Below are 56,508 nucleotides of genomic sequence, written 5' to 3'. Positions count from 1 at the left end.
GTGGTGATTGCTCTCGTACCAGAACCCGCCTTCGATGCGGTGGTTGCCGATCTCCCAGGCCAACGAGGCCATCGCGCCGTAACGGTTGATGCCGTAGTTGGTGCTGCGGATCGAGATCGGAATCGCCTTGGCGGTGTTGGGATACGAGTAGTTGCCCGGCGACCACCAATGGCCCTGGCCGCGGTCGTCGTGGTAGTAGGTCTGCGCTTTCAGCTGCAGGCCTTCGCCGAGATTGAACTCGCCGGCCAGCGCGGCCAGATGGTCGGTGCGCAGCGCGCGGCTGGCGTAGTACGCATCGTCGATGGTCGCCGCCGGGCTGGTGAACGAGCAGCGCGGATCACCGGCACGGTGCTGGTTGGCCGGCCACGGCCTGGGCGCGCAGTACGCGGCCGCGAGCGCGCGCTGCCAGTCCGGCTTATACAGATTCCAGTCCCAATCCGCGCCGCGCGCGAGCAGCGCCTCGGACAGATAGGCGTAATTGGCTTGGCTGGTTTCGGCGCCGGAGGCGAACGCGCTGATCCGGTTGCCGTCGCCGAACTGGTACACGGCCTTGAGGTTGAACTGGTTTTGGTCCTGGTTGTCGCCCGGGCGCGACCACATGTCGGCGCTGAGCAGCGAGCCGGACAAGTACATCGAGAAGCCGCCGTGCTCGCCGGTGTCCAGGCGCGCATAGGTGCGGCGGGTGTTGTCGCTGCCGAAGGTCTGGGCGACGCGCAGGCCGAACTCGGTTTCCGGATCGGATGAGTAGTACTGCAAGGTGCCGCCGAGGTTGCTGGTCGAGGCGGTGCCGAGCGAGCCGATGCCGGCGGCCAGTTCGGCGCCGGCCAGGTTCTCGCCGATCAGCGCGCGGCTGATGCCCAGGCCGTTGTAGTTGCCGTAGCTGTTGTCGCCAAGCGGGATGCCGTCGAGGGTGTAGCCGAGCAGGCGCTGGTTGAAGCCGCGCAGGCTGATGGTCTGGGACTCCTCGTTGGCGCCGTAGGCGTCGTTGGACTGCACCGAGATGCCGGGCAGCTTGTTGAGGATCTTCTGCGCGCTGGTGCCCGGCACGGTCTTTTCGATGTCGGCCCGCTTGATGCGCTGCACCTGCCGGGTCTCGCCCATGCCGATCACCGAAACCGCGTCGAGCGTGGTGGCGTCGCGGGCCGAATCGCCGGCGGCATCCGCGGGCGCTGCGTCGACGGCGGTATCGGCGGCGAAGGCCGGCGCCGCGGCGAGCGCGGTCCAGATCGCCAATGCGAGCGCGGCGGTGACGGGGGCGTGTTTCATGGGGTTCTCCGGGGGAAGGCAAAAAATCCGTGCAAGCATGCGCAGTGCAGATGACGCATTGATGGCGGCCACGGCCCGTTCCTGCGCGCGCCGCCCCCGACTACGACCAATGGGTTAGTCGGCGCGCCACGGCGAAAATCGCTGATTTTCCCGCCTGAACGGCGGTTCGGGCGGCGCTTCGGCAGTCAGCCGCCGACGCCTAACCCTAAGGTGCTATTGGCCCCCCTGGCGGTGCCGCCCACCATCGGCGCCGGGTGCTGGGGACGCCCTTGCGCGCCGCTTGCGGGCGCATGCGACCGGATCACCCGATGATTTTCGCAACAGGAGCCGCCGTGAGCGCGATCAGCACCACTGAAATCCCCGTCACCGCCCCGGCCATGAGCCCGGCGCAACGGCTCAAGTCGATCTTCTCCGGCTCGATCGGCAATCTGGTGGAGTACTACGACTGGTACGTCTACAGCGCGTTCTCGCTGTACTTCGCCCACGTGTTCTTCCCCAAGGGCGACACGGTCTCGCAGACGCTCAACGCCGCGGCGATCTTCGCCGTGGGCTTTCTGATGCGCCCGCTCGGCGGCTGGGTGTTCGGCCGTTATGCCGACCGGCATGGGCGCAAGGCTGCATTGATGTTGTCGGTGCTGATGATGTGCGCGGGCTCGCTGATCATTACCTTCACTCCGGGGTACGAGACCATCGGCGTGTTCGCACCGATTCTTTTGGTCGGCGCGCGGTTGATGCAGGGCCTGAGCGTCGGCGGCGAGTACGGCAGTTCGGCCACGTACCTGAGCGAAATGTCCTCGCGCGAAAACCGCGGCTTCTGGTCCAGCTTCCTTTACGTCACCTTGATCATGGGCCAGCTGCTCGCGCTGATGGTGCTGATCGTGCTGCAGCAGTTCGTGCTCAACGAAGAACAGCTCAAGTCCTGGGGCTGGCGCATCCCGTTCGCGATCGGCGCGATGGCCGCGATCATCGCCCTGTACCTGCGCCGCAACATGCAGGAAACCGAATCCTTCACCAAGCTCAAGGCCAGCGACACGCCGGTGCGCAAGGAAGGCTCGCTGCGCACCCTGGCCCAGCATCCGCGCGCGGTGCTGACCGTGGTCGGCCTGACCATGGGCGGCACGCTGGCGTTCTACACCTACACCAACTACATGCTGAAGTTCCTCACCATCAGCACCGGCTTCGACAAGGAAACCGCCTCGCTCATCAACGCCGGCACCTTGTTCGTCTACATGCTGATGCAGCCGCTGATCGGCGCGCTGTCCGACCGCATCGGCCGGCGCCCGCTGCTGATCGCCTTCGGCGTGCTGGGCACGGTGTTGACGGTGCCGGTGATGCATTGGATCCGCGGCGCGCAAACGCCGATGGAAGCGTTCTGGCTGATCATGATCCTGCTCAGCGCGGTCAGCGGCTACACCGCGATCAACGCGGTGGTGAAGGCCGAGCTGTTCCCGGTGGAAGTCCGCGCGCTCGGCGTCGGCCTGCCCTATGCGCTGACCGTCGCCCTGTTCGGCGGCACCGCCGAACCGATCGCGCTGTGGTTCAAGAAGATCGGCATGGAAACCGGCTTCTTCTGGTACGTCAGCGCCTGCATCGCCTGTTCGCTGCTGGTCTACACCTTGATGCCCGACACCCGCAAGCATTCGCATATCGATCGCGACTGACCGATCGCAAGCGATCGGTCTCGACTGATCGGTTCGCCCTACTCCCTACGTTCGCTACAGGACCGACACCATGAAATCGCCAGGCTCGCGTTTCTATCTATGGGTGGTGGCCGCCATCATCGTCGGCGGCGCGATCGGGCATTTCTTCCCCGATTTCGGCGTCAAGCTCAAGCCACTCGGCGATGGTTTCATCTCGCTGATCAAGATGCTGATCGGCCCGATCATCTTCCTGACAGTCGTGCTCGGCATCGCCGGCGTGGCCGACGTCAAGAAGGTCGGTCGCGTCGGTGCCAAAGCCATTCTTTATTTCGAGGTGGTTTCTACCTTCGCCTTGGTGATCGGCCTGGTGGTGGTCAACACGCTCAAGCCCGGCGCGGGGTTCGACGCCAACGTGGCCGATCTCGATCCCAAGAAGGTCGCCGAAGCCATCGGCTATGCGCACAAGGCCGAAGAGCAGAGCACGGTCGACTTCCTCCTGCACATCATCCCGAAGACCTTCACCGATGCCTTCACCGGCGAAGGCAGCCTGCTGCAGGTGCTGCTGCTGGCGGTGCTGTTCGGCTTCGCCCTGCTGCACATGGGCAAGAGCGGCGAGAAGGTCATGGACCTGTTCGAAACGCTGTCGAAGGCCTTCTTCGGCATCATGAGCATGATCATGAAGCTGGCCCCGATCGGCGCCGGCGCGGCGATGGCCTTCACCATCGGCAAGTTCGGCATCGAATCGCTCGGCCCGCTGCTCAAGCTGATGGGCAGCTTCTACCTCACCTGCCTGTTGTTCATCCTGATCGTGCTCGGCGCCATCGCGCGCTTCACCGGCTTCAGCATCCTGCGTTTCATCCGCTACATCCGCGACGAGCTGCTGCTGGTGCTGGGCACCTCCTCGTCGGAGTCGGCGCTGGTGCCGCTGATGCGCAAGCTCGAGCGCCTGGGCTGCTCCAAACCGGTGGTCGGCCTGGTGGTGCCCAGCGGTTATTCGTTCAACCTCGACGGCACCAACATCTACCTGACGATGGCGGCGATCTTCGTCGCGCAGGCGCTCAACGTCGAACTGACCCTGACCCAGGAAATCACCCTGCTCGCGGTGGCGATGCTGACCTCCAAGGGCGCTTCGGGCGTGACCGGCGCGGGCTTCATCACCCTGGCCGCGACCCTGACCGTGGTGCCGGCGGTGCCGGTCGCGGGCCTGGCGCTGATTCTCGGCATCGACCGTTTCATGAGCGAAGCGCGCGCGCTGACCAATCTGATTGGTAACGGCGTCGCAACTGTGGTGGTAGCGCGTTGGGAGAACGAACTCGACCGCGATAAGCTCAATCATGAGCTGCTCAATCCGCCGAGCGCGCTCGACCTCGACGCCGATCTGCCGTCGGACCACCACGGTCCGCTGGCCGACAAAACCGTCTGAGTCCGGTTGCATCGACCGGCGCGTCCGCGCGCCGGTCTCCCACCCTCCCTTCGGCCGGACGCACAACGCATCCGGCACGGTTTTCTGCTGCCAGGACGGCAGTAACGACTTGGAGCACGACCGACCATGCGTACCAATCGCCTCGCCTTCGCTTTGTTTCTGGCCTCGCTGCCTTGCGCCGCGCAGGCCGCCAGCCTCGAGGACTGGCCGACTAAATACACCTTCAGCGACGGCACCGAAATTTCCGCGACCGGCAACATCGCCTACGACGTAGTCGATTTTTCCGGCGACGGCTACGGCACCGCCGCGACCGACCTGTCCGACGACGGCCACTTCCGTCGCCGCGAGTTCGGCATGAACCTGAAAAAGAAAGACGTCTACGACTTCACCGCCGTGTTCGATTTCGAATCCAAGCTGTGGCTCGACGTGGCCTTGCGCCTGGACACCAAGGCCTGGTTCGACGCCGACTACGGCAAGGTGCGCGTGGGCTATTTCAAGACCCCGGTCAGCATGGAAAGCGTCGCCGCCTCGCGCACCACCAGCATGCTCGAACAATCGGCCGCGTCGCAGGCGATCTATCAAGGCCGCCGCACCGGCGTGGAATGGGCGCTGGAGCGGCCGCGCTTCGCGGTCAGCGCGGCGTACTTCTTCGGCCACGACCTGCAGGGCGACAACCCCGGCACCACCGCCGCCGGCCGCGCGGTGTGGACGCCGGTCAAGGACAAGGACCGGGTCGTGCATCTGGGCCTGACCGGTTCGGTCGAGAATCCGCACGGTTTCACCGACGGGCGCGGCGCTTATTCCGGCCCCGCCGCGCGCTTCCGCGCGCGCCCGATGAACGGCCTGACGCCGGTGCGCCTGGTCGATTCGGGCAGCCTGCGCAATACCGACAAGATCGTGCGCAACGGCCTGGAAGCGCTGTGGATCGACGGCCCGTGGTCGGTGCAGGCCGAGTACCTGCGTGCCACCGCCGAGCGCGACAACGGTTCGCGCGACTTCACCGCCAACGGCTATTACGTCACCGGCAGCTGGGTGCTCACCGGCGAAACCCGCCCCTACAGCGGCAACAACGTCGGCAACATCAAGCCCGCGCACGGCTACGGCGCGGTCGAGCTGTTGGCGCGTTACGGCGAACTGGACCTGGACGACGGCGGCATCGCCGGCGGCAAGCAAACCGATTGGACCTTGGGCGTGAACTGGTATCTGACCACGCACTTCAAGCTGCAGGCCAACTACGTGCGCGTCGACGCGGATAAGGGGCTGCTGTCGGCCGATCCGGATCTGGTCGAGGTTCGCGCTCAGGTGCAGTTCTAAGCGGCGTATCACGGCCGCGACGGCGTCCGTGCTGCGCGGTCGCGGCTCGCGCCGCTCCTACCTGGGCGGCGTTGGTCCAACGAAGCGACTGCAGGAACCGCGCGAGCCGCGACCGCCATCTTCAAGCGGCCTCGCCAATAACATCGGCTCGCATACAAACCGCTAATCTTCGGATACGCGCTATCGAGGCCGCCCGCCGTGATCCCCCGCCGCCGCCAGCTCCAGACCGCCCTGTGGATCGCGCTGACCGCGATCGGCGCGCTGCTGTCGATGCTGATCGCCGGCCGCGTCGCCTACTCGCAGGCGCTGCAACGCCAGGCCGGCGAAGCCAGCGCCCTGCTCGCCCAGCGCGCTCAGGTGATCGAACAGCACATCGACCGTTACCGGATCATGCCGGCGGTGCTGTCGCTGGACCCGCAACTGCGCGCGACCCTGGCCAATCCCGCCGACCGCACCCAGCAACAGCGCGCCAACGAACGGCTGGTGCAGCTCAATTTCGCCAACCGCACCAGCACCCTGACCCTGATCGACCGCAACGGCATCGGCCTGGCCGCGAGCAACTGGAATCAGACCAACAGCAACGTCGGCCATTCCTACGCGTTCCGCCCGTACTTCCAGAAGGCCATGTCCGACGGCGCCGGCGAGTTCTACGCCATCGGCGTGACCACCCACGTGCCCGGCCACTTCATCGCCCGCGCCATCCACGACGAACGCGGCGGCGCGGTCGGCGCGGTCGCGGTCAAGGTCGAACTGGAGGACATCCGCTCGGACTGGAGCGAGCGCGGCGATCTGGTCCTGCTCAGCGACGCCAACGGCGTGGTGTTCCTCGGCGCGCAGCCGCAATGGCGCTATCGCATGCTGCAAGCGCCGACGCCGGCGCAGAGCCACGAGCTGCAGCGCACCCGGCAATACCAAGGGCAGAAACTGCAGCTCGCCTCGTTCCGCATCGAGCGCGTGATCGGCGACGGCGCGCGCGTGGCGCGGCTGCGCGAACCTTATCTGCGCGAACCGATGCTGTGGCAGTCGCTGCACTTGCAACGCGAAGACTGGACCTTGCACCTGCTGCGCGACACCACCCCGAGCATCCGCACCGCCTGGATCGCCCGCGCGGTCGCCGCCGGCGCGTGGCTGCTGGTGATCTCCGTCGCGCTGCTGCTGATGCAGCGCAACCGCATCGCTGCGTTGCGTCTGCGCAGTCGGCAGGAACTGGAGAAAATGGTCGAGCACCACGCCGAGGCGCTGCGCAACGCCCAAGACGGATTGGTCCACGCAGCCAGCCAGGCGAGCCTGGGCGAAGGCAAAAGCCTGGAGCATCTGCCGCAGGGCGTCAGCGTGGTCGATGCGCAAATGCGATTGGTGGCCTGGAACCAGCGCTATGCCGAACTGTTCCGTTATCCGCCCGAACTGCTGCAAGTGGGCCGGCCGATCGAGGACCTGATCCGCTACAACGCCCGCCGCGGGCTGCTCGGCAGCGATCCCGAGGACGCGATCCGGCGCCGGCTCGAGCATCTGCAACGCGCGCAACCTTATTTGCACGAACGCGAGCGCCCCGACGGCACCGTGATCGAGATCCGCGGCAACCCCATGCCCGACGGCGGCTTCGTCACCAGCTACGCCGACATCACCGCCTACAAACAGGCCGCGCGCGATCTGCGCACCCTGGCCGACAGCCTGGAACGCGGTATCGAGCAACGCACCAGCGACCTGCAGGCCGCCAAGGGCGAGGCCGAGCGCGCCAACCGCTCCAAGACCCGTTTCGTCGCCGCCGCCGTGCACGACCTGCTGCAGCCGCTCAACGCGGCGCGCATGTACCTGTCCTCGCTGCGCCGGCGCGTCGACGACCCGGAAGGGCGCGAACTCAGCGACCACATCGAGGCCGCGCTCGCCGCGCAGGACGACATCCTGTCGAGCCTGCTGGACATCTCGCGCCTGGAGTCGGGCGCGCTGGAAGTGCGGCGCGCCGCGCTGCCGTTGTCGCGGGTGCTGGCCGGCATCGACAGCCAGTTCCGCATCCTGGCCGAATCGCGCGGCCTGCGCCTGCACTGCCTGCCGTCGAGCGCGGTGGTCGACAGCGACGAAATCCTGCTGCGCCGCATCCTGCAGAACTTCGTCTCCAACGCGATGCAGTTCACCCCGCGCGAGGGCCGCATCGTGCTCGGCGCGCGGCGCCTGCAAGACGGCGTGCGGATCGAGGTCTGGGACACCGGTCCGGGCATCGCGGCCAACAAACGCGAACTGATCTTCGAAGAATTCCAGCGCCTGGACGTCGGCGTGGAAGCGCCGCAACGCGGCGCCGGGCTCGGCCTGGCGATCGTGCGGCGGGTCGCGCATTTGCTCGGTCATCGGGTCGAAGTGCGCTCCTGGCCGGGACGCGGCAGCGTGTTCTCGGTGCAGGTGCCGTATGCGTCCGCCGCCCAGACCGACAGCGCGGCGCCCGCGCCGGCCGCGATCGGCGGACCGGTGGCGCAGGATCAGGATTCGCCGCTGCACGGACGCCGGGTCTGGGTGGTCGACGACGATCCGCATTCGCGCCAAGCCGCGCAACGCCTGCTCGCCGACTGGGGCTGCACCGTGGACGGCGCCGGCACCGCGGCGGAGACCCTCACCAAGGCCTCGTCCGCGCCGATGCCGGAACTGTTGCTGCTCGACTACCGCCTGGGCGAAAGCACCGGCTTCGAACTGGGCACGCAGTTGGAAGCCAAATGGCATCGCATGCCGCCGGTGGTGCTGATGTCGGCCGACGTCGATCTCTCGCTGCGTCCGCGCGCGGCCGAACGCGATTGGAGCTTCCTGCCCAAGCCGCTCAAGCCGGCGGCGCTGCGCGCGCTGGTCACCCGTCTGCTCGGCACGGTGGCCTGAACCCCACCGCGCGCGCCGGCTTTGCCGAGACGGCCGGTATGCGGCGGCGGCGGGCGCATCGGGCGCGCGGCGCTGGCAAGCGGTAGCAGACTGCCGCCATCGCCTCGGAGTGATCGCCGCATGCCCGACCTGCCCCTGCTCGATCTGCCCGCCTTGCGCGCATTGGCGTACGAATCGATCGCGATCGTCCAAGATTGCGCCTGCGTTCGGCCCGCGCCGCTCGCCTGGACCAGCATGTCGATGGAATTGCCGCAGTCGCGGCTGGATCGGATCGCCACCTTGGTCGCGGCCGCGGACTACGAACTCAGCGTCGAGGAATACCACCCGCACGACACTCATTACTGGTCGGCCGATGCGCCGATCGCGATCGACCGCTATCCCTGCAATCACTGCGATGTCTGGCGTTGCCGCGGCTGCGGCCGCTGTTTCCTGCATTACACCGAAGGCGGCGGTTACTTCGTCGATCGACGCATCCGCCTGCTCGATCCGGCGTTGATCGTCGAGTTGAGCGCACCGGGCTGAGCGCATTCGATCCGCGCCCGCGAGGCGGCGCGACGCGGCGATCGCCGATCAGGAATAGTCCTGGTTGTCGCCGTGCAGACCGCTGCCGTCTTCTTCCAGCGCCAGGCCCTTGACCAGCACCGCCGCCTGGGTGCGCGAGTGGCAACCCAGCTTGCGCAGGATCGCGGTGACGTGGATCTTCACCGTGTTCTCGGCCAGCGAAAGCTCGTAGGCGATCTGCTTGTTGAGCAGGCCGTCGGCCAGGCGCAGCAGCACGCGCATCTGTTGCGGGGTCAGCTGGGCCAGGCGATCGGCCAGTTGCGCGTCGCCTTCGTCGCGCTCGGCCTTTTGCGCCGGAAACCAGACTTCGCCGGCGAGCACCGCGTTGACCGCTTCGCCCAGCTTCGAGGACGGCGCGGACTTGGGCACGAAACCCGAAGCACCGAACTGTTGCGCGCGGCGGATCGTGCGCGGGTGTTCGTTGGAGGAGATCACCACCACCGGCAGCTCGGGGCGTTCGCCGCGCACGTACACCAGCGAGGAAAATCCCATCGCCCCGGGCATCATCAGATCGAGCATGGCCAGATCGAATTCGTCGCCGCTGGCGATGGCCGCTTCCAGCGCGCTCTGGCTGGCGACCTCGACGATGCGCGCGCCGGGCGCGATCTCGCCCAGGGCATAGCGCAGCGCCGCCCGGAACATCGGGTGGTCGTCGGCGATCAACAGGCGCAGGGTGTCGCTCATCGGGCGGAATCCCCTCGGACTTCGAAGCGGGCTCGATCCTACACGGTCGGGGCTCGCAAGGAACTGCGACCACCCAAGCGCCTTCCCCGTTGTGCGGCAGAGAGCCGGGACGAGGGTCCGCCCGTTCGCGCCGCAACGAGGTTTATTGTGGGAGGGCCTTCAGGCCGGACCGCGAATCTGGAGCGACGGTGCCAATGAGCTTCAGTCCAGACCCCGGTCGGGGCTGAAGCTCCCTCCCACAACAGACTTCGGGCATCCCGTGCGCGGATCTCAGCCACAAAAAACGAGGCGGCCGAAGCCGCCCCGTTCATGCATCGCGGAGTGCGAAACGATCAGCCCAGCAGGTGGGCGACGCCGGCGCGCTCTTCTTCCAGCTCGGCCAGGGTCTTGTCCATCGCGGCGCGGCTGAACGCGTCGACTTCCAGGCCTTCCACGCGAGTGTATTCGCCATTGGCGGTGATCACCGGCACGCCGTACATCACGCTCTCGGGAATGCCGTAGCTGCCGTCCGACGGCACGCCCATGGTCACCCACTTGCCGTTGCTGCCCAGCACCCAGTCGCGGATGTGGTCGATGGCAGCGTTGGCAGCCGACGCGGCCGAGGACAGGCCGCGAGCTTCGATGATCGCCGCGCCGCGCTTGCCGACCTGCGGGATGAAGGTGTTGGCGTTCCAGTCGGCATCGTTGATCTTGTCCTTCAACGACGCGCCGCCGGCCTTGGCGAAGCGGTAGTCGGGGTACATGGTCGGGCTGTGGTTGCCCCACACGATCAGGTTTTCGATCTCGCCCACGGCGACGCCGGCCTTGGCGGCGAGCTGGCTCAGCGCGCGGTTGTGGTCCAGGCGCAGCATGGCGGTGAAGTTCTTGGCCGGCAGATCCGGCGCCGACTTCATCGCGATGTAGGCGTTGGTGTTGGCCGGGTTGCCGACCACGAGCACCTTGACGTTGCGCGAGGCGACCTTGTTCAGCGCAGCGCCCTGGGCGGTGAAGATCTTGGCGTTTTCCAGCAGCAGGTCCTTGCGCTCCATGCCCGGGCCGCGCGGACGAGCGCCGACCAGCAGAGCGATGTCGGCGTCCTTGAACGCGACTTCGGCGTCGTCGGTGCCGACGATGCCGGCCAGCAGCGGGAACGCGCAGTCTTCCAGCTCCATGATCACGCCCTTGAGCGCGGCCTGGGCCTTCTCCAGCGGCAGTTCCAGCAACTGCAGAATGACGGGCTGATCCTTGCCGAGCATTTCGCCGGAAGCGATGCGGAACAGCAGCGAGTAGCCGATCTGGCCGGCAGCACCGGTGACGGCAACGCGGACGGGAGTCTTCATCTGGGTGTTTCCTTCGCTAGTGAACGTTGATGCGGGCGCGGGCCCGCGAAGTGAACGGGAGAGGACCGGCGACGGCGGGCACGGGCCCGCGGCCGCGCTTACAGGCGATAGCGCAATGGCGCGAGCTTGTCCTTGATCTGATCGGGTTGGTAGCCGTGAACGATGTCCTGACCGATGACGGTGACCGGCACGCCGTGCGCGCCGATCGCCGCCATCGCGCGCTGGCCGCGTTCGGTGTCGACGTCGACCAGGGTGTAGCGCACGTCGGCCAGTTCGAAGTCCTTGCGCAGCTTTTGGCAGTAACCGCACCACTCGGCAGCCAACAGGACGATGCGTTTGTCGCCGGTGTTCAGGCGCGGATCGTCCGGCGCGAGTTGCGCGGGACGATCGGCCATCCCCTGCGACCAGCCGCCGGACTGGGCGAATTTAGTCCCGGCCACGCCGACGACGAGCGCGGCCAGTACGCACAGCACGGTGCTCACGCGCATCGCTTCGCTCCTCGTCGCGGGCCGGTTCCGTCGCCAGGCTCAGACGAGCTCGGCGAAGAACTCCTGGAACCGCTGCAGACCCGGCGCCAGCTGCGGCGTCGGGCAGGTGTAGCTGATGCGCAGCGCGGTGGGCGCGCCGAACGCCGAGCCAGGCACGCAGGCCACGCCCTTGGTTTCCAGCAGCGCGTTGCACAAATCCATGTCGTTGCCGATCTTCAGGCCGCTGGGGCCATGGGTCTTGCCGAAGGCCACGCTGACGTCGGGGAAGACGTAGAACGCGCCCTGCGGACGCGGGCAGATCACCCCGGGAATCGCGTTCATCACCGCCATGACCTGATCGCGCTTGGCCTGGAATTCGGCGCAGCGGGCGGTCGGCACGTCCTGCGGACCGGACAGCGCGGCCACCGCGGCGGCGGTGACGATCTCCGGCACGTTGGTGATGTGATTGGAATTCATCGTGGTCACGGCCTGCGCGATCACTTCCGGACCGGCCATGAAGCCCACGCGCCAACCCGGCATGCCGTAGGTCTTGGACAGCGAGTCGATGAAGATCACCCGGTCGCGCAGCTCGGGATGCGAGTGCACGAAGTTGTGATAGCCCAGACCGTCGAACACCATGCGGTTGTAGATGTCGTCGGTGATGACCCAGGTGTCCGGGTATTTGGCGATCACCGCGGCCAGCGCGTCGATTTCGTCCTTGCCGTAGACCATGCCGGTCGGGTTGGACGGATTGTTGAACAAGAACACCTTCGGCTTTTTCGCCAACGCCGCGTCGAGCTGCTGCGGGGTGAGCTTGTAATCCTGCGAGGCCGGGCACGGCAGCAGATCGATCTTGGCGTTGACGATCTCGGCGATGTCGAGATAGCTGGTCCAGTAGGGGGCCGGGAAGACGATCGTGTCGCCTTCGTCCAACAGCGCCTCGGCGATGTTGTAGATCACGTGTTTGGCGCCGATGCCGGTGGCGCAGTTCACCCGGCCGTAACCGGTCAGGCCGATCTTGCTCATGTGCTCGATGAACGCGTCCAGCAGCGCGTCGGCGCCGCGGTTGCTGCCGTACTGGCCGCTGTCTTTGGCCAAGGCATCGCGCACGGCGGCATAGACATGATCGCCGGGCAGGAAATTGGGAACGCCGATCGAGAAACTGATGATGTCGCGGCCTTCGGCCTTGAGCCGCTTGGCCTTTTCGGCAACCTGCATGATCGCGCTGGGCTTGGCGCGACCGATGCGCCGGGCGAGCTGGGGCATCGTGTAAACCTCGTGGGGTGGTGTACGACGGAGCGTGCTGGGGAGTGAGGTGGTGCGGGCCGGGACGGCGATGGCGGCGCCGCGAGCGCGCCAGGCGGGCGCGTTCGCATAAGGCGCCGGAACCGCTGGTTCTAGCCGCAAAATGGTAGCACAGCACCGGCGACGCCCCGGTTTCGAGTCTGGCGGTTCGCACGGCTCCCGCGATACCTGATCGAAACGCCTTCTGGCCCAACTGCGAATCTGTGGCGACTACGACTCTGACCGACTAGCCAGACCTCGGTCGGGGCTGAAAGCCCCTCCCACAAAAAACCTCGCCGCCCCTGCCTCGGCCTGCCGCATGTCTTTTGTGGGAGGGCCCCAAAAAAACCTTGCCTCCCTGCCCCGGCATGCCCGATGTCTTTTGTGGGAGGGCCTTCAGGCCCGACTGCGAATCCTCGGCGACGACGCTGCTCTGCCCGCCAGTCCAGACCTCGGTCGGGGCTGAAGCCCCTCCCACAAAAGATTCCGTAGCGGAGGTCATCGGCAGGAAGATCCGCGCCAGAAACGAAAAAGACGGCCTCGCGGCCGTCTTTATTCGGATCCCGGCCCCCGGCGGTTGGCCGGCGGCAGGTTCGGCGCACTTACGGACGCTTGTTCTCGTCCAGCACCTTGTTCCAATCGGCCACGCGCTCAGCCTTGGCGGCCAGCACGGCGGCGACGTCGCCTTCGATCTTGACCGACTTGATCGCATCGCCCTGCTTGACCGTATCGACGATCTCCAGGCCTTCGAGCACTTTGCCGAACACGGTGTGCTTGCCGTCGAGCCAATCGCACACGATATGGGTGATGAAGAACTGGCTGCCGTTGGTGCCCGGGCCGGCGTTGGCCATCGACAGCACGCCGCGCTGGTGGCTCAGGCCGTTGCGGGTCTCGTCTTCGAACCGGTAGCCCGGGCCGCCGGTGCCGGTGCCCTGCGGGCAGCCGCCCTGGATCATGAAGTTCGGGATCACGCGGTGGAAGTTCAGCCCGTCGTAGAAGCCGCGCTGGGCCAGATTGACGAAGTTGGCGACGGTCAGCGGCGCCTTGTCGGCGGCGAGTTCGACGCGGATCGGGCCGCGCTCGGTGTCGAAGGTGGCGATCAGGCTCATGCAGCGCACTCCAGGTGTAGCGATGGGGATGGAAAAACGGTTCGCCGGCCGAGATGGCGACGGCCAAGGCAATCCTCAATGGTACCGAAGCGAAAAAAACCGCGTCGGGGCCGGAGCCCTGGTCGGAGCGGCGCGAACCGCGGAAGCGCGGGTACGGCTTGGAACGCGTCGCGGGGTGGCCGGGGCCTCAACCGCGGACTGGAGCTGAACGCGTCGGCGCAAGGCCCGGACGTGGCCGGGCGGCAGCAGTTGGACGTCTCAGGGCGGCCGGGCGGTTGGGGTGACCGGCTTCGGGTGGTCGCGGCTTGCGCCGCGCCTACAGGGGCGACTGCTGCCTTTTATCGGGCCTGCCCGCTCATAAAACAGGTCCGACGTGAATAAAGCCCGCCGCCGCAGGCACTTGCCACCTTTGCCAGGTATAATGGCCGGCTTCCTTCCTCAGCTATAGCGCCTTCCGGCGTCCTCTCGCATGTCCATCGAACGCCTGCGCAATATCGCCATCGTCGCTCACGTCGACCACGGCAAGACCACCCTCGTTGACTGCCTGTTGAAGCAGTCGGGCACCCTGTCCGAACGCACGGTGCTGGCCGAGCGCGCGATGGACAGCAACGACCAGGAAAAGGAACGTGGCATCACGATCCTGGCCAAGAACACCGCCATCACCTGGCAGGGCAACCGCATCAACATCGTCGACACCCCAGGCCACGCCGACTTCGGCGGTGAGGTCGAGCGCGTGCTGTCGATGGTCGACTCGGTGCTGATCCTGGTCGACGCGATGGACGGCCCGATGCCGCAGACCCGCTTCGTCACCCAGAAGGCGTTCGCGATGGGTTTCAAGCCGATCGTGGTGGTCAACAAGATCGACCGCCCGGGCGCCCGTCCGGATTGGGTCATCGACCAGGTGTTCGACTTGTTCGACAAGCTCGGCGCCACCAACGAGCAGCTCGACTTCCCGATCGTCTACGCCTCGGCGCTGCACGGCTACGCCAGCCTGGACGACTCCGCGCGCTCCGGCGACATGACCCCGCTGTACGAAGCGATCATGAAGCACGTCCCGCCGCCGGAGGTCGATCTCGACGGCCCGTTCCAGATGCGCATCAGCCAGCTGGACTACAGCAACTTCGTCGGCCTGATCGGCATCGGCCGCATTCAGCGCGGCAAGGTCCGCCGCAACATGCCGGTCAGCGTGGTCGACCGTCACGGCAAGAAGCGCCAGGGCAAGGTGTTGCAGGTGCTCGGCTTCATGGGCCTTGAGCGCCTGGAGACCGAGGAAGCCGACGCGGGCGACATCGTCGCCATCTCCGGCGTTGCCGAGCTGTCGATCTCCGACACGGTGTGCGCACTGGACACCCCGGAAGCCCTGCCCGCGCTGACCGTGGACGAGCCGACCATCAGCATGACCTTCCAGGTCAACAACTCCCCGTTCGCCGGCCAGAAGGAACATAGCGGCGGCAAGTTCCTCACCAGCCGCCAGCTGCGCGAGCGCCTGGTGCGCGAAACGCTGCACAACGTGGCGCTGAAGGTCGAAGAAGGCTCCGATCCGGACAAATTCCTGGTCTCGGGCCGCGGCGAACTGCACCTGTCGGTGCTGATCGAGAACATGCGCCGCGAAGGCTTCGAGCTGGCCGTGTCGCGTCCGGAAGTCATCATCAAGGAAATCGACGGCAAGCTGATGGAGCCGGTCGAACAGTTGGTGGTCGACATCGAAGAGCAGCACCAGGGCGGCGTCATGGAGAAGCTCGGCACGCGCAAGGCCCAGCTCAAGGACATGGTGTCCGACGGCAAGGGACGCGTGCGCCTGGATTACATGATCCCGGCTCGCGGCCTGATCGGCTTCCAGAACGAGTTCCGCACCCTGACCCAGGGATCGGGCCTGCTGTTTCATGTGTTCGACCACTACGGTCCGAAGGAACAGGGCGCGATCGCCAAGCGCATCAACGGCGTCATGATCGCCAATGCTCCCGGCACCACCCCGGCCTATTCGCTTGGCCCGCTGCAGGAGCGCGGCAAGCTGTTCGCTGCCGAAGGCGACAACGTGTATGAGGGCCAGCTGATCGGCATCCACTCGAAGGATAACGACCTCACCGTCAACGCGATCAAGACCAAGCCGCTGACCAACATGCGTGCCTCGGGCAAGGACGATGCGATCCAGCTGAGCCCGGCGATCAAGTACACGCTGGAGCAGGCGCTGGACTTCATCGAAGACGACGAACTGGTCGAAGTCACTCCGAAGGAAATTCGCCTGCGCAAGAAGTTCCTCACCGAAAGCGATCGCAAGCGCGCCTCGCGCGCCGCCTGATCGGCTACGTTGTCAGGCAGCACGGGCGCCGCCGCCTTGAACGGCGGCGCCCTCGCCCCAAGTCACTACGCTCCCGTTCCACGCAACGCACGGCGCAAGACCTGGGGCAAGGCGGCATCGCGCATCGGCGCATGCCGCATCCGCCGGGTCGTCCACGCCGCAGCGTCGGGAACCTTGGCGCGTCATGAGGATCGAAGCTGCATGCCCGTGCACGATCTGATCGCTATTCCCGGACACCTCCTCTTCCCGTGCAGCGCAGGCGGCCACTGGGCTGCGATCGCGCGATGACTACGCCGGAACACCACTACGACAGCAATCCGAAGGCCCATCCGGGCCTGCACGTGATCGCCGCGGTCGAAGCGGCCAAGGGCGCGCTCGCGCTGTCGGCCGCCAGCGGCCTGGAACTGCTCGGCCCGGCGCCGTTGCAGCGCTGGATCGAAGAACTCATCAAGCGCTTCCATCTCGATCCCGAGCACGGCTCGCTGGCCTGGCTCGCGCACAGCATCAGTCCGCACTCGGTGCACCTGGCCGCGGCCATCGTGCTGGCCTACGGCGCGCTGCATCTGTTCGAAGCCTGGGGCCTGTGGAAAGCCAAGGCCTGGGCCTCGTGGCTGGGCTGCCTGGGCGCGGCCTTGTATCTGCCGTTCGACATTTACGCGCTGATCCACCATCCGGGCTGGCTCGCCACGGCGGTTCTCATAATCAACGTGATCGTGGTTTGGGTTCTCGCGCGCGACATCCTCAAGCGGCGGCGCTGATCGTCCGCTGTTGCGGGAGGGAGCTTGCTGTTGTGAGAGATCTTGTGGAAGCGAGCTTTCTTTTGTGGGAGGGAGCTTTAGCCCCGACGCTTTTCGGTCAGGTGGCTTATATGTCCGCGGCGACTTGACCAAAAAAGCGTCGGGGCTAAAGCTCCCTCCCACAAAAGACCTCAAGCGCCTGCAGCGGCATTGGCCGACTGCGTTCTGCCGACCTCGCTCTCCCGATTCCCGATTCCCGAATTGTTAGCGACTGATTAACCCGCACCGTGCCTGCATTCCAACCCGATCGGGCTGGAGTCACAGGCGTCGCGGCGCGCGCGGGTGTATGGTTTCGACGTCGCGGCGCGAGTCGCGAATCGGGCCGCCGCACCGCATCGGGCGGCCCGCAACGACACCCCCGATGCGGACGCGCGCCTTCCACGCACGCGGTCACCGTTGCACGCTCACTCCCCAACACGAGGAATGCTTATGAAGACTTGGTCCAAGCCTCAGATCCGCGAGATCTCGGTCGGCTGCGAAATCAACTCGTACTCCTCCGGCGATCTGTTCTGAGCATGTCCGCTTCCGCCGTCGCAACGCTCGCGCGGATGCTCCCGCCATCGGTGAGTCATCGATGATGCGCATCCTCGTGCTCGGTGCGGCGGCCGGGGGCGGCTATCCGCAGTGGAACTGCAACACCCCTGGCAGCCAGCGCGCCTGGCGCCAGGAGCCCGGACATAAGCGGCGCAGTCAGGCCAGCATCGCGGTCAGCGCCGATGGCGAACGCTGGCTGCTGATCAACGCCTCGCCGGATTTCCGCCAACAGATTCTCGCCCTGCCGTCGCTATGGCCGCGGCGCGACCTGCGTCATTCGCCGATCGAGGCGGTGCTGCTGACCAGCGGCGAGATCGACCACATCGCCGGCCTGCTGTCGATGCGCGAACGCCAACGCTTCGACCTGTGGGCCAGCGCGCGCGTGCTCGACGTGCTGGGCCAGAATCCGATCTTCGATTCGCTGCACCCCGATTACGTGACGCGCAAAGCGTTGCCGCTGGACACGCCGCTCGACATCGACGGCGTCGATGCGCCGCTCGGCTTGCGCGTGACCGCCTTCAGCGTACCCGGCAAGGTTCCGTTGTTCATGGAATCGCGCGCCGGCGGCGACCTCCAAGGCGGCGACGAAGAAACGGTCGGCCTGGAAATTTCCGACGGCCACGAACGCTTCTACTACATCCCCGGTTGCGCAGCGCTGCCACCGGCCTTGCGCGAGCGCCTGCGCGGCGCCGCGCTGCTGTTCTTCGACGGCACCTTGTGGCGTGACGACGAGATGCAGCGCGCCGGCGTCGGCGCCAAGACCGGCGCGCGCATGGGCCATATGAGCATCGCCGGCGGCAACGGCGAGGACGATGCCGGCACCCTGGCCGCGTTCGCCGATCTGGACGTGCGGCGCAAACTCTTCATCCATCTCAACACCACCAACCCGGTCCTCGACGAGGCCTCGCCCGAGCGCGCGCAAGCCCGCGCGCACGGCTGGGACGTCGCCGAGGACGGCATGGAACTGAGCCTATGAACGCCAGCGCCGCCGAACTGCATCGCGCGCCCGCCTCTCACACCCGCGAACTCCTGTCGCCGGACGAACTGGAAGCGCGCCTGCGCGCGATCGGCGCCGAGCGCTACCACGACAAACATCCCTTCCACGCGCTGCTGCACGGCGGCCGACTCGATCTGGGCCAGGTCCAGGCCTGGGCGCTGAACCGGTTCGAATACCAACGCTGCATTCCGCTCAAGGACGCCGCCCTGCTCGCCCGCATCGAGGACCCGCAACTGCGCCGGGTCTGGCGCCAGCGCATCGTCGATCACGACGGCGAACGCGAAGGCGACGGCGGCATCGCGCGCTGGCTGCATCTGACCGACGCGCTCGGGCTGGATCGCGAACTGGTCGAATCCGGCCGGGCACTGCTGCCGGCCACCCGCTTCGCGGTGCAGGCTTACATCCACTTCGTGCGCGAACGCAGCCTGCTCGAAGCCATCGCTTCCTCGCTGACCGAGCTGTTCGCCCCGACCATCATCGGACAGCGCGTGGCCGGCATGCTGGCCAATTACGATTTCGTCTCGCCCAAGGCGCTCGCGTACTTCGACTCGCGCCTGCATCAGGCGCCGCAGGACGCGAATTTCGCCCTGGATTACGTCAAGCGCCACGCCCACAGCCGCGAGCAACAGGAGGCGGTCTGCGACGCGCTACGCTTCAAATGCGAAGTGCTGTGGTCGATGCTCGACGCGCTGCACCTGGCCTATGTCGAACCTCGGCTGGTTCCGCCGGGCGCGTTCCGTCCCCAGGAGACGCGCCCATGAATCCCACCATCGATGCCGGCAGCGTGCTGCGGTTCCCGGTCGGCGTCCGCCTGCAACACGATCGCACGCGCGAACAGTGGGTACTGCTGGCGCCCGAACGCGTGGTCGAGCTCGACGAGATCGCCCATGCCGTGCTCACCCACGTCGACGGGCGTTCGGACGTGGAGGCGATCGTCGCCGCGCTGGCCGCCGAGTACGGCGCCGACGCCGGCGAAATCTACGGCGACGTGATCGATTTGTTCGCCAGCCTGCTCGACAAACGCATGCTGGCCTTCAATCCGCAATTGTCATGAGCGTCGATCGCACAACGGCCGCACCGGCATCGGCCCAGGCCGCCGCGCCCGTGCCGTCGTTGCGTGCGGAACACGTACACGTCGAGCCGGCGCCCGCGCCGCCGCTGGCGGTGTTGCTCGAACTCACCCACCGCTGCCCACTGTCGTGCCCGTACTGCTCCAATCCGCTGCAGTTGATCGGCCTGCGCGAGGAACTCAGCACCGCGCAGTGGCTGAGCGTGCTCGAACAAGCCGCCGAGTTGGGAATCCTGCAGGCGCACTTCTCCGGCGGCGAACCGACCCTGCGCAAGGATCTGCCCGAACTGCTGCGGCATGCGCGCGCGCAAGGGCTGTACTGCAACCTGATCACCTCCGGCGTCGGCGTGAGCCGCGAGCGGCTGCAGGAACTGCAACACGCCGGACTGGACCATCTGCAGTTGAGTATCCAGGACAGCCAGAGCCCGGGCGCCGACCGCATCGCCGGTTACCCCGGCAGCCACGAACGCAAGCTCGCGCTGGCGCGCTGGTGCGGCGAGCTGGAACTGCCGCTGACGCTCAACGCGGTGGTGCACCGGCACAACGCCGAACGCGTCGGCGAGATGATCGAACTGGCGCTGAGCCTGGGCGCCGGACGCCTGGAAGTCGCGCATACGCAGTATTACGGATGGGGCCTGCAGAACCGCGCGGCCTTGATTCCTACGCGCGAACAACTCGATGCGGTCACCGCCGTAGTCGAACAAGCGCGTGAGCGATTGCGCGGCCGACTGGTGATCGACTACGTCACCCCCGACTACTACGCGCGCCGGCCCAAAGCCTGCATGGGCGGCTGGGCCCAGCGTTTCGTCAACATCACCCCGGAAGGCAAGGTGCTGCCCTGCCACGCCGCCGAGACCCTCGCCGATCTGCACTTCGAATCGGTGCGCGACCGCAGCCTGGGCGAGATCTGGCGCGACTCCGAGGCATTCCGCCGTTATCGCGGCACCGCCTGGATGCCCGAACCCTGCCGCAGCTGCGAACACCGCGAACGCGACTGGGGCGGCTGCCGCTGCCAGGCGCTGGCGCTGAGCGGCCGCGCCGACACCCTGGATCCGGTCTGCGAAAAATCGCCCGATCACGCGATGGTGCGCGCGCTCGCCGAACGCGAATCGCGGGCGCCGGCGCCGGAGTTCGTCTATCGCAAGTCCAAGGCAACCGGAGCCAAGGGTTCGCAAGACTGATCGCAAGCCGCTGACGTGGAACCGAGCCCGCGACTTCGCACTGGATCGAGGATTGCGGCACAGAGCGCGGAACATTCACCGGCACGCCACTGACTACGCCGGGTCGGCTCGCAAATCCCGGCGCGTGCGCCACGCGCGCAGCGGATCCAAGCCTCGCCCATTGCGTGACGCAATACCGCTCACTCATACCGGCACATCAAAGCGCGCATTGCCGCGACCGTTGGAACACCGCGACACACCGTCCGCACCACTGCCGGTTCGTCCAAGGCTTTCGTCGCATCGAACTGTGGGCATACTCGCGCCGATACTCTCGAGCACGTTACTTCGCGCGACCTCCTCAGGATCCGGCCATGTCCGCCATGCCTCTCCCGACCCGCCTCAGCCTGCTGGCGTTGGCCCTCGCGCTGGCCGGCTGCGCCGGACAACCCGCGACGCGCCAGGCGCGTCCGCCCGCGATCACCGATCAAGCGCCCAAGGGTTTCCTGCCCGGTGATCCGCTGCGCGTCGCCGAAGCCGATACCGCCACCCTGGCCGCGCGCATGGCCAGCGACGAACTCAGCAGCGCGCGCCTGACCCAGGCCTATCTGGATCGCATCGCCGCGCTCGACGACGCCGGACCGCAGCTCAACGCGGTGATCGAACTCAATCCCAACGCCGTCGCCGAGGCGCGCGCGCTCGACGAGGAACGCAAGGCCGGCAAATTGCGCGGTCCGCTGCACGGCATCCCGGTGTTGGTGAAGGACAATATCGACGCCACGCCGATGGTCAATTCGGCCGGCTCGCTGGCGCTGGCCGAACATCGGCCGCGGCACGACGCCCCGCTGGTCGCCGCGCTGCGCGAGGCCGGCGCGGTGATTCTGGGCAAGACCAATCTCAGCGAGTGGGCCAACTTCCGCTCCGGCCGTTCGATCTCCGGCTGGAGCGCGCGCGGCGGACTCACCCGCAATCCTTACGTGCTCGACCGCAGCGCCTGCGGCTCCAGCAGCGGCACCGGCGTGGCGATCGCCGCGAGCCTGGCCGCGGTCGGCGTCGGTACCGAGACCGACGGCAGCATCCTGTGTCCGTCGGCGGTCAACGGTCTGGTCGGCTTCAAACCCACGGTCGGCCTGGTCAGCCGCGCCGGCATCATTCCGATTTCCAGCAGCCAGGACACCGCCGGACCGATGGCGCGCAGCGTCGCCGATGCGGCGCAATTGCTCAGCGTGCTCGCCGCGGCGCAGGCCGGCGGCGACGACGCGGCGCAGGCCGCCGTGGGCAAGCGCGTGGCCGATTACGTCGGCACGCTCGACGCCGACGCGCTGCACGGCGCGCGCCTGGGCCTGCTGCGCGACACCGGGGTCAAGCTGCCGCCCGAAGCCGACGCGGCGCTGCAGCGCGCGCTCAAGGCCATGCGCGATGCCGGCGCGACCATCGTCGAGGTGCGCATGCCCGGCGACGGCCGTTGGAACGCCGCCGAGTACCAGGTGATGCTGTACGAGTTCAAGCACGGCCTGGAGCGCTATCTGCGCGACAGCGGCGCGCCGGTGCAGACGCTCGACGCGCTGATCGAGTTCAACCGCGCCCATGCCGCGCGCGAGATGCCGTACTTCGGCCAGGACATCTTCGAACAGGCCGCGGCCAAGGGCAGTCTCAAGGATCCGGCCTATCGCAAGGCCGCCGCGCAGGCGCGCCAGTTCGCAGGAGCGCAAGGCATCGATGCGCTGCTCAAGCGCCACAAGCTCGACGCGCTGATCGCGCCGGCGACCGCACCGGCGTTCATGGTCGACCCAGTCAACGGCGACGCGTTCGGCGGCGCCAGTTGGGGCGCGGCCGCGGTCGCCGGTTATCCCAGCCTGACCGTGCCGATGGGCGAGGCCTCCGGCCTGCCGGTCGGTCTGGCGTTCATGGGCCGGCGCTGGAGCGACGCGCAGTTGCTTTCGCTGGGCTACGCCTTCGAACAAGCCACCCAGGCGCGCACGCCGCCGCGTTATCGGCTGACCCTGAGTCCGTAACCGCCGCCGTGCTCTCGCGCCCGGCGCAAACGAAAAGCCCGCCGGAAGGCGGGCTCTCGTTGCCGGCGAAGCGATGCTTCAGGCCGGCGCGGCGATCTGCGCCTGCTTGCGCACGATCAGCATCGCCACTTCCAGCGCCTGCTCATAGTTCAGGCGCGGATCGACCGTGGAGCGGTAGGCGCGTTCCAGATCGCTCTCGGTAAGCTCGCGCGCGCCGCCCAGGCATTCGGTCACGTCCTCGCCGGTGAGCTCCAGATGCACGCCGCCCAGGCGCGTGCCGGCCGCGGCGTGCAGCTCGAACGAGGACTCGATCTCGGCGCGGATGTTGCGGAAACGCCGGGTCTTGTAACCGTTGCTGGTGCTCTCGGTGTTGCCGTGCATCGGATCGCACACCCACAGCACACGGCGGCCGTCGCGGCGCATCGCATCGAGCAGCGGCGGCAGCTTCTCGGCGACCGCGGTCGCACCCATGCGATGGATGAAGGTCAACCGGCCCGGTTCGTCCTCGGGGTTGAGCAGGTCGATCGTGCGCAGCAGCTGATCCGGCGTGACCGACGGACCGACCTTGAGCGCGATCGGATTGCGGATGCCGCGGAAGTACTCGGCATGGGCGCCATCGACCGCGGCGGTGCGCATGCCGATCCACGGGTAATGCGTGCTGAGATTGAAGTGGCCCCAATGACGCGGCACCTGCCGGGTCAGCGACTCTTCGTACGGCAGCAACAGCGCTTCGTGCGAGGTGTAGAAGTCCACCCGGTTGAGGTTGTGCACTTCCGAACCCGACAGCGTCTCCATGAAACGCACCGCGTCGCCGATCGCGTTGACCATGCGCCGGTATTCGTCGGCCAGCGGCGAGTGGCCGACCCAGCTCAGGTTCCAGTACTCGGGATGGTGCAGGTCGGCGAAACCGCCGTCGATCAGTGCGCGCACGAAATTCATCGTCATCGCCGAGCGCGCGTGGCCCTTGATCATGCGGCGCGGGTCGGGCTTGCGCGCGACCTCGTTGAAGGCCGGCGCGTTGACCATGTCGCCGCGGTAGCTGGGCAGGCTCACGCCGTCGATGGTTTCGGTATCGGCCGAACGCGGCTTGGCGTACTGGCCGGCGAACCGGCCCACGCGCACCACCGGCTTGCGCATGCCGTGGACCAGCACCAGGCTCATCTGCAACAGCACCTTCAGGCGGTTGGAGATAACGTCCGAGGAACATTGGTCGAAGCTTTCCGCGCAATCGCCGCCTTGCAGCAAAAATCGCTTGCCTTCCTGCGCCTCGGCCAATTGCTGCTTGAGCGAGAGTATCTCCCACGACGTCACCAGCGGCGGCAGCTGACGCAGTTCCTGCAACGCGGACTCCAACTCGGCCGCGTCCGGATAGCTCGGCAACTGCAGTGCGGTGCGCTCGCGCCAGGAGGTCGGGCTCCAGTCGGCGGGCAGATTGACGGCACGGAGGTTGCTGCGATCGGAAGCGCTCATTTCCTTGATTCCAGTTGGTGACGCGGTGTGTGGATGGTTGGGGTGGATGGGAGGGTTGAAACCACTAAGGCCGTATTGGGATCAACGCGCGCGGAACGCGGCATAGGCCGCCCACAGCGCCAGGACGATGAAACAGATCAGGCTCCACGCCGGCATGGCCAGACCGAGGAAGCTCCAATCGACCGCGGCGCATTCGCCCGAGCCGGTCATCACCTTCTTGATCACGCCGGCGATCGGCATGGCGTCGAGCATGTAGTTCAGGCCCGGACCGCAAGCCGGCACCTGATCCGGCGGCAGGTGCTGCAGGCGAACGTGGTTGCCGGCGACGGCGATGCCCGCCAACGCGGCCAGCAGCGTCAGAACGCCGTAGCTGCGCCGGCCGGCCGGTTTCTTCGGCCCGTGCAGGCCGCCGATCAGAAACACGATACCGAGGGCGGCGAACGCGAAGCGCTGGAAGATGCACAACGGACACGGTTCCAGGTGCTGGTAAAGCTGCAGGTAAAACGCATACGCGAGCAGACCCGCGCAGGCCAGGAAGCCGAGCAAATACTGAATCCGGAAGGAGGCTTTGAAGGGGTTCATGTTCACACCATACGGGGCTGGGTCGGGTCGTGCCAATGTCGGATCGGCATCTAGATGCGCAACGCGGCATTTCGTCGCAGCAACATCGACTGCACCAGGGGGCGAAAGTTGCCGCCCCGTTCACCAAGTCCCGAAATCCTCCCCAAATCCTGCCGGATCCACCCTACAAGGTCGTGTCGCTTTCGGCCGCAACCGTTGCCGAAGTAACCGTCGCCGGAAAGCAAAAACCCCGGCCGAGGCCGGGGTTTTGCTGGCTGCCGCCCTCGGCCGCGGACGGCCTGGGACAGCATGTCTTGCATAAGCGGCGGCGGCCGATTACTCGGTCGCGGCCTGCGGACGATCGACCAGTTCGACGTAGGCCATCGGCGCGTTGTCGCCAGCGCGGAAACCGCACTTGAGGATGCGCAGGTAGCCGCCCGGACGCGAGGCGTAACGCGGGCCGAGTTCGACGAACAAGGTGCCGACGGCTTCCTTATCGCGCAGGCGCGAGAAAGCCAGACGACGATTGGCCACGCCGTCCTTCTTGGCCAGGGTGATGAGCGGCTCGGCGACGCGACGCAGCTCCTTGGCCTTCGGCAGGGTGGTGCGGATGAGACCGTGCTTGATCAGCGAGGCGGCCATGTTGGTGAACATGGCATCGCGGTGAGCACTGGTGCGGCTGAACTTACGGCCGGATTTCTGATGGCGCATGACTGTGATTCCTAGTGAATGTCGAAACTGTTGGACTTCGCTGTCGCCATCCAGGCGTTGGTGCTTTGGACTGCGGTTGGTCCGAACCGATCGTTCCTTGATCGGCGGGTCGCGGCCTTCTGGGGCCGTCGACGGGTGTGGTGCGGTGTTGTTTATTGCGGTGTTGCGGGTGGGTCTGAATCTGGATCAAAAATCCACGCTTCGGCTAGCCTCGGCGTGGACCCTTTTCGTTCCCGGCCCGGCGCAGTGCGCCGGGCGTTCGAGCCAGCGCGCGGCTATGCCGCGCAAGCGCTGGCTCTCACCCCATCATCCCGTGCGAGGCGATGCCGGCGGGCGGCCAGTTTTCCAGCTTCATGCCGAGGGACAGGCCGCGCTGAGCCAGCACTTCCTTGATCTCGGTGAGCGACTTCTTGCCCAGGTTCGGGGTCTTGAGCAGCTCGACTTCGGTCTTCTGGATCAGATCGCCGACGTAGTAGATGCTCTCGGCCTTGAGGCAGTTGGCCGAACGAACGGTGAGTTCGAGATCGTCGATCGGACGCAGCAGGATCGGGTCGATGCCGCTGGTGGCCGGCTTGGCCGCACCGCGGTCGCGGTGGGTGAAGTCGCCGAACACCGACAGCTGATCGGTGAGGATGTCGGCGGCGGTGCGCACGGCTTCCTCGGCGTCGATCGTGCCGTTGGTTTCGATGTCCAGCACCAGCTTGTCGAGGTCGGTGCGCTGCTCGACGCGCGCGGCTTCCACCGCGTAGGCGACGCGGCGGACCGGCGAGAAGCTGGCGTCCAGCATCAGGCGGCCGATCGCGCGGGTTTCTTCATCCGGACGACGGCGCGAAGCCGCCGGCTGGTAGCCGAAACCGCGTTCGATCTTCAGACGCATGTTGAGCGCCGTGTCCTTGGTCAGGTGGCAGATCACATGGTCGGTGTTGAGAATTTCGACGTTGTGGTCGGTCTTGATGTCGCCGGCGGTGACGATGCCGGGGCCTTGCTTGGCAAGCGACAGCGTCGAGGAATCGCCGGTGTGCATACGGATCGCGACGTCCTTGAGGTTCAGCAGAACTTCCAGCACGTCCTCTTCCAGACCTTCGACCGTGGTGTATTCATGCAGCACGCCATCGATTTCGACCTCGGTGATGGCAAAACCCGGGATCGACGACAGCAGCACGCGACGCAGCGCGTTGCCCAGCGTGTGGCCGTAACCGCGTTCCAACGGCTCGATCACGACTTTCGCGCGATTGCCGGTGAGGCGTTCGATTTGCGGACCACGCGGGCGCAGTACCTGGTTGGCGGTAACCGTCATGTTTCGGTGTCTCCAATGACCTTCGCCGGGGGGCGGCGAGAGGCTTTAGCTCTTGGAGCCCTCTCTTAACGAGAGAGCGGCCGGTGCGCATGGCGCACCGACCTGGGTTGCGGGTTCACCGCCGGATCCTGAGGGACGCCGGCGGATGCCCTGCACTATTACTTGCTGTACAACTCGACGATCAGCGCTTCGTTGATGTCGGCCGGCAGGTCCGCACGATCCGGAACCGCCTTGAACACGCCGCTGAACTTCTTGCTGTCGACTTCGACCCACGACGGCGACAGGTCCATCTGCGACGACACGGTCAGGGATTCCTGCACGCGAAGCTGCTTCTGGGCGCGCTCGGACAACGCGATCGCGTCGCCGGCCTTGACCTGGTACGACGGGAGGTTGACCGACTTGCCGTTGACCGTGACGCCGCGGTGCGAGACCAGCTGACGAGCAGCCGGACGAGTCACGGCGAAGCCCATGCGGTAGACGACGTTGTCCAGACGGGTTTCCAGCAACTGCAGCAGGTTCTCGCCGGTGTTGCCCTTCTTGGTCGAGGCCTTCTTGTAGTAGTTGCGGAACTGACGTTCCAGCAGACCGTAGATACGCTTGACCTTCTGCTTCTCGCGAAGCTGGGTGGCGTAGTCGGACAGCTTGCCCTTGCGGGCGGTAGGGCCATGCTGGCCGGGTTTTTGCTCGAGCTTGCACTTCGAGTCGAGCGCGCGAGCGGACGACTTCAGACCAAGGTCGGCGCCTTCGCGACGAGCGAGCTTACAGGTGGGGCCAATATAACGAGCCATTTTTCTTCAGCTCCTCAGACGCGACGCTTCTTCGGCGGACGGCACCCGTTGTGCGGGATAGGCGTCACGTCGATGATGTTGATGATCTTGTAACCGACGTTGTTCAAAGAACGAACGGCGGACTCACGACCCGGACCCGGGCCCTTGATGCGCACTTCCAACGACTTGACGCCGTAGTCGAGCGCAGCACGGCCAGCCTTTTCGGCTGCCACCTGGGCGGCGAACGGGGTCGACTTACGCGAGCCGCGGAAACCCGCGCCGCCCGAAGTCGCCCACGACAGCGCATTGCCCTGGCGGTCGGTGATCGTGATGATGGTGTTGTTGAAAGAAGCGTGGACGTGGGCGATACCGTCGGTGACGATGCGCTTGATCTTCTTCTTGGTCTTGACTGCTGCCGGCTTGGCCATGGTCTAGGTCCCCTTACTTCTTGATGGCCTTGCGCGGACCCTTACGGGTACGTGCATTGGTCCGGGTACGCTGACCACGCAGCGGCAGGCCGCGACGGTGACGCAGGCCGCGGTAGCAGCCCAAGTCCATCAGACGCTTGATGGCGATACCGACCTCACGACGCAGATCGCCCTCGACCACGAACTTGCCGACTTCGGCGCGCAAACGCTCGACGTCCGGCTCGGACAGGTCACGGATCTTCGTCGTCGAAACCACACCTGCCGTCTGGCAGATCTGCTTCGAACGGGTACGGCCGATGCCGAAAATACTTTGCAGGCCAACCCAGACATGCTTCTGGGCAGGCAAATTAACGCCCGCAATACGCGCCATAAGGCGATCTCCAACTGATTTGGCGGCCAGGACGGATTAATCCCGGCGGAGTGAACTGGAAATTATATCTAGGTCTCGGGTTAATAGGAAGCCCCGCGGCACCAAAGGTGCCACGGAACCACGGCATGGGGAGTGTGCCCATGCTCCGGCGACGAGTCTGAACTGGCTGAACAACGCGATGACCTGCCCTGCCCAACCCCGCGCGCTACTCTTGCGCGCGAACCGGTCCTGACTCACCCGCGCGCGAGACCGCCGCGCGAGCCGCCCTTCAAATTCGCCTTCTTCAACAGGCTCTCGTACTGATGCGACATCAGATGAGCCTGGATTTGAGCGATGAAATCCATAATCACGACCACCACGATCAGCAGCGAGGTGCCGCCGAAGTAGAACGAGGTGCCGAGTTTGGTGCGCATGATCTCCGGGAGGAGACACACGATCACCAGATAAATCGCACCGGCCGCGGTCAACCGCGTCAGCACGCCATCCACATAATCCGCCGTTGCCTTACCGGGGCGAATGCCCGGGATCAGCGCGCCCGACTTCTTGAGGTTGTCGGCGGTTTCCTGCGAATTGAACACCAGCGCCGTGTAGAAGAACGCGAAGCCGATGATCAGACCAGCATACAGGATCATGTGGACCGGCTCACCCGGGCTGAGCCACTGGCTCAGGCGCTGGAGGAAACCGGAGAAGCCGCTGCCGCTGTTGCTCTGGGCGAACCAGGTCGCTGCGGTGGCGGGGAACATCACGATGCTCGACGCGAAGATCGCCGGGATCACGCCCGACATGTTGAGCTTCAGGGGCAGGAACGACGCCTGATTCATATAGGCGTTGCGACCGCCCTGTCGACGGGCGTAGTTGACCGTGATCCGGCGCTGGCCGCGTTCGACGAAGACCACCAGGTAGGTGAAGCCGAACACCAGCGCGATGACCGTGATCGCCGCGATCGCGTTCATGTCGCCGTTGCGGATCTGCTCGAACATCTGCAGCACCGCAGCCGGAAGACCGGCGACGATACCCGCGAAGATGATCAGCGACACACCGTTGCCGATACCGCGCTCGGTGATCTGCTCGCCCAGCCACATCAGGAACATGGTGCCAGCCGTCAGCGAAATCACCGCGGTCAGGATGAAGCCCATGCCCGGTGCGTACACCACCGGCAGACCGTCGGGCGCCACGCTGGACTGCAAGCCCGCCGCGATACCCCACGCCTGGAAGACCGCCAGCGGGATCGCGCCCATGCGCGACCACTGGTTGATCTTGCGCCGGCCCGATTCGCCTTCCTTCTGGATGGCTTTCAGGCTGGGCACGATCTGCACCAGCAGCTGCACGATGATCGATGCCGAGATGTACGGCATGACATTGAGCGCGAACAGGCTGAAGCGATGCAGAGCGCCACCGGAGAACATGTTGAACATGTCCACGATGGTGCCCTGCTTGGTCTCCATGAACTTGACCATCGCCTCCGGGTTGATACCCGGCACCGGGATGTAGCTACCGATGCGATAGACGATCAACGCGCCGATGACGAACAGCAAACGCTGACGCAACTCGGTGAACTTACCGAGTCCGCCGCCGATACCAGCCATTGCGTTGCCGCTGCGCGCCATTGAGCCCTTACTCCTCGACCTTGCCGCCGGCCGCTTCGACAGCGGCCTTAGCGCCGGCCGTGGCCAGCACGCCCTTGAGCACGAACTTCTTGGTCAGCTCGCCCTTCTTCACGATCTTCGCCTGCTTGGCGTTGCTCGGAACAAGCTTGGCGGCCTTGAGCGCGGCGAAATCGATCTCGCCGGCTTCCAGCTTATCGAGCTGATACAGCAGGACTTCGGCCGTGTCGTTCTTCAGCTTGGAGCGGAAGCCGATCTTCGGCAGACGACGCTGCATGGGCATCTGACCGCCTTCGAAGCCGGCCTTGATCTTGCCCTTGCCCGAACGAGCGAACGAACCCTTGTGGCCGCGGCCCGCGGTCTTGCCGAGGCCCGAACCGATACCGCGACCGACGCGCTTGCGGTCTTCGCGGGCGCCGTCAGCCGGCTTGAGTGTATTGAGACGCATGATGTTCTCCTTAGCCCTCGACCTGAACCAGGTAGTGGACCGTATTGATCAGGCCACGAACCTGCGGGCTGTCTTTCAGCGTCCGCACGTCGTTGAGCTTGTTCAGGCCGAGCGCCTTCACCGACAGGCGGTGACGCGACTGACAGCCACGCAGACCCTTGACCAGGCGCACGGTGACGGTGCCGCCTTCGACGGGCTTGTTAGCAGCCTTAGCCATGGTTGAGATCCTCGACCTTCTTGCCGCGCTTGGCAGCGATCTTGGCCGGCGAATGCATGCCGGTCAGACCCTTCAGGGTGGCGCGAACCAGGTTGATCGGGTTGCGCGAACCGGTGGCCTTGGCCAGCACGTTCTTGACGCCGACCGCTTCGAGCACGGCGCGCATCGCGCCGCCGGCGATCACGCCGGTACCTTCCGACGCCGGCTGCATGTACACATGCGCCGCGCCGTGGCCCGACTTCACGGCATGCCACAAGGTGCCGCCGTTGAGGTCCACGTTGTTCATCGCCTTGCGGGCGTATTCCATCGACTTCTGGATCGCGACCGGCACTTCGCGCGCCTTGCCGTAACCGAAACCGACCTTGCCGTTGCCGTCGCCCACCACCGTCAACGCGGTGAAGGTGAACTGGCGGCCGCCCTTGACGGTCTTGCTGACGCGGTTGACCGCGATCAGCTTTTCGATCATGCCGTCGTCGATCTCTTCGCGGTTGCGATCACGGTCGCGGCCCCGCGGTGCTCTATCGTCTGCCATTTCGATGTCTCGTTGATTAATGGGATTTGCGGCGTGGCCGCTTATGATTGTGAAGTGGTTCGGGTGCAGCGCCATGGCAGGAATCCACCATGGCGCCCGACACAAGCCGTGTCGGCGGGTGAGCTGATGCGCGGTTAGCGCGGCATGCCGCGCTGCCTCGGCGAACGCCCGGCCAGGGATAGCCGGACCGGACGATCCGAAGGCGATGACGTCACGCCATGGATGGCAGCCGTCACCCGCACTTTCAACCCTCGACGGACCGAAATCCGCCGCAAATCTTTAGAACTGCAGGCCGCCCTCGCGAGCGGCATCGGCCAGCGCCTTGATGCGGCCGTGGTAGCGGTAGCCCGAGCGGTCGAAAGCGACCTTCTCGATGCCCGCAGCCTTGGCGCGCTCGGCGATGAGCTTGCCGACCTTGACGGCGGCTTCGGCGTTCTTGCCGTTCTTCAGGCCTTCCTTGACGTCGGCCTGCACGGTCGAGGCGGTGGCCAGGACCTTGGAGCCGTCGGCGGTGAAGACCTGGGCGTACAGGTGCTGACCGGTGCGAAGCACGGTCAGACGGGCGACGCCGAGATTGCGGATGTGCGAGCGGGTCGACTTGGCGCGACGCAGGCGAGCGATGTTCTTGTTCATGTTCTGATCTCCGAAAGCTGAAAGCTTGAGTGTTTCGGGGCCGATCCTGGAACCGGCGCCCTACCCGTTAGGCCTTCTTGGCTTCCTTACGGATGATGACTTCGCCGGCGTACTTCACGCCCTTGCCCTTGTAGGGCTCCGGCGGACGGAAACCGCGAATCTTGGCGGCGACTTCACCGACGCGCTGCTTGTCCGCGCCCTGGACCACGATCTCGGTCTGGGTGGGAGTGGCGATGGTGATGCCTTCCGGAGCGGTGAACAGAACCGGGTGGGAGAAACCCAGCGCCAGGTTCAGGTCCTTGCCCTGCATCGAGGCGCGGTAACCGACGCCGACCAGCTCGAGCTTGCGCTCGAAGCCTTCCGACACGCCCTTCACCATGTTGGCGAGGATGGCGCGCAGGGTGCCGGTCAGCGGGATCAGCGCCGCGTCTTCGGTCGTGAACACGGCTTCGCCGTTCTCGACTTTCAGATTGATGGCGGCCGGCTTACCGATCGACAGCGAGCCCTTCGGGCCCTTGGCGACGACGGAATCGGCCTGGATGTTGATTTCGACGCCCTTCGGGAGGACGACCGGCTTCTTGGCAACTCGGGACATGTTCGTTTACTCCCTTAGGCCACGAAGCACAGGACTTCACCGCCGACGCCCTGCTGGCGCGCCTGGGCGTCAGTCATGATGCCCTTGGAGGTGGAGATGATCGCGATGCCCAGGCCGCCGAGGACCTTCGGGATCGCATCTTTGCCGCGGTACTGGCGCAGGCCCGAACGGGAGTAGCGCTGGAGGCGCTCGATCACCGGCTTGCCTTCGTAGTACTTCAGCGAGATTTCGAGTTCGGATTTGCCCGGACCGACTTCGGTCACGCGCGAATCCAGGATGTAACCCTCGTCCTTCAACACGGCGGCAATAGCCACCTTGACCTTGGACGACGGCATTTTCACCGTCTGCTTGCGCACAGCGGCCGCATTCTTCATGCGGACCAGCATGTCGGCGATGGGATCAGTCATGCTCATTGAATATCACCTATGAGTAGCACCGATATCCGCGGGATTGCGAATTTCAGCAATAGATTCAACTAGTTACGATGTTTCGACAACGCCGCCGCGACCCAAAGGCCGCGGCGGTGGAACCGGGAAAGCCGGTAAGGATACCAGATTTTACCAGCTTGCCTTACGCAGACCCGGCACATCGCCGCGCATGGTGGCTTCACGCAGCTTGTTACGGCCGAGGCCGAACTTCTGGTAGACGCCACGCGAACGACCGGTCAGGGCGCAGCGGTTGCGCTGACGGCTCGGCGAGGAGTCGCGCGGCAGCTTCTGCAGCTTGATGACCGCTTCAGCCTTCTCTTCATACGAAGAGCTGTCGCTGGAGATGATCTTCTTCAACGCATCGCGCTTGCCGGCGTACTTCTTCACCAGCTTGGTCCGCTTGATGTCGCGGTTGATCATGGAAGTCTTAGCCATTGTTCAATCCTAGACTCAGTTACGGAACGGGAAGCGGAAGGCTTCGAGCAGGGCCTTGGCCTCGGCATCGGTCTTCGCGGTCGTGGTGATCGCGATGTCCATGCCGCGAACGGCGTCGACTTGGTCGAAATCGATTTCCGGGAAGATGATCTGTTCCTTGACGCCCATGTTGTAGTTGCCACGGCCATCGAACGAACGGCCGGAGACACCACGGAAGTCGCGCACGCGCGGCAACGAGATGTTGACCAGGCGGTCCAGGAACTCGTACATCTTGGCGCGACGCAGGGTGACCTTGGCGCCGATCGGCCAGCCGTCGCGGATCTTGAACGAAGCCACCGACACGCGGGACTTGGTCACGATCGGCTTCTGGCCGGCGATCTTGGTCATGTCCGCAACGGCATTTTCCAGGATCTTCTTGTTGGTGGCGGCTTCGCCCACGCCCATGTTCAGCGTGATCTTGACGAGGCGCGGCACTTCCATCGGGTTCTTGTAGCCGAACTTTTCAGTCAGCGACGGAACCACTTCTTTCTTGTAAAACTCTTCGAGCCGGGTGGTCATTTCAGCATTCCTCAGGCGTCAACCGCCTCACCGCTGGAGCGGAACACACGCAATTTGCGTCCATCCTCCAGCACCTTGAAACCGATGCGTTCGCCCTTGCCGGAGGCCGGGTTGAACAGCATGACGTTGGAAATGTGGATCGGCGCTTCGCGCTCGATCACGCCGCCGGGCTGGTTGGCCTGCGGGTTCGGCTTGGTGTGGCGCTTGATGATGTTGATGTTCGCCACGACGACTTTGTCGCCGAGCACGCGCACCACATCGCCCTTCTTGCCCTTGTCCTTGCCGGCGGTGACGATCACTTGATCGCCCTTCTTGATACGGTTCATGGTCTAGTTCCTCTGCTCAGAGCACTTCAGGCGCGAGCGAGACGATCTTCATGAACTTCTCCGAGCGCAGCTCGCGAGTCACGGGTCCGAAGATACGGGTGCCGATCGGCTCATGCTTATTGTTGAGCAACACCGCAGCGTTGCCATCGAAGCGGATCAGCGAGCCGTCCGGGCGACGAACGCCCTTACGAGTGCGGACCACGACGGCGTCGTAGACGTCGCCCTTCTTGACCTTGCCACGCGGGATCGCGTCTTTCACGGTGACCTTGATGATGTCGCCAATGTGCGCGTAACGGCGCTTGGAGCCGCCGAGCACCTTGATGCACATCACTTCCTTAGCACCGGAGTTGTCGGCAACGCCGAGGTAGCTTTGCATCTGGATCATGGTTCAGCCTCCTCTTAGACGGCCGCGCGGCTGACGATTTCAACCACGCTCCAGTTCTTGGTCTTGGACATCGGAGCAATCTCCTTCACCCGCACGATGTCGCCTTCTTTGCAGGCGTTCTCGGCGTCGTGAGCGTGGAGCTTGGTCGAGCGACGGATGTACTTGCCGTACAGCGCGTGCTTGACCTGACGCTCAACCAGCACGGTGACGGTCTTGTCCATCTTGTTGCTGACAACCCGGCCTTCAACCGTGCGCAGCGCCTTGTCTGTATTGTTGTCGGTCATGGCGGGTCCTTACTTCTTCTCACCCAGCAGCATGTTCACGCGAGCAATCTCGCGCTTCACACGGCGGGGTTCGTGGGTCTTGTTGAGCTGACCGGTGGCCTTCTGCATGCGAAGAGCGAAGCTCTCCTTATGCAGTTCGACCAGATGAGTCTTGAGCTCATCCGCCGACTTCTGGCGAAGTTGCTTGAGTTCCATTAGCGCACCGTCCGGGTAACGAAAGTGGTGGTCACCGAGAGCTTGGCGGCAGCCAGACGGAACGCTTCGCGCGCCACGTCCTCGGCCACACCTTCGATCTCGTAAATCATGCGACCGGGCTGGATCTGGGCGACCCAGTACTCGACGTTGCCCTTACCGGAGCCCATTCGGACTTCGATCGGCTTCTTGGTGATCGGCTTGTCCGGGAACACGCGGATCCACATCTTGCCGCCACGCTTGACGTAACGGCTGATCGAACGGCGGGCCGCCTCGATCTGGCGCGCGGTCAGCTGACCGTGCGCGGTTGCCTTGAGGCCGTATTCGCCGAAGCTGACGGCGTTACCGCTCCAGCTCAGGCCATCATTGCGGCCCTTGTGTACCTTGCGGTACTTGGTTCGCTTGGGTTGCAACATGACGGATTACCTCTGTTCGCGGGCAGGACGGCCCGGACGGTCGTTACGATCACCGCGGTCGCCGCGGTCACCACGATCGCTGCGCGGCGAATCGTCCTGCTTCTCCTGGCCCACCTGGGAGAAGTCGAACACTTCGCCCTTATAGATCCAGGTCTTGATGCCGATGATGCCGTAGGTCGTCTTGGCTTCAGCGAAGCCATAGTCGATGTCGGCACGCAGCGTGTGCAACGGCACGCGACCTTCGCGGTACCACTCCGAACGCGCGATTTCGGCGCCGTTGAGACGGCCGGCGACGTTGACCTTGATGCCCAGGGCACCCAGGCGCATCGCGTTGCCGACCGCGCGCTTCATGGCGCGGCGGAACATGATGCGACGTTCCAGCTGCTGAGCGATCGACTCGGCGACCAGCTGCGCGTCGAGTTCCGGCTTGCGGACCTCGGTCACGTTGATGTGCGCCGGAACGCCCATCAGCGCGCTGACTTCCTTACGCAGCTTCTCGATGTCCTCGCCGCGCTTGCCGATCACCACGCCCGGACGGGCGGTGTGGATCGTCACGCGGGCGTTGTTCGCCGGACGCTCGATGAAGATCTTGGAAATACCCGCTTGAGCAAGCTTCTTGCGGAGCATCTCGCGGACCTTGAGGTCGGCGGCGAGGTACTCGGCATACTGCTTCTTGCCGGCAAACCACTTGGAATTCCAATCCTTGGAGATACCAAGGCGGATTCCGGTCGGATGAACTTTATGACCCATTGTCTGACTCCGCCTTACTTGCCGGCGCCCACAACCACAGTGATGTGGCTGGTGCGCTTGAGGATGCGGGTGCCGCGGCCTTTCGCACGAGCCATGAAGCGCTTCAGTGCGGGACCCTCGTCCACCATGATGGTCGTGACCTTGAGCTCGTCGATGTCAGCGCCCTGATTGTTCTCGGCGTTGGCGATGGCGGACTCCACGACCTTACGGATCAGTGCAGCCGCCTTCTTGTCCGAGAACTTCAGCAGGTTGACGGCGCGCTCGGCCGACAGACCGCGCACTTGGTCGGCGACCAGGCGGGCCTTCTGCGGGGAGATGCGCGCGGTGCGCAGGATGGCTTTCGCTTCCATGGTCATCTCCTTACTTGCCCGACTTCTTGTCGCCGCCGTGACCCTTAAACGTACGGGTCAGAGCGAACTCGCCAAGCTTGTGGCCAACCATGTTTTCGTTGACCAGCACCGGGATGTGGTTTTTGCCGTTGTGGACGGCGATCGTGAAGCCAACCATTTCCGGCAGCACCATCGAACGACGCGACCAGGTCTTGATCGGCTTCTTGTTGTTGCCCGCGGTTTCGACCTTCTTCATCAGATGATGGTCGACGAACGGGCCCTTCTTCAGTGAACGTGCCATGTTCGATTAACCCCTGCGATCGCGCACGATGAATTGCGTGGTGCGCTTGTTCTTGCGCGTCTTGTAACCCTTGGTCGGAACACCCCACGGGGTGACCGGATGCGGGTTGCCCTGGCCAGCCTTCGCCTCACCGCCACCGTGCGGGTGGTCGACGGGGTTCATGGCGGCGCCACGAACGGTCGGCTTGATACCGCGCCAACGCTTGGCGCCGGCCTTGCCGAGCTTCTCGAGGCTGTGCTCGTCGTTGCCGACTTCGCCGATGGTGGCGCGGCACTCGACCGGCACCTTGCGCATTTCGCCGGAGCGAAGACGCAGCGTGGCGTAGCCCTGTTCGCGAGCGACCAGCTGCACGCCGGCGCCGGCGGCGCGGGCGAGCTGAGCACCCTTGCCCGGCTTCATTTCGATGCAATGCACCGTGGAGCCGACCGGGATGTTGGTGAGCGGCAGCGTGTTGCCGACGCGGATCGGAGCGTCACGGCCCGCGATCACCTGATCGCCGTCCTTCAGGCCCTTGGGGGCGATGATGTAACGGCGCTCGCCATCGACGTAGCACAGCAGCGCGATGTGCGCGGTGCGGTTGGGATCGTATTCGATCCGCTCCACGCGCGCCGGAATGCCTTCCTTGTCGCGCTTGAAGTCGATGATGCGGTAATGCTGCTTGTGGCCACCGCCGATGTGGCGGGTGGTGATGCGACCGTGGTGGTTACGGCCGCCGCTCTTGCTCTGCTTTTCGACCAACGCCGCGTGCGGCGCGCCCTTGTGCAGGCCCGGAGTCACAACGCGGACCGCGTTGCGGCGACCGGCGGAGGTGGGCTTGAAAGTCATCAATGCCATGGATCGTTCCTCAGGCCTTGGCCATCACGTCGATCGACTGGCCTTCGGCCAGCTTCACGTACGCCTTGCGCCAGTCGGCGCGACGGCCCATGCGGTTCTTGAAGGCTTTTTCCTTGCCCTTCACGTTGACCACATTGACAGCCTCGACCTTCACGTCGAACAGCTTTTCCACGGCGACTTTGATGTCGGCCTTGGTAGCGTCCGTCGCCACTTCGAAGACGTATTGGTTGGAGACTTCCTGCAGACGCGCGGTCTTTTCGGACACGCGCGGTGCGCGGATGATGCTGTAGAGCTTGGCGTCGTTCATGCCAGCCACTCCTCGATCTTCTTGACCGCATCGGCGGTGAACACGATCGAATCGGCGCCGACGAGGGCCACCGGATCGAGTCCCTGCACGTCGCGGACTTCCACATAAGGCAGGTTGCGGGCCGAGAGGTACAGATTCTCGGACGCTTCCTCGGTGACGAGCAGCGGACGACGGCCGGCTTCCAGAGACTTCAGCATGGAGATCATGCCCGAGGTCTTCGGCGAATCCAGGTCGAGCTTCTCGACGACGGTGATGCGGCCCTGACGGTTCAACTCCGACAGGATCGCAGCGATCGCCGCGCGGTACATCTTGCGGTTCACCTTCTGGGCGAAGCTGCGCGGCTTGGCCGCGAAGGTCACGCCGCCGCCGACGAAGATCGGAGCCGTCAGCGCGCCATGACGCGCACCGCCGCCCTTCTGCTTCTTCGACTTCTTGGTGGTGCCGTTGACTTCCGAACGCGTCTTCTGCGCCTTGGTGCCGGCGCGGCCCGCGTTGCGGTAGGCCACAACAACCTGGTGAACCAGGTCTTCGCTGAATTCGCGATCGAAGATGGCGTCGGAAACCGACAGCTTCTTGTCGCTACCGTTGATGGCAAGTTCCATCGTTATGCTCCCTTGCTCGACGGACGGACGATCACGTCACCGCCCGGAGCGCCCGGCACGGCGCCCTTGATCGCGATCAGGCCGCGCTCGGCGTCGACCTTGACCACTTCCAGGCCCTGCGTGCTCTGCTGAACGGAACCCATGTGGCCGGACATCTTCTTGCCCGGAAACACGCGGCCCGGCGTCTGGCGCTGGCCGATAGAACCCGGCGAGCGGTGCGACAACGAGTTACCGTGGGTCGCGTCGCCCATGCTGAAGTTCCAGCGCTTGATCGTGCCCTGGAAGCCCTTGCCCTTGGTGATGCCTTGGACGTCGACGATCTGGCCCACTTCGAAGATGTCGGCCTTGATCTCGCCGCCCACTTCGAAAGCGCCGATCTTGTCGGCTTCCACGCGCAGTTCCCACAAGCCGCGACCTGCTTCGACCTTCGCCTTGGCGAGGTGACCGGCTTCGGGCTTGTTGACGAGCGCGGCGCGGCGCACGCCGACGGTCACCTGCACGGCGCTGTAGCCGTCGGTTTCCGTCGTCTTGATCTGGGTAATACGGTTCGGAGTGGCCTCGATGAGGGTCACCGGAACCGACTTGCCGTCTTCGGTGAAGAAGCGGCTCATGCCGGCCTTGCGACCGACGATGCCCAACGAATATTTCTTCGCGGTCATGGTAGGTGCCTCAGGTCAGCTTGATCTGGACATCAACGCCAGCCGCGAGTTCGAGCTTCATCAGCGCGTCCACGGTCTTGTCGTTGGGGTCGACGATGTCGAGCACGCGCTTATGCGTGCGGGTCTCGTACTGGTCGCGCGCGTCCTTGTCGACGTGCGGGGAGACGAGAATGGTGTAACGCTCGATCTTGGTCGGCAGCGGGATCGGGCCGCGCACTTGCGCGCCGGTCCGCTTGGCCGTCTCGACGATCTCGCTGGCCGAGCGGTCGATCAGACGATGATCGTACGCTTTGAGCCGGATCCGGATCTTTTGGTCCGCCATGACGGAATTCCTTGGTTAAAAGAGCGACGGGACGGCTTCTGGGTGCGCCGACCCCACGAAAACGCAAACACTCCAGGACAACACCCTCGCCCCGGAGCTTCCTTGCCTGGAAAAGCTAAGGCGGCCCGGTTTCCCGGCCCGCCCAGACTGAGTAGAACGCACGAAGGGCCCCATTAGCGTTCTTTGGATGCCGTGAACTTTTCAGTTCGGGGCCCAGAACGTATGGAGCGCTGCCGTGCGACATGTCCCTGTCTGGCGAATACGAGGTGCGTCCTGCTCCTCATTTCGCTGGTTGCGCCGCCCCGGCATAAACAGGGGTGGCACGGTGGTCGCGCATTCTACATGCATCCGATCGGAGAGTGCAAGCACCCTGCTCTCGGATCGTGAATGCGGGCCCCTGCCCTCTCCGGGCGGGACCTCGACTACCGGTTTTCCCAACCTCGGTCGCGGGACCGGGGTTGGGAAAACCGGCGACGGCTTGGGCCGTCGCGGGTTTACTTGAAGCGGACGAGATCCTGAGATCGTCGCCTTGAAGCATGACGCCAGAACCGAAGATCCGTCGCCACCGACTTTCGACCCCGGCCATCGCGCATAGCGCGATGGCGTTCGGCGCCACGCGACATGCGCTTCCACGCATGTCGCAAGCGGTGTCGCCTCACCCCCGCTTTCGCGGGGATGACGGTTTGACAAACCCAGGCGCGCGAGCGCGCACGGGTCAGTTCATCACTTGATGATCTTCGCCACCACGCCCGCGCCGACGGTACGGCCGCCTTCGCGAATCGCGAAACGCAGGCCTTCGTCCATCGCCACCGGGTTGATCAGCGACACCACCATCTTCACGTTGTCGCCCGGCATCACCATCTCCACGCCCTCCGGCAGCTCGCAAGCGCCGGTGATGTCGGTCGTGCGGAAGTAAAACTGCGGACGGTAGCCCTTGAAGAACGGGGTGTGACGGCCGCCTTCGTCCTTCGACAGCACATACACTTCGGCTTCGAAGTCGGTGTGCGGCTTGATCGAACCGGGCTTGCACAGCACCTGGCCACGCTCCACGTCGTCACGCTTGGTGCCGCGCAGCAGCAGACCGGCGTTGTCGCCCGCCTGGCCCTGATCCAGCAGCTTGCGGAACATCTCCACGCCAGTAACAGTGGTCTTCTGGGTCGGACGGATACCGACGATTTCGATTTCGTCGCCCACCTTCACGATGCCGCGCTCGATACGACCGGTCACCACGGTGCCGCGGCCCGAAATCGAGAACACGTCTTCCACCGGCATCAGGAACGGCTTGTCGATCGCACGTTCCGGCTGCGGAATGAAGGTGTCCAGCGCTTCGACCAGACGCAGGATCGACGGCACGCCGATTTCGCTCTGATCGCCTTCCAGCGCCAGACGCGCCGAACCGTGGATGATCGGGGTGTCGTCGCCCGGGAACTCGTACTTGGTCAGCAGCTCGCGCACTTCCATCTCGACCAGCTCAAGCAGCTCGGCGTCGTCCACCATGTCGGCCTTGTTCAGGAACACGACGATGTACGGCACGCCGACCTGACGCGACAGCAGAATGTGCTCGCGCGTCTGCGGCATCGGGCCGTCAGCGGCCGAGCACACCAGAATCGCGCCGTCCATCTGCGCCGCACCGGTGATCATGTTCTTCACATAGTCCGCGTGGCCCGGGCAATCGACGTGCGCGTAGTGGCGATTCTTCGATTCGTATTCCACGTGCGCGGTCGAGATCGTGATGCCGCGCGCCTTCTCTTCCGGCGCCGCGTCGATCGCGTCGTATGCCTTGAACTCACCACCGAAAAGCTCTGCGCCCACCTTGGTCAGCGCTGCGGTCAACGTGGTCTTGCCATGGTCAACGTGACCGATGGTGCCGACGTTTACGTGCGGCTTGGTGCGCTCGAATTTACCCTTAGCCATGATATGTCTCTCTTAAGTTCTGTGATTCGGGATTTGGGATTGGCGATCTAGAACGGCCCGATCCCTTACTGAATTGTTCGCGATGAAGAGCCGACCTAAGGCTTCGGGAGCAGTTAGGAACTCGCTTTCGCGAATCCCCGCCCCCGAATCCCGTCAATCAGCCGCCCTTCTTGATCACGGTCTCGGCGATGTTGTTCGGCGCCTCGGAGTAGTGATCGAATTCCATCGTGAAGGTCGCGCGGCCCTGGGTCAGCGAACGGATGGTCGTCGCGTAACCGAACATCTCGCCCAGCGGAACCATCGCGTTGATGGTCTTGCCCGACGGCGTGTCGTCCTGGCCTTGCAGCAACCCGCGACGACGGCTCAAGTCGCCCATCACGTCGCCGACGTAATCTTCCGGCGTCACGACTTCGACCTTCATCATCGGCTCCAGCAGGACCGGATCGGCCTTGCGGAAACCTTCCTTGAACGCCATCGACGCGGCGAGTTTGAACGCCATTTCCGAGGAGTCGACGTCGTGGTACGAGCCGAACACCAGCTTGACCTTGACGCCCACGACCGGGAAGCCGGCCAGCGGACCGCTGGTGATGGTTTCGCGCAGGCCCTTCTCGATCGCCGGGATGAATTCCTTCGGAATCACACCACCGGTGATGTCGTTGACGAACAGGAAATCGTTCTCGACGTCCTCGTTCGCGCGGTCCTTCTCGTTCATCGGCGACAGCTCGATCACGACGTGACCGTACTGACCCTTACCGCCGGACTGCTTGGCGTGCTTGTAGTCCGACTTGACGTCCGACTTGCGGATGGTCTCACGGTACGCCACCTGCGGCTTGCCGACGTTGGCTTCGACATTGAACTCGCGCTTCATGCGGTCGACGAGGATGTCCAGGTGCAGCTCGCCCATGCCGGCGATGATGGTCTGGCCCGATTCTTCGTCGGTGCGCACGCGGAACGAAGGATCTTCCTGAGCCAGGCGGCCCAGGGCGATACCCATCTTTTCCTGGTCCGACTTGGTCTTCGGTTCGACCGCCATCGAGATGACGGGCTCCGGGAAGATCATGCGTTCCAAGGTGATGATGTGATCCTGCGCGCACAGCGTGTCGCCGGTGGTCACGTCCTTCAGGCCCACGGCCGCGGCGATGTCGCCGGCGCGGACTTCCTTGATTTCGTCGCGCTGGTTGGCGTGCATCTGCAGGATGCGGCCCACGCGCTCTTTCTTCGACTTGACCGGGTTGTACACCTGGTCGCCCGAATTGAGCACGCCCGAGTAGACGCGGAAGAAGGTCAGCGAACCCACGAACGGGTCGGTCATGATCTTGAACGCCAGCGCCGAGAACGGCTCGGTATCCGACGCCTTGCGGCTGTCTTCCTTGTCGTCTTCATCGATGCCGGGAACCGGCGGACGATCGGACGGCGACGGCAGCAGGTTGATCACGCCGTCGAGCATGGCCTGAACGCCCTTGTTCTTGAACGCCGAACCGCAGAACACCGGCACGATCTCGACGCGCAAGGTGCGCGCGCGCAGACCGGCGACGATCTCTTCCTCGGTCAGCTCACCCTCGTTGAGGTACTTGTCCATGAACTCTTCCGAGGCTTCCGCCGCGGCTTCGATCATGAACGCGCGAGCTTCGTCGGCCTTGGCTTGCAGGTCGGCCGGGATTTCGCGGTACTCGAACTTGGTGCCCTGCGATGCGACGTCCCAGTGGATCGCCTTCATCTTGAGCAGGTCGACCACGCCTTCGAAGCCTTCTTCGGCGCCGATCGGCACCTGCATCGGAACAGCGTACGCGCCCAGGCGCGACTTCAGCTGCTCGACGACCTTGTCGAAGTTGGCGCCGGTGCGGTCCATCTTGTTGACGAACGCCATGCGCGGCACGGAGTACTTGTTGGCCTGACGCCACACGGTCTCCGACTGCGGCTGGACGCCGCCGACCGCGCACAGCACGAACACCGCGCCGTCGAGGACGCGCAGCGAACGTTCGACTTCGATGGTGAAGTCGACGTGCCCGGGGGTGTCGATGATGTTGAAGCGGTGCTCGGGCAGCGACTTGTCCATGCCCTTCCAGAACGCGGTGGTCGCGGCGGAGGTAATGGTGATGCCGCGTTCCTGCTCCTGCTCCATCCAGTCCATCGTCGCGGCACCTTCGTGCACTTCGCCGATCTTGTGGCTGACGCCGGTGTAGAACAGGATGCGCTCGGAAGTCGTGGTCTTACCGGCATCGATGTGAGCCATGATGCCGAAGTTGCGGTAACGCTCGATGGGAGTGGTGCGAGCCACGGGACCCTCTCGTAATAAGTTTTCGAATTCCAGATGGCCGGATGCCGCCTTATCGGCGGCCTCCGGTTCGCAAGGCGGCCTTTCAGCCGCCGCGGCAACATCTCATGCGGATGTTGCGAAGGCCCTGTCGCCAGGGCGCTTGGATCACCAGCGGTAGTGGGCGAACGCGCGGTTCGCTTCCGCCATGCGGTGGGTCTCTTCGCGCTTCTTGATCGCCGCGCCGCGGTTTTCCGAAGCGTCGAGCAGCTCGGCGGCCAGCTTGCGCGGCATCGAGCTCTCGCCGCGCTTACGCGCGGATTCGATCAACCAGCGCATCGCCAGCGCCATGCGGCGCGAGGTACGAACTTCGACCGGCACCTGGTAGGTGGCGCCGCCGACGCGACGCGACTTGACTTCGACCGACGGCGAAACGTTGGTCAGCGCCTTCTCGACCAGCTCAAGGGCGTTCGGATTCTTCTCTCCGATGACGTCCATTGCGCCGTACACGATCTTCTCGGCGACGGACTTCTTGCCGCTCTGCATGACCATATTGATGAAGCGCGCGATCGTCTCGCTGCCGTGCTTGGGATCGGGCAGAACCGAACGCTGAGGGGTGGAACCTTTACGCGACATGGTGCGTACCTATTTTCGTGATTCTTGACAGACGTGCTTGCGGGTGGCGGCGCCGGGCGCCGGCCTGGGCAGCGACGCGCTTAGGACTTCGGACGCTTGGCGCCGTACTTGGAACGGCTCTGGCGACGCTTGGCGACACCGGCGGCATCGAGCGAGCCGCGCACGGTGTGGTAGCGAACGCCCGGCAGGTCCTTGACGCGACCGCCGCGGATCAGCACGACCGAGTGCTCCTGCAGGTTGTGGCCTTCGCCGCCGATGTACGAAATGACTTCGTAACCGTTGGTCAGGCGCACCTTGGCGACCTTACGCAGAGCCGAGTTCGGCTTCTTCGGGGTCGTGGTGTACACGCGGGTGCAAACGCCGCGACGCTGCGGGCAGTTCGCGAGCGCCGGCGAGGCGCTCTTGTAGGTGGTCGCCTGCCGCGGCTTGCGGACGAGCTGATTGATGGTTGCCATCTAGAACTCTTGTATTGAGGGGCCGGGCGGCCGCTTCGTGAGAAACGAACGGCAAGCCGAATACACCCGACCTGCCGAGACGAAAAAGTATAGCCCGCGCTGAACGTCTCCGTCAACGCAGGCGACACGAACAAGCAGAACCAGCGCAAAGCTGCGCCGACTCCATACCTATTCGATTGATCCCGCCCTACCCTGGGCCGAACACTAGGCGCTCCCTGCGCCTAATTTCGTGATCTGGGATTCGACCCATACGGGTCGATCCGGTCAGCGACGATAGCACAATTTTGGGCATTTGCCAGCCCCCATCGCCGCAGGACCGGCCGGATTCCGCGCCGGCCGTCGTAACCGGCAAAAAACAAGGCGGGCATCGCTGCCCGCCTTGTTCTGCAACCGTTTGGAACGACGCCGACGCTTAGGCGTTGTCGTCGCCGGCCAGGGCTTCGACCGCCGGGGCCGCAACCTCGGCCACCGAGACCGGACCGGCCAGGGCTTCCATCTCCGAGTCGGTCAGACCCGACGCGTTCTTGCGACGCTGGGTGTGGTAAGCCAGACCGGTACCGGCCGGGATCAGACGGCCGACGATCACGTTCTCCTTCAGGCCGCGCAGACCATCGCGAGTACCGCGCACGGCGGCCTCGGTCAGCACGCGGGTGGTTTCCTGGAAGGAAGCCGCCGAGATGAAGGATTCCGTCGCCAGCGAGGCCTTGGTGATGCCCAGCAGGACCGGGTCGTACTTGGCCGGGATCAGGTTACGGGCCAACAGACGCACGTTCTCTTCGACGAAGCGCTGACGCTCGATCTGCTCGCCGTGCAGGAACTTGCTGTCGCCGTGGTCGGTGATTTCGACCTTACGCAGCATCTGACGGACGATCACTTCGATGTGCTTGTCGTTGATCTTCACGCCCTGCAGGCGGTAGACGTCCTGGATTTCCTTGGTCAGGTACACGGCCAAGGGCTCCACGCCCAGCAAGCGCAGGATGTCCTGCGGGCTCGGCTCGCCGTCCACCACGGTCTCGCCCTTCTCCACGTGCTCGCCTTCGAACACGATGATCTGGCGATACTTGGGGATCAGCTCTTCGTGCTCTTCACCGTCGGCCTGCTTGATGATCAGGCGCTGCTTGCCCTTGGTGTCCTTGCCGAAGCTGACGATGCCGGAGACTTCGGCGAGGATCGCCGGGTCCTTGGGCTTGCGCGCTTCGAACAAGTCGGCCACGCGCGGCAGACCGCCGGTGATGTCGCGGGTCTTCGACGCTTCCTGCGGGATCTTGGCGACCACGTCGCCCACGCCGACCGCGGCGCCGTCCTGCAGGTTGACGATCGAACGCGGCGGCAGCAGGTACTGCGCCGGCAGATCGGTGTTGGGGATCGACAGGTCCTTACCGTTCTTGTCGACGATACGCACGATCGGACGCAGGTCCTTGCCCTGCGAGCCGCGACGCTTGGGATCGGTGATTTCGCGCGACGCCAGGCCGGTCAGTTCGTCGGTCTTCTCGATCACGGTCACGCCATCGACGAAGTCGATGAAGCGAATGAAACCGGCGACTTCCGAAACGATCGGGTGGTTATGCGGATCCCAATTGGCGACGGTCTGGCCGGCCTTGATCTCGGCGCCGTCCTTGACCGCGACGGTCGCACCGTACGGCAACTTGTAGCGCTCGCGCTCGCGGCCGTGCGGGTCGAGCACCGACAGCTCGCCCGAACGCGACACCGCGACCAGATGGCCGTTGGCGTGCGCGACGTGCTTGAGGTTGTTGAACTTGATCGAACCGGTGGTCTTGACCGTGACGTTGTCGATCGCCGCAGCTCGCGATGCCGCACCACCGATGTGGAAGGTACGCATGGTCAGCTGGGTGCCCGGCTCGCCGATCGACTGAGCGGCGACGACGCCGACCGCTTCGCCGTGGTTGACCAGGTGGCCGCGGCCGAGATCGCGGCCGTAGCAGTTCGCGCACACGCCGAAGCTGCTGGTGCAGGTGATCGTGGAGCGGACCTTGATCGACTGGACGCTGGCCTCTTCGAGCTTGGCCACCCAGGCTTCGTCGAGCAGGGTGTTGCGGGTGACGATCGGATCTTCGTCGTTGCCCGGCAGGAACACGTCCTCGGCCACGACGCGGCCCAGCACGCGATCGCGCAGCGGTTCGACCACGTCGCCGCCTTCGACGATCGGGGTCATCATCAGACCTTCGAGCGTGCCGCAATCGTCTTCTGTGATCACCACGTCCTGGGCCACGTCGACCAGACGACGGGTCAGGTAACCCGAGTTCGCGGTCTTCAACGCGGTATCGGCCAGGCCCTTACGCGCGCCGTGGGTCGAGATGAAGTACTGAAGAACGTTCAGGCCTTCGCGGAAGTTCGCGGTGATCGGCGTCTCGATGATCGAGCCGTCGGGACGCGCCATCAGGCCGCGCATACCGGCCAGCTGGCGGATCTGCGCCTGCGAACCACGCGCGCCGGAGTCGGCCATGATGTAAATCGAGTTCATGGACTTCTGCGGAACCATCTTGCCTTCGGCATTCAGGACGGTATCGGTGCCGATCGCGTCCATCATCGCCTTGGCCACGCGCTCGTTCGTGCGCGACCAGATGTCGACGACCTTGTTGTAGCGTTCGCCGGCGGTGACCAGACCGGACTGGTACTGCTGCTGGATTTCCAGCACTTCAGTTTCAGCCTCGGCCAGGATGCCCTTCTTCTCGCCCGGGATGATCATGTCGTCGATGCCGATCGAAACGCCGGCGCGGGTCGCGTAAGCGAAGCCGGTGTACATCAGGCGGTCGGCGAACACGACCGTGTCCTTCAGACCGAGCATGCGGTAGCACGAGTTGATCAACCGGCTGATGTTCTTCTTGGTCAGCTCGGTGTTGGCCAGCGCGTACGGCAGGCCGTCGGGCAGGATCTCGCGCAGCAGGGCGCGGCCGACGGTGGTGTCGACGATCGAGGTCTTGGGCTCGCGGGTACCGTCCTCGTTGATCACGATCTCGCTGATGCGGACCTTGACCTTGGCGTGGATCTGCACGACGCGGTTGTCGTAGGCGCGCTTCACTTCGGCGACGTTGGCGAACACCATGCCCTCGCCCGCCTTGTTCTCCAGGGCGCGGGTCATGTAGTACAGACCCAGCACGACGTCCTGCGACGGCACGATGATCGGCTCGCCGTTGGCCGGCGAGAGGATGTTGTTCGACGCCATCATCAGCGCGCGCGCTTCCAACTGGGCCTCAAGGCTCAGCGGGACGTGCACGGCCATCTGGTCACCGTCGAAGTCGGCGTTGAACGCGGTGCAGACCAGCGGGTGCAGTTGGATGGCCTTGCCTTCGATCAACACCGGCTCGAACGCCTGGATGCCCAGACGGTGCAAGGTCGGCGCGCGGTTCAACAGCACCGGATGCTCGCGGATCACCTCTTCGAGGATGTCCCACACTTCCGCCTCTTCGCGCTCGACCAGCTTCTTGGCGGCCTTGATCGTCGTGGCGAGGCCACGGCGCTGCAGCTTGGCGAAGATGAAGGGCTTGAACAGTTCCAGCGCCATCTTCTTCGGCAGGCCGCACTCGTGCAGACGCAGGGTCGGGCCGACCACGATGACCGAACGGCCCGAGTAGTCCACGCGCTTGCCGAGCAGGTTCTGACGGAACCGGCCCTGCTTGCCCTTGATCATGTCGGCCAGCGACTTGAGCGGGCGCTTGTTGGTGCCAGTGATGGCGCGGCCGCGACGGCCGTTGTCCATCAGGGCGTCGACCGATTCCTGCAGCATGCGCTTCTCGTTGCGCACGATGATGTCGGGCGCATTGAGTTCGAGTAGACGACGCAGACGGTTGTTGCGGTTGATGACGCGGCGATACAGGTCGTTGAGGTCGGAGGTCGCGAAGCGGCCGCCTTCCAGCGGCACCAGCGGACGCAGGTCCGGCGGCAGCACCGGCAGCACGGTCATGACCATCCACTCGGGGCGGTTGCCCGACTCGAGGAAGGCTTCGACCAGCTTGATCCGCTTGGTCAGACGCTTGAGCTTGGTTTCCGAACCCGTCGAGGCGATATCTTCCTTGAGCTGCAGCATTTCGGCCTGCAGGTCGATCGTGCGCAGCAGGTCGTACACGGCCTCGGCGCCCATCGCGGCTTCGAAGTCGTCGCCGTGCTCCTGACGCGCGGTCAGGTACTGCTCTTCAGTCAGCAGATTGCCGCGTTCCATCGGGGTCAAACCCGGCTCGGTCACGACGTAGGCTTCGAAGTACAGGATGCGCTCGATATCGCGCAGGGTCATGTCCAGCATCAGGCCGATGCGCGAGGGCAGCGACTTGAGGAACCAGATGTGCGCGACCGGCGAGGCGAGGTCGATGTGACCCATGCGCTCGCGGCGCACCTTGGCCAAGGTGACTTCGGTGCCGCACTTCTCGCAGACCACGCCACGGTGCTTCATGCGCTTGTACTTGCCGCACAGGCACTCGTAGTCCTTGATCGGTCCGAAGATCGCGGCGCAGAACAAGCCGTCGCGCTCGGGCTTGAAGGTACGGTAGTTGATGGTTTCCGGCTTCTTCACTTCGCCGAACGACCACGAACGGATCAGGTCCGGCGAAGCCAGCGCGATCTTGATCGCGTCGAAGTCCAGCGCGGGACGCTGCTGGTTGAAGAGATTGAGCAAGTCTTTCATGTTTGACTCCGGGATTCGGGATTAGAGAGTTGAGATTCGTTAAAGCGGGGATCCGGAGGATCGGGACGGTCGGCTTTCGCCTTTACCAATCCCGAATCCCGAATCCCCAATCACCGCTTCTCAGTTCTCTTCCAGCTCCATGTTGATCGCCAGCGAGCGGATTTCCTTAACCAGCACGTTGAAGGACTCCGGCATGCCGGCGACCATTTCGTACTCGCCGTCGACGATGTTCTTGTACATCTGGTTGCGGCCCTGCACGTCGTCGGACTTCACCGTCAGCATTTCCTGCAGGGTGTAGGCCGCGCCGTAGGCTTCCAGCGCCCAGACTTCCATTTCGCCGAAACGCTGGCCGCCGAACTGCGCCTTGCCGCCCAGCGGCTGCTGGGTGACGAGCGAGTACGGGCCGGTCGAACGCGCGTGCATCTTGTCGTCGACCAGGTGGTTCAGCTTCAGCATGTGCATGTAGCCGATCGTGACCGGACGCTCGAACGCCTCGCCGGTACGGCCGTCGTGCAGCACGGCCTGACCGCTGCTCGGCAGCTCGGCGAGTTCGAGCATGCGCTTGATCTCGACTTCGGCCGCGCCGTCGAACACCGGCGTCGCCATCGGCACGCCGTCGATCAGGTTGTGCGCGAGCGTCAGCAGTTCCTCATCGGTGAACTGCTTCAGATCGACGCGCTGACCGTGCAGTTTCTGGTCGTGGTTGTAGATGTCGTCGAGGAACTTGCGCAGATCGGAAATCTTCTGTTGCGCCTCCAGCATGCGCTGGATCTTCTGACCCAGGCCCTTGGCGGCCCAGCCCAGATGCACTTCCAGGATCTGGCCGATGTTCATACGCGACGGCACGCCCAGCGGGTTCAGCACGATGTCGACGGTCTGGCCGTCGGCCGCGTACGGCATATCCTCGACCGGCACGATGGTCGACACGACACCCTTGTTGCCGTGACGGCCGGCCATCTTGTCGCCCGGCTGGATGCGGCGCTTGACCGCCAGGAACACCTTGACCGTCTTCAGGATGCCCGGTGCGAGGTCGTCGCCCTGGGTGATCTTGCCGCGCTTGTCGGCGAAACGACGATCGAATTCCTTCTGATGGACGTCGATCTGCTTCTGGGCGCGTTCGATCGCCTCGATCGCTTCCTCGTCCTTCATGCGCAGGGTGAACCAGTCGGACTTCTTCAAGCCGTCCAGCACCAGCGAGGTGACGGTGTCGCCCTTCTTCAGGCTGGCGCCGCCGTTGGCGATCTTGCCGATCAGCTGCGAACGCAGACGATCGTAGATGGCCGCTTCGAGGATGCGGAACTGGTCGTCGAAGTCCTTCTTGACCCGGCGGATTTCCGACTCTTCGATCTGACGGGCGCGCTTGTCCTTCTCGATGCCGTCGCGGGTGAAGACCTGCACGTCGATGACGGTGCCGTCCATGCCCGGGGGCACGCGCAACGAGCTGTCCTTAACGTCCGAGGCCTTCTCGCCGAAGATCGCGCGCAGCAGCTTCTCTTCCGGAGTCAGCTGCGACTCGCCCTTCGGCGTGACCTTGCCGACCAGGATGTCGCCGGCACGCACTTCGGCGCCGATGTAGACCACGCCGGACTCGTCGAGGCGGTTCAATGCCTGCTCGGAGACGTTCGGGATGTCGGCGGAGATTTCTTCCGGTCCCAGCTTGGTGTCGCGCGCCGAGCAGGTCAGCTCTTCGATGTGGATCGTGGTGTAGCGATCCTCTTCGACCACGCGCTCGGAGAGCAGGATCGAGTCTTCGAAGTTGTAGCCGTTCCACGGCATGAACGCGACCAGCATGTTCTGGCCGAGCGCGAGCTCGCCGATATCGGTCGAAGGACCGTCGGCCAGCACGTCGCCACGCGCGATCACGTCGCCGACCTTGACCAGCGGGCTCTGGTTGATACAGGTGTTCTGGTTCGACCGCGTGTACTTGATCAGGTTGTAGATGTCCACGCCGGCATCGGTGACGCCGGAGATTTCGCTCTCGTTGACCTTGACCACGATGCGGGCCGCGTCGATCTGTTCGATCGTGCCGCCGCGCAGCGCATTCACCGTCACGCCCGAGTCGCGCGCCACGGCGCGCTCGATGCCCGTGCCGACCAGCGGCTTCTGCGAACGCAGGGTCGGAACGGCCTGACGCTGCATGTTCGCGCCCATCAGCGCGCGGTTGGCGTCGTCGTGCTCCAGGAACGGAACCAGCGCGGCCGCGACCGACACGGTCTGCATCGGCGAGACGTCCATGAAGTGGATCTCGGACGGCGGCTTGAGCAAGGTTTCGCCCTGGAAGCGGCAGGCGACGAACTGGGCGGTGATCATGCCCTTCTCGTCCTGCGGCGCGTTGGCCTGGGCGATGACGTACTCGTTCTCTTCGATCGCCGAGAGGAACTCGATGTCGTCGGTGACCTTGCCGTCCACGACCTTGCGGTACGGCGTCTCGAGGAAGCCGTACTTGTTGGTGCGGGCGAACACGGCCAGCGAGTTGATCAGGCCGATGTTCGGGCCTTCAGGCGTTTCGATGGTGCACACGCGGCCGTAATGGGTCGGGTGCACGTCGCGCACTTCGAAGCCGGCGCGTTCGCGGGTCAGACCGCCCGGGCCGAGGGCCGACACGCGACGCTTGTGCGTGACTTCCGACAGCGGGTTGTTCTGGTCCATGAACTGCGACAGCTGCGAGGAGCCGAAGAACTCCTTGATCGCGGCGGCCACAGGTTTAGCGTTGATGAGTTCCTGCGGGGTCAAACCCTCGGACTCGGCCATCGACAAACGCTCTTTCACCGCGCGCTCGACGCGGACCAGGCCGACGCGGAAAGTGTTCTCGGCCATTTCGCCGACCGAACGCACGCGGCGGTTGCCCAGGTGATCGATGTCGTCGACCACGCCGCGACCGTTGCGGATCTCGGTCAGCACGCGGATGACGTCGAGGATGTCCGAGGTCCGGCCCAACTCGTTGCGCAGACGCACCGACTCCTCGTCCTTGCGCTCGGAGAAGTACTTGGCGTCGTACAGCACCGAAGCGCCGATCGTTTCCTTGCGGCCGATGCGGCGGTTGAACTTCATCCGGCCCACGCCCGACAGGTCGTAGCGCTCGAAGGTGAAGAACAGGTTGTGGAACAGATTCTGCGCGGCGTCCTTGGTCGGCGGCTCGCCGGGACGCATCATGCGGTAGATCTCGACCAGCGCTTCGAGCTGGGTCTTGGACGGATCGATGCGCAGGGTGTTGGAGATGTACGGGCCACGGTCGAGGTCGTTGACCCAGATGGTGCCGACGACTTCGATACCGGCCTTGCGGAACGCGGCCAGCTGATCTTCGCTGATCTCGTCGTTGGCCGAAGCCAGCAGCTCGCCCGACTTGGTGTCGACCACGTCATGCGAGAGGATGCGACCGACCAGGTACGCGTCCGGCACGGCCAGCGCGGCGATGCCGGACTGTTCCATCTGCTTGACGTGGCGCGCGGTGATGCGCTTGCCGGCTTCGACGATGACCTTGTCGCCGTCGGCCAGATCGAAGTCCAGGGTTTCGCCGCGCAGACGCTCGGAGACCAGCTCCCACTGCACGCCCTCGGGCATGATGTGGAAGGTGTTGACCTCGAAGAACTCGGCGAGCATTTCGGTGTTGTTGTAACCCAGCGCGCGCAGCAGCACGGTCACCGGCAGCTTGCGGCGACGGTCGATACGGGTGAACAGCGCATCCTTCGGGTCGTACTCGAAGTCGAGCCACGAGCCGCGATACGGAATGATGCGGGCGCTGTAGAGCAGCTTGCCCGAGCTGTGGGTCTTGCCGCGGTCGTGATCGAAGAACACGCCCGGCGAGCGGTGCAACTGCGAAACGATGACGCGCTCGGTGCCGTTGACGATAAAGGTGCCGTTGCCGGTCATGAGCGGAATCTCGCCCATGTAGACCTCCTGCTCCTTCACGTACTTGATGGCCTTGGTCGAGGACTCGCGGTCGTAGATCACCAGGCGCACGGTCACGCGCAGCGGAGCGCCGTAGGACAGGCCGCGGTTACGGCATTCGCGTTCGTCGAATACCGGATCGCCGAGCTTGTAGCCCACGTACTCGAGCGCAGCGTTGCCGCTGTAGCTGGAGATCGGGAACACCGACTTCAGCGCGGCATGCAGGCCGCGGTCGGCGCGCTTGGCCGGGTCGGTGTGTTCCTGCAGGAATTCGCGATAGGAGTCGACCTGGATCGCGAGCAGGAAGGGGACTTCGAGGATGGATTTGCGCTTACCGAAATCCTTGCGGATGCGCTTCTTTTCGGTGAACGAATATTGCTGCGTCGTGGAAGCTGTGGTCATGGTGAGCTACCGCCTCGATTAGCTTAATGAGCCGAGAAATACGCCTGACAGCGTGTTTCCGGGCGAACCGCGCGTCCGCGGTTCAGGGGACTAATGACTGAAAACAAAATTGCCAGTGGGAAGTCGCTGGTATTGCCGGCACCAGCACGCCTTATCCCGCTACTTCCAACTGCCAACTCGGGTGAAGCCGGGATTCAGGATTCGATATTCGGGATGCTCAAGCCGTGGCTTTTGCGAATCCCGAATCCCGAATCGCCGATCTCGTGGAACGGCCAAAGGCCGGGGACTTTCGTCCCCAGCCTTGGGTGGTCGCCAAGAAAAAACGGCGACGCAAGTACGGCTTACTTGACTTCGACGGTCGCACCAGCGGCTTCGAGGTCCTTCTTGAACTTCTCGGAATCGGCCTTGTTGACCGCTTCCTTGACAGTCTGCGGAGCGCCTTCGACCAGGTCCTTGGCTTCCTTCAGACCCAGGCCGGTGATGGCGCGGACGGCCTTGATCACTTCGACCTTCTTGTCGCCGGCGGCCTTCAGGATGACGTTGAACTCGGTCTGCTCTTCGACCACGACAACTTCGGCCGGGCCAGCATTGCCGGAAACCGGAGCAGCGGCGGAGACGCCGAACTTCTCTTCGATCGCGCGGACGAGTTCCATGACTTCCATCAGGCTCTTTTCGGCGATGGCTTCGACGATTTGTTCGTTGGAAAGGGACATTTGAATAACCTCAGGAAATATTGATCTTACGAATCGGGTTCAGTGAAGCGGTCGCGAATGCGGATCGGCGATTACGCCGGTTCCGCTTCGGCCGGAGCTTCGACGGCGACTTCGCCACCGCCCTGCTTGTCGGCCACGGCCTTGACGGCGCGGGCGAACATGGCGGCGGGCTCGGACAGGACGCGGGCCAGCATGGCCAGGGCCTGATCGAGGGTCGGCAGCGAGGCGAGAACTTCGACGTGGCTGGCCGGATACACCTGACCACCCACGGCGACGACCTTGGCCTGCAGCTTGTCGTTGCCCTTGGCGAATTCCTTGATAAGACGACCGGCGGCGCCGGGTTCTTCGGTCGAGAACGCATACAGCAGCGGACCGACGAGCTTGTCTTGGACGCACTCGTATTCGGTACCGGCAACGGCACGGGAAGCCAGGGTGTTCTTGACAACGCGCAAGTACACACCGGTTTCACGAGCCTTCTTGCGCATCGCGGTCAGTTGAGCAACCGTGAGGCCAGCGTACTCGGCGGCAATCAAGGAGTGAGCCTTCGCAGCGACTTCTGCCAGTTCGGCGACTACTTCTTGCTTCTGAGACAGATTAAGAGCCATTGCACTCCTCCAAGGCCGAGATTCGGGATTCGGGATTCGGGATTCGTAAAGCGGCTTTCGCCTGACTCAACCGATCCTTGATACCGAACGTCCAATCCCGGCACTATTAACTCCGCTTACGGCTCCTGCCGCTTGCGGTCCTGGGCGGCGACCGTCCTTGGCGCCGGGGATGCCGGAGGCATCCCGGGTGGTGGCCTTTCCTGAAGCTTCATTACTGAGTTCAGTCGGGGCGGCACCATCTGCGCGGGCCCGACTCCGAAGAGTCGAATTAAGCGATCTCGCTTGCACCGACGGCGACTCCTTGCCGTATCGAGCTTCCGTGCCCGTCGTCGGTACGCGCTGACCGCGCCTGCGGTCTTTGACGGCTATCGCTTCGGGACGGTGCCCTAGGCGATGCCCTCAAAAATTTGGCTTGCGGAAGATCTAACTTCCGCCGGCCTCTGTTTCTTGGTTCGAGCCGTAAAGCCAAAACCGAAAATCCATCGCTACCGCTTTTCGCCCCGGCCATCGCGCACGGCGCGATGGCGTTCGGTGACACGCGACATGCGCTTCAACGCATGTCGCAAGCGGTGTCACCTCACCCCTGCTTTCGCGGGGATGACGATCTGACAAAGCCGCGCGCATGCGCGCGGGTCAGATCGTCACTTCAACGTCAGCGAGGTCTGATCGACGATCACGCCCGGACCCATGGTCGAGCTGATCGAAATCTTCTGCAGGTATTGACCCTTGGCGGTCGACGGCTTGGCCTTGATCAGGTCGAGCAGCAGCGCCTGCAGGTTGTCCTTCAGCGAGCCGTCTTCGAAGGAGACCTTGCCGATGGTGCAGTGGATGATGCCGCCCTTGTCGGTGCGGTAACGCACCTGGCCGCCCTTGGCGTTCTTGACCGCTTCGGCCGGATTGGCCGAGACCGTGCCGACCTTCGGGTTCGGCATCAGGCCGCGCGGGCCCAGCACCTGACCGAGCTTACCGACGACGCGCATGGCGTCCGGGGTGGCGATGACGACGTCGTAGTTCAGATCGCCGGCCTGCATCTTCTCGGCCAGATCGTCCATGCCCACGGCCTCGGCGCCCGCGGCCAGAGCCTCGTCGGCCTTGGCGCCGGCGGGGGCGAACACCGCCACGCGCACCGACTTGCCGGTACCGGCCGGGAGCACGGTCGAACCGCGCACCTGCTGGTCGGACTTCTTCGCGTCGACGCCCAGACGGACGGAAACGTCCACGGACTCGACGAACTTGGCCTTGGTGGCGGTCTTGACGATCTTGACGGCTTCGTCGAAGGAGTAAGCCTTGCCCGGAACGACGGCGGCCTGAATTGCTTTTTCGCGCTTAGTGATCGCCATGTCTTAGCCCTCCACCACGAGACCCATGCTGCGAGCGGAGCCCGCAATCGTCTTCACCGCCGCGTCCAGATCGGCCGCGGTCAGATCGGCTTCCTTCGCCTTGGCGATGT

The 56,508-nt window shown here is 64.7% G+C and carries 58 protein-coding genes (2 of these 58 running past the window's edge); 13 read left to right on the top strand and 45 right to left on the bottom strand.

Annotation, left to right across the window (positions count from 1 at the left end):
• Positions 1-1,266, bottom strand: the 5' portion of a protein-coding gene (locus ACTOWJ_RS16880; RefSeq protein WP_441335766.1) for a TonB-dependent receptor. The gene continues 1,086 nt to the left of window position 1, outside the view; only the first 1,266 of its 2,352 coding nucleotides appear in the window; its start codon is at positions 1,264-1,266; its stop codon lies off the left edge, out of view.
• A gap of 332 nt (positions 1,267-1,598) precedes the next feature.
• Between ACTOWJ_RS16880 and ACTOWJ_RS16875 the strand changes: the two genes are divergently transcribed.
• From ACTOWJ_RS16875 to ACTOWJ_RS16855, 5 genes are all read left to right on the top strand, one after another.
• On the top strand, positions 1,599-2,927 hold the full coding sequence (locus tag ACTOWJ_RS16875; protein WP_441335765.1) for an MFS transporter: 1,329 nt from the start codon (positions 1,599-1,601) through the stop codon (positions 2,925-2,927).
• Positions 2,928-2,997: 70 nt separating this feature from the next.
• A complete protein-coding gene (locus ACTOWJ_RS16870) occupies positions 2,998-4,329 on the top strand; it encodes a dicarboxylate/amino acid:cation symporter (RefSeq protein WP_441335764.1) in 1,332 nt (443 codons plus the stop codon).
• Positions 4,330-4,455: 126 nt separating this feature from the next.
• Entirely contained in the window at positions 4,456-5,643 is a 1,188-nt protein-coding gene (locus ACTOWJ_RS16865) for an OprO/OprP family phosphate-selective porin (RefSeq protein WP_441335763.1), read from the top strand.
• Positions 5,644-5,841: 198 nt separating this feature from the next.
• Positions 5,842-8,502 (top strand): hybrid sensor histidine kinase/response regulator, encoded by a 2,661-nt coding sequence (locus ACTOWJ_RS16860; protein ID WP_441335762.1) that lies wholly within the window; start codon positions 5,842-5,844, stop codon positions 8,500-8,502.
• 120 nt (positions 8,503-8,622) lie between these two features.
• A complete protein-coding gene (locus tag ACTOWJ_RS16855; RefSeq protein ID WP_441335761.1) occupies positions 8,623-9,024 on the top strand; it encodes a hypothetical protein in 402 nt (133 codons plus the stop codon).
• A 48-nt stretch (positions 9,025-9,072) separates the two neighbouring features.
• Here ACTOWJ_RS16855 and ACTOWJ_RS16850 read toward each other — a convergent pair whose 3' ends face one another.
• The 5 genes from ACTOWJ_RS16850 to ACTOWJ_RS16830 all read right to left on the bottom strand — a co-directional run bounded on the left by ACTOWJ_RS16850 (position 9,073) and on the right by ACTOWJ_RS16830 (position 13,926).
• A complete protein-coding gene (locus ACTOWJ_RS16850; RefSeq protein WP_441335760.1) occupies positions 9,073-9,747 on the bottom strand; it encodes a LuxR C-terminal-related transcriptional regulator in 675 nt (224 codons plus the stop codon).
• 332 nt (positions 9,748-10,079) lie between these two features.
• Positions 10,080-11,066 carry a malate dehydrogenase gene (locus ACTOWJ_RS16845; RefSeq protein ID WP_441335759.1) on the bottom strand — a complete coding sequence of 329 codons (987 nt, stop codon included), beginning with the start codon at positions 11,064-11,066 and terminating at the stop codon, positions 10,080-10,082.
• A gap of 98 nt (positions 11,067-11,164) precedes the next feature.
• Entirely contained in the window at positions 11,165-11,554 is a 390-nt protein-coding gene (locus ACTOWJ_RS16840; RefSeq protein WP_441335758.1) for a glutaredoxin family protein, read from the bottom strand.
• A 39-nt stretch (positions 11,555-11,593) separates the two neighbouring features.
• Positions 11,594-12,799: an aminotransferase class I/II-fold pyridoxal phosphate-dependent enzyme gene (locus tag ACTOWJ_RS16835; RefSeq protein ID WP_441335757.1), complete on the bottom strand. Its 1,206-nt coding sequence runs from the start codon at positions 12,797-12,799 to the stop codon at positions 11,594-11,596.
• A gap of 620 nt (positions 12,800-13,419) precedes the next feature.
• A complete protein-coding gene (locus ACTOWJ_RS16830) occupies positions 13,420-13,926 on the bottom strand; it encodes a peptidylprolyl isomerase (RefSeq protein WP_441335756.1) in 507 nt (168 codons plus the stop codon).
• Positions 13,927-14,395: 469 nt separating this feature from the next.
• Here ACTOWJ_RS16830 and typA point away from each other — a divergent pair, with 469 nt between their 5' ends.
• The 8 genes from typA to ACTOWJ_RS16790 all read left to right on the top strand — a co-directional run bounded on the left by typA (position 14,396) and on the right by ACTOWJ_RS16790 (position 22,794).
• A complete protein-coding gene (gene typA / locus ACTOWJ_RS16825; protein WP_441335755.1) occupies positions 14,396-16,225 on the top strand; it encodes a translational GTPase TypA in 1,830 nt (609 codons plus the stop codon).
• A 284-nt stretch (positions 16,226-16,509) separates the two neighbouring features.
• Complete coding sequence (locus ACTOWJ_RS16820) at positions 16,510-16,983, top strand: DUF2127 domain-containing protein (protein ID WP_441335754.1); 474 nt, start codon at positions 16,510-16,512, stop codon at positions 16,981-16,983.
• Between the two features lie 462 nt (positions 16,984-17,445).
• Positions 17,446-17,535 carry a pyrroloquinoline quinone precursor peptide PqqA gene (gene pqqA / locus ACTOWJ_RS16815; protein WP_441335753.1) on the top strand — a complete coding sequence of 30 codons (90 nt, stop codon included), beginning with the start codon at positions 17,446-17,448 and terminating at the stop codon, positions 17,533-17,535.
• A 64-nt stretch (positions 17,536-17,599) separates the two neighbouring features.
• On the top strand, positions 17,600-18,532 hold the full coding sequence (gene pqqB, locus ACTOWJ_RS16810) for a pyrroloquinoline quinone biosynthesis protein PqqB (RefSeq protein ID WP_441335796.1): 933 nt from the start codon (positions 17,600-17,602) through the stop codon (positions 18,530-18,532).
• A complete protein-coding gene (gene pqqC / locus ACTOWJ_RS16805; protein WP_441335752.1) occupies positions 18,529-19,314 on the top strand; it encodes a pyrroloquinoline-quinone synthase PqqC in 786 nt (261 codons plus the stop codon). Before pqqB ends, pqqC begins: the two co-directional genes overlap by 4 nt.
• On the top strand, positions 19,311-19,607 hold the full coding sequence (gene pqqD / locus ACTOWJ_RS16800) for a pyrroloquinoline quinone biosynthesis peptide chaperone PqqD (protein WP_441335751.1): 297 nt from the start codon (positions 19,311-19,313) through the stop codon (positions 19,605-19,607). The genes pqqC and pqqD overlap by 4 nt, the downstream gene beginning before the upstream one ends.
• Positions 19,604-20,803, top strand: coding sequence for a pyrroloquinoline quinone biosynthesis protein PqqE (gene pqqE, locus ACTOWJ_RS16795; RefSeq protein WP_441335750.1), 1,200 nt, complete (start codon positions 19,604-19,606; stop codon positions 20,801-20,803). Before pqqD ends, pqqE begins: the two co-directional genes overlap by 4 nt.
• Before the next feature lie 359 nt (positions 20,804-21,162).
• Positions 21,163-22,794, top strand: coding sequence for an amidase (locus tag ACTOWJ_RS16790; protein ID WP_441335795.1), 1,632 nt, complete (start codon positions 21,163-21,165; stop codon positions 22,792-22,794).
• Between the two features lie 78 nt (positions 22,795-22,872).
• Here ACTOWJ_RS16790 and ACTOWJ_RS16785 read toward each other — a convergent pair whose 3' ends face one another.
• The 39 genes from ACTOWJ_RS16785 to rplK form a co-directional block, all read right to left on the bottom strand.
• Entirely contained in the window at positions 22,873-24,264 is a 1,392-nt protein-coding gene (locus ACTOWJ_RS16785) for a class II 3-deoxy-7-phosphoheptulonate synthase (RefSeq protein ID WP_441335749.1), read from the bottom strand.
• Positions 24,265-24,345: 81 nt separating this feature from the next.
• Entirely contained in the window at positions 24,346-24,846 is a 501-nt protein-coding gene (locus ACTOWJ_RS16780; protein WP_441335748.1) for a disulfide bond formation protein B, read from the bottom strand.
• Between the two features lie 315 nt (positions 24,847-25,161).
• Positions 25,162-25,536 carry a 50S ribosomal protein L17 gene (gene rplQ / locus ACTOWJ_RS16775; protein ID WP_441335747.1) on the bottom strand — a complete coding sequence of 125 codons (375 nt, stop codon included), beginning with the start codon at positions 25,534-25,536 and terminating at the stop codon, positions 25,162-25,164.
• Between the two features lie 298 nt (positions 25,537-25,834).
• Positions 25,835-26,833: a DNA-directed RNA polymerase subunit alpha gene (locus ACTOWJ_RS16770; protein WP_441335746.1), complete on the bottom strand. Its 999-nt coding sequence runs from the start codon at positions 26,831-26,833 to the stop codon at positions 25,835-25,837.
• A 158-nt stretch (positions 26,834-26,991) separates the two neighbouring features.
• The gene (gene rpsD, locus ACTOWJ_RS16765; RefSeq protein ID WP_036111747.1) at positions 26,992-27,621 is read right to left on the bottom strand and encodes a 30S ribosomal protein S4; all 630 of its coding nucleotides are present in this window, start codon (positions 27,619-27,621) and stop codon (positions 26,992-26,994) included.
• Positions 27,622-27,635: 14 nt separating this feature from the next.
• A complete protein-coding gene (gene rpsK, locus ACTOWJ_RS16760) occupies positions 27,636-28,028 on the bottom strand; it encodes a 30S ribosomal protein S11 (protein ID WP_036111750.1) in 393 nt (130 codons plus the stop codon).
• A 13-nt stretch (positions 28,029-28,041) separates the two neighbouring features.
• Positions 28,042-28,398, bottom strand: coding sequence for a 30S ribosomal protein S13 (gene rpsM / locus ACTOWJ_RS16755; RefSeq protein WP_441335745.1), 357 nt, complete (start codon positions 28,396-28,398; stop codon positions 28,042-28,044).
• A gap of 233 nt (positions 28,399-28,631) precedes the next feature.
• Positions 28,632-30,005: a preprotein translocase subunit SecY gene (gene secY, locus ACTOWJ_RS16750; protein WP_441335744.1), complete on the bottom strand. Its 1,374-nt coding sequence runs from the start codon at positions 30,003-30,005 to the stop codon at positions 28,632-28,634.
• A 7-nt stretch (positions 30,006-30,012) separates the two neighbouring features.
• Entirely contained in the window at positions 30,013-30,450 is a 438-nt protein-coding gene (rplO, locus tag ACTOWJ_RS16745; protein ID WP_036111758.1) for a 50S ribosomal protein L15, read from the bottom strand.
• 10 nt (positions 30,451-30,460) lie between these two features.
• Complete coding sequence (gene rpmD, locus ACTOWJ_RS16740) at positions 30,461-30,667, bottom strand: 50S ribosomal protein L30 (protein WP_036111762.1); 207 nt, start codon at positions 30,665-30,667, stop codon at positions 30,461-30,463.
• Positions 30,660-31,199, bottom strand: coding sequence for a 30S ribosomal protein S5 (gene rpsE / locus ACTOWJ_RS16735; RefSeq protein WP_046657640.1), 540 nt, complete (start codon positions 31,197-31,199; stop codon positions 30,660-30,662). The genes rpmD and rpsE overlap by 8 nt, the downstream gene beginning before the upstream one ends.
• A 279-nt stretch (positions 31,200-31,478) precedes the next feature.
• Complete coding sequence (gene rplR / locus ACTOWJ_RS16730; protein ID WP_057918898.1) at positions 31,479-31,832, bottom strand: 50S ribosomal protein L18; 354 nt, start codon at positions 31,830-31,832, stop codon at positions 31,479-31,481.
• A gap of 67 nt (positions 31,833-31,899) precedes the next feature.
• On the bottom strand, positions 31,900-32,427 hold the full coding sequence (gene rplF / locus ACTOWJ_RS16725) for a 50S ribosomal protein L6 (protein WP_441335743.1): 528 nt from the start codon (positions 32,425-32,427) through the stop codon (positions 31,900-31,902).
• Between the two features lie 14 nt (positions 32,428-32,441).
• On the bottom strand, positions 32,442-32,840 hold the full coding sequence (rpsH, locus tag ACTOWJ_RS16720; RefSeq protein WP_441335742.1) for a 30S ribosomal protein S8: 399 nt from the start codon (positions 32,838-32,840) through the stop codon (positions 32,442-32,444).
• Between the two features lie 144 nt (positions 32,841-32,984).
• On the bottom strand, positions 32,985-33,290 hold the full coding sequence (rpsN, locus tag ACTOWJ_RS16715) for a 30S ribosomal protein S14 (RefSeq protein WP_441335741.1): 306 nt from the start codon (positions 33,288-33,290) through the stop codon (positions 32,985-32,987).
• Positions 33,291-33,305: 15 nt separating this feature from the next.
• The gene (gene rplE, locus ACTOWJ_RS16710; protein ID WP_441335740.1) at positions 33,306-33,848 is read right to left on the bottom strand and encodes a 50S ribosomal protein L5; all 543 of its coding nucleotides are present in this window, start codon (positions 33,846-33,848) and stop codon (positions 33,306-33,308) included.
• 11 nt (positions 33,849-33,859) lie between these two features.
• Entirely contained in the window at positions 33,860-34,174 is a 315-nt protein-coding gene (rplX, locus tag ACTOWJ_RS16705) for a 50S ribosomal protein L24 (RefSeq protein WP_441335739.1), read from the bottom strand.
• Between the two features lie 16 nt (positions 34,175-34,190).
• The gene (gene rplN, locus ACTOWJ_RS16700) at positions 34,191-34,559 is read right to left on the bottom strand and encodes a 50S ribosomal protein L14 (protein WP_031373826.1); all 369 of its coding nucleotides are present in this window, start codon (positions 34,557-34,559) and stop codon (positions 34,191-34,193) included.
• A gap of 14 nt (positions 34,560-34,573) precedes the next feature.
• A complete protein-coding gene (gene rpsQ / locus ACTOWJ_RS16695; RefSeq protein ID WP_441335738.1) occupies positions 34,574-34,843 on the bottom strand; it encodes a 30S ribosomal protein S17 in 270 nt (89 codons plus the stop codon).
• Positions 34,844-34,852: 9 nt separating this feature from the next.
• Positions 34,853-35,038 (bottom strand): 50S ribosomal protein L29, encoded by a 186-nt coding sequence (gene rpmC / locus ACTOWJ_RS16690; protein ID WP_441335737.1) that lies wholly within the window; start codon positions 35,036-35,038, stop codon positions 34,853-34,855.
• Positions 35,038-35,451 (bottom strand): 50S ribosomal protein L16, encoded by a 414-nt coding sequence (gene rplP, locus ACTOWJ_RS16685; RefSeq protein WP_036111797.1) that lies wholly within the window; start codon positions 35,449-35,451, stop codon positions 35,038-35,040. The genes rpmC and rplP overlap by 1 nt, the downstream gene beginning before the upstream one ends.
• Before the next feature lie 6 nt (positions 35,452-35,457).
• On the bottom strand, positions 35,458-36,201 hold the full coding sequence (gene rpsC / locus ACTOWJ_RS16680; RefSeq protein WP_441335736.1) for a 30S ribosomal protein S3: 744 nt from the start codon (positions 36,199-36,201) through the stop codon (positions 35,458-35,460).
• Between the two features lie 14 nt (positions 36,202-36,215).
• The gene (rplV, locus tag ACTOWJ_RS16675; RefSeq protein ID WP_036111801.1) at positions 36,216-36,551 is read right to left on the bottom strand and encodes a 50S ribosomal protein L22; all 336 of its coding nucleotides are present in this window, start codon (positions 36,549-36,551) and stop codon (positions 36,216-36,218) included.
• Positions 36,552-36,561: 10 nt separating this feature from the next.
• Positions 36,562-36,831: a 30S ribosomal protein S19 gene (gene rpsS, locus ACTOWJ_RS16670; protein WP_057943874.1), complete on the bottom strand. Its 270-nt coding sequence runs from the start codon at positions 36,829-36,831 to the stop codon at positions 36,562-36,564.
• A 6-nt stretch (positions 36,832-36,837) separates the two neighbouring features.
• Entirely contained in the window at positions 36,838-37,665 is an 828-nt protein-coding gene (gene rplB, locus ACTOWJ_RS16665) for a 50S ribosomal protein L2 (protein ID WP_057943875.1), read from the bottom strand.
• 10 nt (positions 37,666-37,675) lie between these two features.
• Positions 37,676-37,972 (bottom strand): 50S ribosomal protein L23, encoded by a 297-nt coding sequence (rplW, locus tag ACTOWJ_RS16660; protein ID WP_441335735.1) that lies wholly within the window; start codon positions 37,970-37,972, stop codon positions 37,676-37,678.
• On the bottom strand, positions 37,969-38,574 hold the full coding sequence (gene rplD, locus ACTOWJ_RS16655) for a 50S ribosomal protein L4 (protein WP_441335734.1): 606 nt from the start codon (positions 38,572-38,574) through the stop codon (positions 37,969-37,971). The genes rplW and rplD overlap by 4 nt, the downstream gene beginning before the upstream one ends.
• 2 nt (positions 38,575-38,576) lie before the next feature.
• The gene (gene rplC, locus ACTOWJ_RS16650; protein ID WP_441335733.1) at positions 38,577-39,233 is read right to left on the bottom strand and encodes a 50S ribosomal protein L3; all 657 of its coding nucleotides are present in this window, start codon (positions 39,231-39,233) and stop codon (positions 38,577-38,579) included.
• A gap of 10 nt (positions 39,234-39,243) precedes the next feature.
• Positions 39,244-39,555 carry a 30S ribosomal protein S10 gene (gene rpsJ / locus ACTOWJ_RS16645; RefSeq protein WP_027070119.1) on the bottom strand — a complete coding sequence of 104 codons (312 nt, stop codon included), beginning with the start codon at positions 39,553-39,555 and terminating at the stop codon, positions 39,244-39,246.
• 723 nt (positions 39,556-40,278) lie between these two features.
• Entirely contained in the window at positions 40,279-41,469 is a 1,191-nt protein-coding gene (gene tuf, locus ACTOWJ_RS16640) for an elongation factor Tu (protein WP_441335724.1), read from the bottom strand.
• 157 nt (positions 41,470-41,626) lie between these two features.
• A complete protein-coding gene (fusA, locus tag ACTOWJ_RS16635; RefSeq protein WP_441335732.1) occupies positions 41,627-43,747 on the bottom strand; it encodes an elongation factor G in 2,121 nt (706 codons plus the stop codon).
• 144 nt (positions 43,748-43,891) lie between these two features.
• A complete protein-coding gene (gene rpsG / locus ACTOWJ_RS16630) occupies positions 43,892-44,359 on the bottom strand; it encodes a 30S ribosomal protein S7 (protein WP_057943881.1) in 468 nt (155 codons plus the stop codon).
• Positions 44,360-44,439: 80 nt separating this feature from the next.
• On the bottom strand, positions 44,440-44,814 hold the full coding sequence (rpsL, locus tag ACTOWJ_RS16625) for a 30S ribosomal protein S12 (RefSeq protein WP_036115437.1): 375 nt from the start codon (positions 44,812-44,814) through the stop codon (positions 44,440-44,442).
• Positions 44,815-45,226: 412 nt separating this feature from the next.
• Positions 45,227-49,450, bottom strand: a complete 4,224-nt coding sequence (gene rpoC, locus ACTOWJ_RS16620) for a DNA-directed RNA polymerase subunit beta' (RefSeq protein WP_441335731.1) — start codon at positions 49,448-49,450, stop codon at positions 45,227-45,229.
• A gap of 120 nt (positions 49,451-49,570) precedes the next feature.
• A complete protein-coding gene (gene rpoB, locus ACTOWJ_RS16615; protein WP_441335730.1) occupies positions 49,571-53,740 on the bottom strand; it encodes a DNA-directed RNA polymerase subunit beta in 4,170 nt (1,389 codons plus the stop codon).
• A 341-nt stretch (positions 53,741-54,081) separates the two neighbouring features.
• Positions 54,082-54,453 (bottom strand): 50S ribosomal protein L7/L12, encoded by a 372-nt coding sequence (rplL, locus tag ACTOWJ_RS16610; RefSeq protein ID WP_441335729.1) that lies wholly within the window; start codon positions 54,451-54,453, stop codon positions 54,082-54,084.
• 71 nt (positions 54,454-54,524) lie between these two features.
• The gene (gene rplJ / locus ACTOWJ_RS16605; protein ID WP_441335728.1) at positions 54,525-55,058 is read right to left on the bottom strand and encodes a 50S ribosomal protein L10; all 534 of its coding nucleotides are present in this window, start codon (positions 55,056-55,058) and stop codon (positions 54,525-54,527) included.
• 641 nt (positions 55,059-55,699) lie between these two features.
• On the bottom strand, positions 55,700-56,398 hold the full coding sequence (gene rplA / locus ACTOWJ_RS16600; RefSeq protein WP_441335727.1) for a 50S ribosomal protein L1: 699 nt from the start codon (positions 56,396-56,398) through the stop codon (positions 55,700-55,702).
• Between the two features lie 3 nt (positions 56,399-56,401).
• Positions 56,402-56,508 carry the 3' end of a 50S ribosomal protein L11 gene (gene rplK / locus ACTOWJ_RS16595; RefSeq protein ID WP_115857090.1) on the bottom strand. Its footprint extends 322 nt past the window's final position, so 107 of the gene's 429 nt are visible here — the last part of the coding sequence; its start codon lies off the right edge, out of view; it ends in the stop codon at positions 56,402-56,404.

This window comes from Lysobacter sp. CA199, assembly GCF_052078715.1.
Classification (GTDB): domain Bacteria; phylum Pseudomonadota; class Gammaproteobacteria; order Xanthomonadales; family Xanthomonadaceae; genus Lysobacter.
The sequence above is the reverse complement of the archived record's forward strand: the minus strand, read 5'-3'. Positions and strand labels throughout refer to the sequence as shown.

Coding starts and splice junctions, on each gene's coding strand:
- rplN (WP_031373826.1), bottom strand. CDS start 34,559: ATGATCCAGATGCAAAGCTACCTCGGCGTTGCCGACAACTCCGGTGCT.
- ACTOWJ_RS16790 (WP_441335795.1), top strand. CDS start 21,163: ATGCCTCTCCCGACCCGCCTCAGCCTGCTGGCGTTGGCCCTCGCGCTG.
- ACTOWJ_RS16870 (WP_441335764.1), top strand. CDS start 2,998: ATGAAATCGCCAGGCTCGCGTTTCTATCTATGGGTGGTGGCCGCCATC.
- rplB (WP_057943875.1), bottom strand. CDS start 37,665: ATGGCATTGATGACTTTCAAGCCCACCTCCGCCGGTCGCCGCAACGCG.
- rplC (WP_441335733.1), bottom strand. CDS start 39,233: ATGACCGCGAAGAAATATTCGTTGGGCATCGTCGGTCGCAAGGCCGGC.
- ACTOWJ_RS16845 (WP_441335759.1), bottom strand. CDS start 11,066: ATGAAGACTCCCGTCCGCGTTGCCGTCACCGGTGCTGCCGGCCAGATC.
- rpsN (WP_441335741.1), bottom strand. CDS start 33,290: ATGGCTAAGACTTCCATGATCAACCGCGACATCAAGCGGACCAAGCTG.
- rplQ (WP_441335747.1), bottom strand. CDS start 25,536: ATGCGCCATCAGAAATCCGGCCGTAAGTTCAGCCGCACCAGTGCTCAC.
- rplF (WP_441335743.1), bottom strand. CDS start 32,427: ATGTCCCGAGTTGCCAAGAAGCCGGTCGTCCTCCCGAAGGGCGTCGAA.
- typA (WP_441335755.1), top strand. CDS start 14,396: ATGTCCATCGAACGCCTGCGCAATATCGCCATCGTCGCTCACGTCGAC.
- rplL (WP_441335729.1), bottom strand. CDS start 54,453: ATGTCCCTTTCCAACGAACAAATCGTCGAAGCCATCGCCGAAAAGAGC.
- rpsG (WP_057943881.1), bottom strand. CDS start 44,359: ATGTCGCGTAAAGGTTCCACCCCTCAGCGTTCGGTTCTGCCCGATCCC.
- ACTOWJ_RS16820 (WP_441335754.1), top strand. CDS start 16,510: ATGACTACGCCGGAACACCACTACGACAGCAATCCGAAGGCCCATCCG.
- rpsJ (WP_027070119.1), bottom strand. CDS start 39,555: ATGGCGGACCAAAAGATCCGGATCCGGCTCAAAGCGTACGATCATCGT.
- rplD (WP_441335734.1), bottom strand. CDS start 38,574: ATGGAACTTGCCATCAACGGTAGCGACAAGAAGCTGTCGGTTTCCGAC.
- rplJ (WP_441335728.1), bottom strand. CDS start 55,058: ATGGCTCTTAATCTGTCTCAGAAGCAAGAAGTAGTCGCCGAACTGGCA.
- pqqD (WP_441335751.1), top strand. CDS start 19,311: ATGAATCCCACCATCGATGCCGGCAGCGTGCTGCGGTTCCCGGTCGGC.
- rpsL (WP_036115437.1), bottom strand. CDS start 44,814: ATGGCAACCATCAATCAGCTCGTCCGCAAGCCGCGGCAGGCGACCACC.
- rpsS (WP_057943874.1), bottom strand. CDS start 36,831: ATGGCACGTTCACTGAAGAAGGGCCCGTTCGTCGACCATCATCTGATG.
- rpmD (WP_036111762.1), bottom strand. CDS start 30,667: ATGGCTAAGGCTGCTAACAAGCCCGTCGAAGGCGGCACCGTCACCGTG.
- rplA (WP_441335727.1), bottom strand. CDS start 56,398: ATGGCGATCACTAAGCGCGAAAAAGCAATTCAGGCCGCCGTCGTTCCG.
- rplO (WP_036111758.1), bottom strand. CDS start 30,450: ATGCGTCTCAATACACTCAAGCCGGCTGACGGCGCCCGCGAAGACCGC.
- ACTOWJ_RS16850 (WP_441335760.1), bottom strand. CDS start 9,747: ATGAGCGACACCCTGCGCCTGTTGATCGCCGACGACCACCCGATGTTC.
- rpmC (WP_441335737.1), bottom strand. CDS start 35,038: ATGGAACTCAAGCAACTTCGCCAGAAGTCGGCGGATGAGCTCAAGACT.
- rpsK (WP_036111750.1), bottom strand. CDS start 28,028: ATGGCCAAGCCGGCAGCAGTCAAGACCAAGAAGAAGATCAAGCGCATC.
- rpsQ (WP_441335738.1), bottom strand. CDS start 34,843: ATGACCGACAACAATACAGACAAGGCGCTGCGCACGGTTGAAGGCCGG.
- ACTOWJ_RS16840 (WP_441335758.1), bottom strand. CDS start 11,554: ATGCGCGTGAGCACCGTGCTGTGCGTACTGGCCGCGCTCGTCGTCGGC.
- ACTOWJ_RS16780 (WP_441335748.1), bottom strand. CDS start 24,846: ATGAACCCCTTCAAAGCCTCCTTCCGGATTCAGTATTTGCTCGGCTTC.
- ACTOWJ_RS16770 (WP_441335746.1), bottom strand. CDS start 26,833: ATGACGGTTACCGCCAACCAGGTACTGCGCCCGCGTGGTCCGCAAATC.
- ACTOWJ_RS16835 (WP_441335757.1), bottom strand. CDS start 12,799: ATGCCCCAGCTCGCCCGGCGCATCGGTCGCGCCAAGCCCAGCGCGATC.
- secY (WP_441335744.1), bottom strand. CDS start 30,005: ATGGCGCGCAGCGGCAACGCAATGGCTGGTATCGGCGGCGGACTCGGT.
- rplP (WP_036111797.1), bottom strand. CDS start 35,451: ATGTTGCAACCCAAGCGAACCAAGTACCGCAAGGTACACAAGGGCCGC.
- ACTOWJ_RS16785 (WP_441335749.1), bottom strand. CDS start 24,264: ATGAGCGCTTCCGATCGCAGCAACCTCCGTGCCGTCAATCTGCCCGCC.
- rpsM (WP_441335745.1), bottom strand. CDS start 28,398: ATGGCGCGTATTGCGGGCGTTAATTTGCCTGCCCAGAAGCATGTCTGG.
- rpoC (WP_441335731.1), bottom strand. CDS start 49,450: ATGAAAGACTTGCTCAATCTCTTCAACCAGCAGCGTCCCGCGCTGGAC.
- rplW (WP_441335735.1), bottom strand. CDS start 37,972: ATGAACGACGCCAAGCTCTACAGCATCATCCGCGCACCGCGCGTGTCC.
- rplR (WP_057918898.1), bottom strand. CDS start 31,832: ATGAACAAGAACATCGCTCGCCTGCGTCGCGCCAAGTCGACCCGCTCG.
- pqqE (WP_441335750.1), top strand. CDS start 19,604: ATGAGCGTCGATCGCACAACGGCCGCACCGGCATCGGCCCAGGCCGCC.
- rplV (WP_036111801.1), bottom strand. CDS start 36,551: ATGGAAGCGAAAGCCATCCTGCGCACCGCGCGCATCTCCCCGCAGAAG.
- pqqC (WP_441335752.1), top strand. CDS start 18,529: ATGAACGCCAGCGCCGCCGAACTGCATCGCGCGCCCGCCTCTCACACC.
- rpsD (WP_036111747.1), bottom strand. CDS start 27,621: ATGGCTCGTTATATTGGCCCCACCTGTAAGCTCGCTCGTCGCGAAGGC.
- ACTOWJ_RS16830 (WP_441335756.1), bottom strand. CDS start 13,926: ATGAGCCTGATCGCCACCTTCGACACCGAGCGCGGCCCGATCCGCGTC.
- rpsC (WP_441335736.1), bottom strand. CDS start 36,201: ATGGGTCATAAAGTTCATCCGACCGGAATCCGCCTTGGTATCTCCAAG.
- tuf (WP_441335724.1), bottom strand. CDS start 41,469: ATGGCTAAGGGTAAATTCGAGCGCACCAAGCCGCACGTAAACGTCGGC.
- ACTOWJ_RS16855 (WP_441335761.1), top strand. CDS start 8,623: ATGCCCGACCTGCCCCTGCTCGATCTGCCCGCCTTGCGCGCATTGGCG.
- rpoB (WP_441335730.1), bottom strand. CDS start 53,740: ATGACCACAGCTTCCACGACGCAGCAATATTCGTTCACCGAAAAGAAG.
- rplX (WP_441335739.1), bottom strand. CDS start 34,174: ATGAACCGTATCAAGAAGGGCGATCAAGTGATCGTCACCGCCGGCAAG.
- pqqB (WP_441335796.1), top strand. CDS start 17,600: ATGCGCATCCTCGTGCTCGGTGCGGCGGCCGGGGGCGGCTATCCGCAG.
- rplE (WP_441335740.1), bottom strand. CDS start 33,848: ATGACCACCCGGCTCGAAGAGTTTTACAAGAAAGAAGTGGTTCCGTCG.
- rpsE (WP_046657640.1), bottom strand. CDS start 31,199: ATGGCAGACGATAGAGCACCGCGGGGCCGCGACCGTGATCGCAACCGC.
- pqqA (WP_441335753.1), top strand. CDS start 17,446: ATGCTTATGAAGACTTGGTCCAAGCCTCAGATCCGCGAGATCTCGGTC.
- ACTOWJ_RS16865 (WP_441335763.1), top strand. CDS start 4,456: ATGCGTACCAATCGCCTCGCCTTCGCTTTGTTTCTGGCCTCGCTGCCT.
- rpsH (WP_441335742.1), bottom strand. CDS start 32,840: ATGAGCATGACTGATCCCATCGCCGACATGCTGGTCCGCATGAAGAAT.